This window comes from Sphingorhabdus sp. (assembly GCF_050921905.1).
Lineage (GTDB): Bacteria > Pseudomonadota > Alphaproteobacteria > Sphingomonadales > Sphingomonadaceae > Sphingorhabdus_B.
Map to the genome: position 1 here is coordinate 1494274 of NZ_CP050888.1, position 54628 is coordinate 1548901.

67 protein-coding genes (2 of these 67 running past the window's edge) are annotated in these 54628 nt (G+C 55.2%); 15 read left to right on the top strand and 52 right to left on the bottom strand.

Going from position 1 to position 54628, the window contains the following annotated elements; genetic code table 11:
* A protein-coding gene (locus HEQ18_RS07120; protein WP_432814190.1) for a DUF2721 domain-containing protein crosses the window boundary here: on the bottom strand, nucleotides 1-262 show its 5' portion. 230 nt of this gene lie to the left of the window's left edge; 262 of the gene's 492 nt are visible here — the first part of the coding sequence; the start codon lies at nucleotides 260-262; its stop codon lies off the left edge, out of view.
* Nucleotides 252-1808: a class I adenylate-forming enzyme family protein gene (locus HEQ18_RS07125; protein ID WP_432814191.1), complete on the bottom strand. Its 1557-nt coding sequence runs from the start codon at nucleotides 1806-1808 to the stop codon at nucleotides 252-254. The genes HEQ18_RS07120 and HEQ18_RS07125 overlap by 11 nt, the downstream gene beginning before the upstream one ends.
* A 193-nt stretch (nucleotides 1809-2001) precedes the next feature.
* On the opposite strand from HEQ18_RS07125, the gene gyrB reads away from it, so the two are divergent.
* On the top strand, nucleotides 2002-4578 hold the full coding sequence (gyrB, locus tag HEQ18_RS07130; RefSeq protein ID WP_432814192.1) for a DNA topoisomerase (ATP-hydrolyzing) subunit B: 2577 nt from the start codon (nucleotides 2002-2004) through the stop codon (nucleotides 4576-4578).
* Nucleotides 4579-4732: 154 nt separating this feature from the next.
* Nucleotides 4733-5077, top strand: coding sequence for a septal ring lytic transglycosylase RlpA family protein (locus tag HEQ18_RS07135; protein WP_432814193.1), 345 nt, complete (start codon nucleotides 4733-4735; stop codon nucleotides 5075-5077).
* A gap of 10 nt (nucleotides 5078-5087) precedes the next feature.
* Here HEQ18_RS07135 and HEQ18_RS07140 read toward each other — a convergent pair whose 3' ends face one another.
* A complete protein-coding gene (locus tag HEQ18_RS07140; protein ID WP_432814194.1) occupies nucleotides 5088-5810 on the bottom strand; it encodes a YgfZ/GcvT domain-containing protein in 723 nt (240 codons plus the stop codon).
* 38 nt (nucleotides 5811-5848) lie between these two features.
* On the opposite strand from HEQ18_RS07140, the gene pyrC reads away from it, so the two are divergent.
* Nucleotides 5849-6892, top strand: coding sequence for a dihydroorotase (pyrC, locus tag HEQ18_RS07145; RefSeq protein ID WP_432814195.1), 1044 nt, complete (start codon nucleotides 5849-5851; stop codon nucleotides 6890-6892).
* Here the strand turns inward: pyrC and rarD are convergent.
* The 42 genes from rarD to HEQ18_RS07355 all read right to left on the bottom strand — a co-directional run bounded on the left by rarD (nucleotide 6889) and on the right by HEQ18_RS07355 (nucleotide 36658).
* Entirely contained in the window at nucleotides 6889-7785 is an 897-nt protein-coding gene (gene rarD, locus HEQ18_RS07150) for an EamA family transporter RarD (protein ID WP_397604881.1), read from the bottom strand. The two genes, pyrC and rarD, sit on opposite strands and share 4 nt — an antisense overlap.
* A 29-nt stretch (nucleotides 7786-7814) precedes the next feature.
* Entirely contained in the window at nucleotides 7815-8036 is a 222-nt protein-coding gene (locus HEQ18_RS07155; RefSeq protein ID WP_432814196.1) for a hypothetical protein, read from the bottom strand.
* Between the two features lie 406 nt (nucleotides 8037-8442).
* The gene (locus HEQ18_RS07160) at nucleotides 8443-9012 is read right to left on the bottom strand and encodes a hypothetical protein (protein ID WP_432814197.1); all 570 of its coding nucleotides are present in this window, start codon (nucleotides 9010-9012) and stop codon (nucleotides 8443-8445) included.
* 125 nt (nucleotides 9013-9137) lie between these two features.
* Nucleotides 9138-11261: a prolyl oligopeptidase family serine peptidase gene (locus tag HEQ18_RS07165; RefSeq protein WP_432814198.1), complete on the bottom strand. Its 2124-nt coding sequence runs from the start codon at nucleotides 11259-11261 to the stop codon at nucleotides 9138-9140.
* A 287-nt stretch (nucleotides 11262-11548) separates the two neighbouring features.
* A complete protein-coding gene (rplQ, locus tag HEQ18_RS07170) occupies nucleotides 11549-11962 on the bottom strand; it encodes a 50S ribosomal protein L17 (protein WP_296198113.1) in 414 nt (137 codons plus the stop codon).
* A gap of 222 nt (nucleotides 11963-12184) precedes the next feature.
* Nucleotides 12185-13246 carry a DNA-directed RNA polymerase subunit alpha gene (locus HEQ18_RS07175; protein ID WP_296198116.1) on the bottom strand — a complete coding sequence of 354 codons (1062 nt, stop codon included), beginning with the start codon at nucleotides 13244-13246 and terminating at the stop codon, nucleotides 12185-12187.
* Nucleotides 13247-13346: 100 nt separating this feature from the next.
* Nucleotides 13347-13736 carry a 30S ribosomal protein S11 gene (gene rpsK, locus HEQ18_RS07180; protein ID WP_125229604.1) on the bottom strand — a complete coding sequence of 130 codons (390 nt, stop codon included), beginning with the start codon at nucleotides 13734-13736 and terminating at the stop codon, nucleotides 13347-13349.
* Nucleotides 13737-13809: 73 nt separating this feature from the next.
* Nucleotides 13810-14178 carry a 30S ribosomal protein S13 gene (gene rpsM, locus HEQ18_RS07185; RefSeq protein WP_125229603.1) on the bottom strand — a complete coding sequence of 123 codons (369 nt, stop codon included), beginning with the start codon at nucleotides 14176-14178 and terminating at the stop codon, nucleotides 13810-13812.
* Between the two features lie 176 nt (nucleotides 14179-14354).
* A complete protein-coding gene (gene rimK, locus HEQ18_RS07190; protein WP_432814199.1) occupies nucleotides 14355-15260 on the bottom strand; it encodes a 30S ribosomal protein S6--L-glutamate ligase in 906 nt (301 codons plus the stop codon).
* Nucleotides 15257-15733, bottom strand: a complete 477-nt coding sequence (locus tag HEQ18_RS07195) for an ATP-dependent zinc protease family protein (protein WP_432814200.1) — start codon at nucleotides 15731-15733, stop codon at nucleotides 15257-15259. Before HEQ18_RS07195 ends, rimK begins: the two co-directional genes overlap by 4 nt.
* Nucleotides 15734-16432 (bottom strand): hypothetical protein, encoded by a 699-nt coding sequence (locus HEQ18_RS07200; RefSeq protein WP_432814201.1) that lies wholly within the window; start codon nucleotides 16430-16432, stop codon nucleotides 15734-15736. It abuts the gene before it with no gap.
* Between the two features lie 120 nt (nucleotides 16433-16552).
* Entirely contained in the window at nucleotides 16553-17197 is a 645-nt protein-coding gene (locus HEQ18_RS07205; protein ID WP_432814202.1) for an adenylate kinase, read from the bottom strand.
* 36 nt (nucleotides 17198-17233) lie between these two features.
* Nucleotides 17234-18610 (bottom strand): preprotein translocase subunit SecY, encoded by a 1377-nt coding sequence (gene secY / locus HEQ18_RS07210; RefSeq protein ID WP_432814203.1) that lies wholly within the window; start codon nucleotides 18608-18610, stop codon nucleotides 17234-17236.
* Between the two features lie 172 nt (nucleotides 18611-18782).
* Nucleotides 18783-19319, bottom strand: coding sequence for a 50S ribosomal protein L15 (gene rplO / locus HEQ18_RS07215; protein WP_295495708.1), 537 nt, complete (start codon nucleotides 19317-19319; stop codon nucleotides 18783-18785).
* 39 nt (nucleotides 19320-19358) lie between these two features.
* Nucleotides 19359-19535 (bottom strand): 50S ribosomal protein L30, encoded by a 177-nt coding sequence (gene rpmD / locus HEQ18_RS07220; protein WP_125229596.1) that lies wholly within the window; start codon nucleotides 19533-19535, stop codon nucleotides 19359-19361.
* 5 nt (nucleotides 19536-19540) lie between these two features.
* Nucleotides 19541-20251, bottom strand: coding sequence for a 30S ribosomal protein S5 (rpsE, locus tag HEQ18_RS07225; RefSeq protein WP_432814204.1), 711 nt, complete (start codon nucleotides 20249-20251; stop codon nucleotides 19541-19543).
* On the bottom strand, nucleotides 20251-20604 hold the full coding sequence (gene rplR, locus HEQ18_RS07230; protein WP_397604874.1) for a 50S ribosomal protein L18: 354 nt from the start codon (nucleotides 20602-20604) through the stop codon (nucleotides 20251-20253). Before rplR ends, rpsE begins: the two co-directional genes overlap by 1 nt.
* Complete coding sequence (gene rplF, locus HEQ18_RS07235) at nucleotides 20604-21137, bottom strand: 50S ribosomal protein L6 (RefSeq protein ID WP_432814205.1); 534 nt, start codon at nucleotides 21135-21137, stop codon at nucleotides 20604-20606. Before rplF ends, rplR begins: the two co-directional genes overlap by 1 nt.
* Nucleotides 21137-21532, bottom strand: a complete 396-nt coding sequence (gene rpsH, locus HEQ18_RS07240) for a 30S ribosomal protein S8 (RefSeq protein ID WP_125229593.1) — start codon at nucleotides 21530-21532, stop codon at nucleotides 21137-21139. Before rpsH ends, rplF begins: the two co-directional genes overlap by 1 nt.
* An 11-nt stretch (nucleotides 21533-21543) precedes the next feature.
* Nucleotides 21544-21849 carry a 30S ribosomal protein S14 gene (rpsN, locus tag HEQ18_RS07245; RefSeq protein WP_183941957.1) on the bottom strand — a complete coding sequence of 102 codons (306 nt, stop codon included), beginning with the start codon at nucleotides 21847-21849 and terminating at the stop codon, nucleotides 21544-21546.
* Nucleotides 21849-22433, bottom strand: coding sequence for a 50S ribosomal protein L5 (gene rplE, locus HEQ18_RS07250; protein WP_432814206.1), 585 nt, complete (start codon nucleotides 22431-22433; stop codon nucleotides 21849-21851). The genes rpsN and rplE overlap by 1 nt, the downstream gene beginning before the upstream one ends.
* Nucleotides 22426-22746, bottom strand: a complete 321-nt coding sequence (gene rplX, locus HEQ18_RS07255; protein ID WP_296198147.1) for a 50S ribosomal protein L24 — start codon at nucleotides 22744-22746, stop codon at nucleotides 22426-22428. Before rplX ends, rplE begins: the two co-directional genes overlap by 8 nt.
* 2 nt (nucleotides 22747-22748) lie before the next feature.
* On the bottom strand, nucleotides 22749-23117 hold the full coding sequence (gene rplN, locus HEQ18_RS07260; RefSeq protein WP_125229589.1) for a 50S ribosomal protein L14: 369 nt from the start codon (nucleotides 23115-23117) through the stop codon (nucleotides 22749-22751).
* Nucleotides 23118-23121: 4 nt separating this feature from the next.
* On the bottom strand, nucleotides 23122-23388 hold the full coding sequence (rpsQ, locus tag HEQ18_RS07265) for a 30S ribosomal protein S17 (protein ID WP_296198152.1): 267 nt from the start codon (nucleotides 23386-23388) through the stop codon (nucleotides 23122-23124).
* 10 nt (nucleotides 23389-23398) lie between these two features.
* Entirely contained in the window at nucleotides 23399-23608 is a 210-nt protein-coding gene (gene rpmC / locus HEQ18_RS07270; protein WP_296198155.1) for a 50S ribosomal protein L29, read from the bottom strand.
* Between the two features lies 1 nt (nucleotide 23609).
* Complete coding sequence (gene rplP / locus HEQ18_RS07275; protein ID WP_295442681.1) at nucleotides 23610-24044, bottom strand: 50S ribosomal protein L16; 435 nt, start codon at nucleotides 24042-24044, stop codon at nucleotides 23610-23612.
* A gap of 16 nt (nucleotides 24045-24060) precedes the next feature.
* Entirely contained in the window at nucleotides 24061-24765 is a 705-nt protein-coding gene (rpsC, locus tag HEQ18_RS07280) for a 30S ribosomal protein S3 (RefSeq protein WP_125229585.1), read from the bottom strand.
* 3 nt (nucleotides 24766-24768) lie between these two features.
* Nucleotides 24769-25149 (bottom strand): 50S ribosomal protein L22, encoded by a 381-nt coding sequence (gene rplV, locus HEQ18_RS07285; RefSeq protein ID WP_295442686.1) that lies wholly within the window; start codon nucleotides 25147-25149, stop codon nucleotides 24769-24771.
* On the bottom strand, nucleotides 25149-25424 hold the full coding sequence (gene rpsS, locus HEQ18_RS07290; RefSeq protein ID WP_295442689.1) for a 30S ribosomal protein S19: 276 nt from the start codon (nucleotides 25422-25424) through the stop codon (nucleotides 25149-25151). Before rpsS ends, rplV begins: the two co-directional genes overlap by 1 nt.
* 3 nt (nucleotides 25425-25427) lie before the next feature.
* On the bottom strand, nucleotides 25428-26264 hold the full coding sequence (gene rplB / locus HEQ18_RS07295) for a 50S ribosomal protein L2 (protein WP_296198170.1): 837 nt from the start codon (nucleotides 26262-26264) through the stop codon (nucleotides 25428-25430).
* A 10-nt stretch (nucleotides 26265-26274) separates the two neighbouring features.
* Nucleotides 26275-26583 carry a 50S ribosomal protein L23 gene (locus HEQ18_RS07300; RefSeq protein ID WP_432814207.1) on the bottom strand — a complete coding sequence of 103 codons (309 nt, stop codon included), beginning with the start codon at nucleotides 26581-26583 and terminating at the stop codon, nucleotides 26275-26277.
* Entirely contained in the window at nucleotides 26583-27224 is a 642-nt protein-coding gene (rplD, locus tag HEQ18_RS07305; RefSeq protein WP_296198176.1) for a 50S ribosomal protein L4, read from the bottom strand. Before rplD ends, HEQ18_RS07300 begins: the two co-directional genes overlap by 1 nt.
* 3 nt (nucleotides 27225-27227) lie before the next feature.
* Nucleotides 27228-28085 (bottom strand): 50S ribosomal protein L3, encoded by an 858-nt coding sequence (rplC, locus tag HEQ18_RS07310; protein WP_397604872.1) that lies wholly within the window; start codon nucleotides 28083-28085, stop codon nucleotides 27228-27230.
* A 323-nt stretch (nucleotides 28086-28408) separates the two neighbouring features.
* Nucleotides 28409-28720 (bottom strand): 30S ribosomal protein S10, encoded by a 312-nt coding sequence (rpsJ, locus tag HEQ18_RS07315; protein ID WP_022672862.1) that lies wholly within the window; start codon nucleotides 28718-28720, stop codon nucleotides 28409-28411.
* Nucleotides 28721-28867: 147 nt separating this feature from the next.
* Nucleotides 28868-30058: an elongation factor Tu gene (gene tuf / locus HEQ18_RS07320; RefSeq protein ID WP_397604871.1), complete on the bottom strand. Its 1191-nt coding sequence runs from the start codon at nucleotides 30056-30058 to the stop codon at nucleotides 28868-28870.
* A 91-nt stretch (nucleotides 30059-30149) separates the two neighbouring features.
* Nucleotides 30150-32222 carry an elongation factor G gene (gene fusA, locus HEQ18_RS07325; RefSeq protein WP_397604870.1) on the bottom strand — a complete coding sequence of 691 codons (2073 nt, stop codon included), beginning with the start codon at nucleotides 32220-32222 and terminating at the stop codon, nucleotides 30150-30152.
* 228 nt (nucleotides 32223-32450) lie between these two features.
* A complete protein-coding gene (rpsG, locus tag HEQ18_RS07330) occupies nucleotides 32451-32921 on the bottom strand; it encodes a 30S ribosomal protein S7 (protein WP_125229576.1) in 471 nt (156 codons plus the stop codon).
* A gap of 185 nt (nucleotides 32922-33106) precedes the next feature.
* Entirely contained in the window at nucleotides 33107-33478 is a 372-nt protein-coding gene (gene rpsL / locus HEQ18_RS07335) for a 30S ribosomal protein S12 (RefSeq protein ID WP_295442718.1), read from the bottom strand.
* A gap of 182 nt (nucleotides 33479-33660) precedes the next feature.
* Nucleotides 33661-34182: an isoprenylcysteine carboxyl methyltransferase family protein gene (locus HEQ18_RS07340; protein WP_432814208.1), complete on the bottom strand. Its 522-nt coding sequence runs from the start codon at nucleotides 34180-34182 to the stop codon at nucleotides 33661-33663.
* Between the two features lie 16 nt (nucleotides 34183-34198).
* The gene (locus HEQ18_RS07345) at nucleotides 34199-34393 is read right to left on the bottom strand and encodes a hypothetical protein (protein ID WP_432814209.1); all 195 of its coding nucleotides are present in this window, start codon (nucleotides 34391-34393) and stop codon (nucleotides 34199-34201) included.
* A complete protein-coding gene (locus HEQ18_RS07350; RefSeq protein ID WP_432814210.1) occupies nucleotides 34365-35231 on the bottom strand; it encodes a type III polyketide synthase in 867 nt (288 codons plus the stop codon). The genes HEQ18_RS07345 and HEQ18_RS07350 overlap by 29 nt, the downstream gene beginning before the upstream one ends.
* Nucleotides 35232-35266: 35 nt before the next feature.
* Complete coding sequence (locus HEQ18_RS07355; protein ID WP_432814211.1) at nucleotides 35267-36658, bottom strand: alkaline phosphatase PhoX; 1392 nt, start codon at nucleotides 36656-36658, stop codon at nucleotides 35267-35269.
* A gap of 101 nt (nucleotides 36659-36759) precedes the next feature.
* Here HEQ18_RS07355 and gltX point away from each other — a divergent pair, with 101 nt between their 5' ends.
* Genes gltX through HEQ18_RS07385 form a run of 6 tightly spaced genes read left to right on the top strand, consistent with a single transcriptional unit; the run spans nucleotide 36760 to nucleotide 42912 of the window.
* Nucleotides 36760-38256, top strand: coding sequence for a glutamate--tRNA ligase (gene gltX, locus HEQ18_RS07360; protein ID WP_432814212.1), 1497 nt, complete (start codon nucleotides 36760-36762; stop codon nucleotides 38254-38256).
* On the top strand, nucleotides 38253-38942 hold the full coding sequence (gene ung, locus HEQ18_RS07365; protein WP_397604866.1) for a uracil-DNA glycosylase: 690 nt from the start codon (nucleotides 38253-38255) through the stop codon (nucleotides 38940-38942). Before gltX ends, ung begins: the two co-directional genes overlap by 4 nt.
* Nucleotides 38929-39963, top strand: coding sequence for a UDP-glucose--hexose-1-phosphate uridylyltransferase (locus tag HEQ18_RS07370; RefSeq protein ID WP_432814213.1), 1035 nt, complete (start codon nucleotides 38929-38931; stop codon nucleotides 39961-39963). The genes ung and HEQ18_RS07370 overlap by 14 nt, the downstream gene beginning before the upstream one ends.
* The gene (galK, locus tag HEQ18_RS07375) at nucleotides 39960-41117 is read left to right on the top strand and encodes a galactokinase (RefSeq protein WP_432814214.1); all 1158 of its coding nucleotides are present in this window, start codon (nucleotides 39960-39962) and stop codon (nucleotides 41115-41117) included. Before HEQ18_RS07370 ends, galK begins: the two co-directional genes overlap by 4 nt.
* An 11-nt stretch (nucleotides 41118-41128) precedes the next feature.
* Nucleotides 41129-41926, top strand: a complete 798-nt coding sequence (locus HEQ18_RS07380; RefSeq protein WP_432814215.1) for a peptidyl-prolyl cis-trans isomerase — start codon at nucleotides 41129-41131, stop codon at nucleotides 41924-41926.
* A complete protein-coding gene (locus HEQ18_RS07385; protein ID WP_432814216.1) occupies nucleotides 41923-42912 on the top strand; it encodes a HupE/UreJ family protein in 990 nt (329 codons plus the stop codon). The genes HEQ18_RS07380 and HEQ18_RS07385 overlap by 4 nt, the downstream gene beginning before the upstream one ends.
* Nucleotides 42913-43472: 560 nt before the next feature.
* Here the strand turns inward: HEQ18_RS07385 and HEQ18_RS07390 are convergent.
* From HEQ18_RS07390 to HEQ18_RS07405, 4 genes are read right to left on the bottom strand one after another with little or no spacing between them, the layout of a single operon-like run.
* Nucleotides 43473-43595, bottom strand: coding sequence for a hypothetical protein (locus HEQ18_RS07390; RefSeq protein ID WP_432814217.1), 123 nt, complete (start codon nucleotides 43593-43595; stop codon nucleotides 43473-43475).
* Between the two features lie 13 nt (nucleotides 43596-43608).
* Nucleotides 43609-44010 (bottom strand): TadE/TadG family type IV pilus assembly protein, encoded by a 402-nt coding sequence (locus HEQ18_RS07395; RefSeq protein WP_432814218.1) that lies wholly within the window; start codon nucleotides 44008-44010, stop codon nucleotides 43609-43611.
* Nucleotides 44010-44483 carry a TadE/TadG family type IV pilus assembly protein gene (locus HEQ18_RS07400; RefSeq protein ID WP_432814219.1) on the bottom strand — a complete coding sequence of 158 codons (474 nt, stop codon included), beginning with the start codon at nucleotides 44481-44483 and terminating at the stop codon, nucleotides 44010-44012. The genes HEQ18_RS07395 and HEQ18_RS07400 overlap by 1 nt, the downstream gene beginning before the upstream one ends.
* A 4-nt stretch (nucleotides 44484-44487) precedes the next feature.
* Entirely contained in the window at nucleotides 44488-45735 is a 1248-nt protein-coding gene (locus HEQ18_RS07405; protein ID WP_432814220.1) for a pilus assembly protein TadG-related protein, read from the bottom strand.
* A 108-nt stretch (nucleotides 45736-45843) separates the two neighbouring features.
* Here HEQ18_RS07405 and HEQ18_RS07410 point away from each other — a divergent pair, with 108 nt between their 5' ends.
* Entirely contained in the window at nucleotides 45844-47166 is a 1323-nt protein-coding gene (locus HEQ18_RS07410; protein ID WP_432814221.1) for a NupC/NupG family nucleoside CNT transporter, read from the top strand.
* A gap of 157 nt (nucleotides 47167-47323) precedes the next feature.
* On the top strand, nucleotides 47324-47650 hold the full coding sequence (locus HEQ18_RS07415) for a DUF6481 family protein (protein WP_432814222.1): 327 nt from the start codon (nucleotides 47324-47326) through the stop codon (nucleotides 47648-47650).
* 14 nt (nucleotides 47651-47664) lie between these two features.
* Here HEQ18_RS07415 and HEQ18_RS07420 read toward each other — a convergent pair whose 3' ends face one another.
* The 3 genes from HEQ18_RS07420 to HEQ18_RS07430 all read right to left on the bottom strand — a co-directional run bounded on the left by HEQ18_RS07420 (nucleotide 47665) and on the right by HEQ18_RS07430 (nucleotide 51155).
* Nucleotides 47665-48840, bottom strand: a complete 1176-nt coding sequence (locus HEQ18_RS07420; RefSeq protein WP_432814223.1) for a hypothetical protein — start codon at nucleotides 48838-48840, stop codon at nucleotides 47665-47667.
* Nucleotides 48841-48947: 107 nt separating this feature from the next.
* The gene (locus HEQ18_RS07425) at nucleotides 48948-50306 is read right to left on the bottom strand and encodes a hypothetical protein (protein ID WP_432814224.1); all 1359 of its coding nucleotides are present in this window, start codon (nucleotides 50304-50306) and stop codon (nucleotides 48948-48950) included.
* Between the two features lie 237 nt (nucleotides 50307-50543).
* Nucleotides 50544-51155 carry a hypothetical protein gene (locus tag HEQ18_RS07430; RefSeq protein WP_432814225.1) on the bottom strand — a complete coding sequence of 204 codons (612 nt, stop codon included), beginning with the start codon at nucleotides 51153-51155 and terminating at the stop codon, nucleotides 50544-50546.
* Between the two features lie 33 nt (nucleotides 51156-51188).
* Here HEQ18_RS07430 and HEQ18_RS07435 point away from each other — a divergent pair, with 33 nt between their 5' ends.
* The 4 genes in view from HEQ18_RS07435 to HEQ18_RS07450 are tightly spaced (each overlapping or abutting the next) and all read left to right on the top strand, a layout consistent with a single transcriptional unit that may run on beyond the window.
* Complete coding sequence (locus HEQ18_RS07435; RefSeq protein WP_397606088.1) at nucleotides 51189-51887, top strand: GntR family transcriptional regulator; 699 nt, start codon at nucleotides 51189-51191, stop codon at nucleotides 51885-51887.
* Nucleotides 51884-52654, top strand: coding sequence for an SDR family NAD(P)-dependent oxidoreductase (locus HEQ18_RS07440; protein WP_432814226.1), 771 nt, complete (start codon nucleotides 51884-51886; stop codon nucleotides 52652-52654). Before HEQ18_RS07435 ends, HEQ18_RS07440 begins: the two co-directional genes overlap by 4 nt.
* On the top strand, nucleotides 52654-53361 hold the full coding sequence (locus HEQ18_RS07445; RefSeq protein ID WP_397606086.1) for an SDR family NAD(P)-dependent oxidoreductase: 708 nt from the start codon (nucleotides 52654-52656) through the stop codon (nucleotides 53359-53361). The genes HEQ18_RS07440 and HEQ18_RS07445 overlap by 1 nt, the downstream gene beginning before the upstream one ends.
* Nucleotides 53339-54628: the 5' portion of an aldehyde dehydrogenase family protein gene (locus HEQ18_RS07450; protein WP_432814227.1), read on the top strand. Its footprint extends 192 nt past the window's final position; 1290 of the gene's 1482 nt are visible here — the first part of the coding sequence; the start codon lies at nucleotides 53339-53341; its stop codon lies off the right edge, out of view. Before HEQ18_RS07445 ends, HEQ18_RS07450 begins: the two co-directional genes overlap by 23 nt.

Genomic DNA, 54628 nt, shown 5'->3' on the forward strand with positions numbered 1-54628 from the left:
GGACCGCAAACAATATCGACGAACCCACGACGCGCATGCGCTTTTCGATGATCCGCAATTCCCGCACGATGCGTTCGTGCGCTATTCCTTCGGTGTTGGGGTATTGGCGTTGCAAATCGCGTGAGCGGTCTACGATGCGCGCCAGTCGGCCAGTCAGAACATTGAGCAGACTGCCTACCGCGACCAGCAGGAAAGCAGGTGTCAGTGCCGTCTGCAGAACAGAAATGACAGCGGCAAGATCAGGGCCGAATCTACCTTCCATTTTGCTTCTCCGCCGCCAAAGCGCGCAAGTCGGTTTTGAGCAATTTACCAATATGACTGCGCGGCATTTCGTCGATGGTGTAGAGCACCGAAATCCGCTGCGTCTTGCCAAGCTGCCCGTTCACACGCGCAAGAATGGAGTCAGGCGATGCCGCCGCGTCCGTCAACCGCACAAAGCCAACGGGCGTTTCGCCCCATGTTTCCGAAGGCATGCCAACCACAGCAGCCTCGGTCACTTCGGGCTGCGCCTCCAACAATTCCTCAAGGTCTTTCGGGTAAATGTTGAAGCCACCGGAAATGATCATGTCCTTGGCACGGCCCACAATCGAGACGAAGCCATCCGCGTCAACAATGCCAATATCTCCGGTTTTCAGCCAAATATTGCCATCCTCGTCACGCCACTCCATCTCGCGTGTTTTTTCTGGTTGGTTTTTGTAACCGGACATCATGGTAGGCGACCGGCCGGTAAGCACGCCTTTGGAACCGGCGGGCAGGCGATTGTCATCCTCGTCCAATACGATCAGTTCATGGCCCGTGACTGGCTGCCCCACGGTATGCAGCTTGTTGGGATGATGATGCGCCTGTAACATGCACACAACACCTCCTTCGGTCATACCGTAAATCTCGACAAGGCCGCCGGGCCAACGCTGAAGCACATCAGCCTTCAACTCCGCGGCAAAAGGCGCGCTGGTGCAGAATTTTACGATGAAGCTGCTGAGATCGTAACGATCAAATTCCGCATGCGTCAGTAGCCGTGAATATTGCACTGGCACGAGCATGGTGTGCGTGGTCTGATCGGTCTGCGCATGGTCAAGATAGGCCAGAGCATCAAATTTCTCCATGATCCGCGCAAAACCGCCATGACAGATCGTTGGCAGAAATACCGCCAATGTCGTGTTCGAATATAAAGGCGTCGAGACCAAGGACCGCGTATCGCGGTTGTAGATTGACTTGAATCCCCCTGCCATCTGGTGCCAGCGCATACCGTGCGAATGGATAATGCCCTTGGGCGTTCCTGTGGTTCCACTCGAATAAATGATGTTGAACGGGTCCGTCGCAGCGGGCGGCGTCGCGTCAAAACGCGCGCCTTCCTCTGCCATCCAGTCGGCCAGTGCCGGATGGTCATCAACGGCATTTTCAAGCATGACAATTTTGACATTGCCCAGCGCGACCCCTTCAAGATCAGCCAATTTCGCAGCATCGACGAACAAATGCATCGCGCCGGAATCTTTGAACATCGCGGCCAACTGCGCGGGCGTTGCCGATGTGGTCAATGGTGCAGCGCAGCCCCCTGCGCGCACAACGGCAAGATACACCAACGCATAGGGAATATTGCTGGTGCCCAATATGGCAACCGCTTGACCCCGCTGTAGCCCGTCGCGCTGTAGCACTGCGGCTATCCGCGCGGTTGCTTGCGCAACTTCGCGCCACGTCAGTTCGGAACTGCTATCGGCAAGCGCGCGTGCATCAGGCTTTTCTTCGCCCCAAGCGCCAATGAGCGCGCCGAAATCACCAAATGATTTTTCCAGTTCGCCATCTATAAACATGTAAAATCCCGTCTCCCGTTCGCCGGTTGATCTGCAGACTTAGCGCGATATACAAAAGTTGCATTGCCTAATTTTCGAAAGCAACGCCGAGGTTAAGATTTCTGGTATCGCCAACCACAAAAGACTGTGGAAAAACGTCGATTTTAGCGCGCTTTTCCTTGGGTTTCTTGGGCTTTGGGCCTACAGTGCTCCGATGACTGAAGAAACAACGGAAACCCCGCAATTTAACCCCTCTGCGGACAGCGCAGCCAACCCCAATCAGAATGAATATGGTGCAGACAGCATCAAGGTTCTGAAGGGCCTCGACGCGGTTCGTAAGCGCCCCGGCATGTATATTGGCGACACGGATGACGGCAGCGGCCTGCACCACATGGTGTTCGAAGTTTCCGACAATGCCATTGACGAGGCGCTGGCGGGACATTGCGACCTTGTGCTGATCGAACTGAACCCCGATGGTTCGGTTTCTGTCGAAGATAATGGCCGCGGCATTCCAACCGGCATGCATAAGGAAGAGGGCGTTTCCGCCGCAGAGGTCATCATGACTCAGCTGCACGCTGGCGGCAAGTTCGAGAACACGTCCGACGACAATGCCTATAAGGTGTCGGGCGGATTGCATGGCGTTGGTGTGTCGGTGGTGAACGCACTTTCCGAGTTTTTGGAACTCATCATCTGGCGCGAAGGCAAAGAGCATTGGATGCGTTTTGAGCATGGTGATGCCGTTGGCCCCTTGGTTGTGCGCGGGGACGCCCCGATGGTCAATGGCAAGCCCAAAAAGGGCACACGCGTTACCTTCATGGCGTCCACCAACACGTTTAAAAACGTGCTGGAATTTGACTTTGATAAGCTTGAGCATCGCTACCGCGAACTGGCGTTCTTGAACTCGGGCGTGCGCATATTGCTGCGCGACAACCGGCATTCCGATGTCAAAGAACATGACCTTTATTATGAAGGCGGCATTGGCGCGTTCGTAAAATATCTGGATCGCAACAAGGCGGCCTTGCTGGCCGATCCCATCACGATCACGTCAAACCGCGACGGCATTGGTATTGACGTCGCGTTAGAGTGGAACGACAGCTATTACGAAAACGTATTGTGCTTCACCAATAACATTCCGCAACGTGACGGCGGCACCCATTTGGCGGCGTTCCGTTCGGCGCTCACGCGCACCTTGAACAACTATGCCGAGAAATCGGGTGTGTTAAAGAAAGAGAAAGTCACGCTGACCGGCGATGACATGCGTGAAGGGCTGACGGCCATTGTATCGGTCAAGCTGCCTGATCCAAAATTCTCGTCACAAACGAAGGACAAATTGGTCTCCTCCGAAGTGCGCCAGCCGATGGAAAGCCTGATGGCAGACCGGATGAGTGAGTGGCTGGAGGAAAATCCCGGCCATGCGCGCACGGTCATTCAAAAAGTAATCGACGCCGCTGCCGCCCGCGAGGCTGCGCGCAAAGCACGTGAAGCAAGCCGTAAATCGGTGATGAGCGTTGCATCCCTGCCCGGCAAGCTTGCCGATTGTCAGGAGAAGGATCCTGCCAAGTCCGAACTGTTCCTGGTCGAGGGTGACTCGGCAGGCGGATCAGCCAAGCAAGGCCGCGACCGCCATTATCAGGCGATTTTGCCGCTGAAGGGTAAGATCCTGAACGTGGAACGCGCACGCTTTGACCGGATGCTGTCGTCAAAGGAAGTCGGCACGCTGATTCAAGCCATGGGCACAGGCATTGGACGCGAAGATTTCAACATTGAGAAATTGCGCTATCACAAGATCGTGATCATGACCGACGCTGACGTTGACGGTTCGCATATTCGCACATTGCTGCTCACATTCTTCTACCGCCAGATGCCAGAAATCATTGAAAACGGGCATCTTTTCATTGCGCAGCCACCTTTATACAAGGTCGCGAAGGGCCGCAGCGAAATATATGTGAAGGACGACAAGGCACTGGATGACCATCTGGCCGAGCTTGGCCTTAACGGCGTTATATTAGAAGGCGCAGGCGGACAACGCGCCGGCGCTGATCTGGGCGCATTAGTCGACCACGCACGCCGTATGCGCAGCCTGATGGCCTTTGTCCCGCGCCGTTACGACCCTACAATTGTCGAGGCCATGGCGCTCACGGGCGCGCTGGACCCCGAAGCCACCGACCGCACCGCCGCCGTTGCCAAGGCGGCTGCGTGGATGGCTGCGCAAGATGTGGAGGGTAAATGGTCGGGCCGCGTGTCCGAAGATGGCGGCTATCATTTCGAACGCCTCTGGCGCGGAGTGACTGATCATCACATCATTGAGGCCGCATTCCTGATGTCTGCCGAAGCCCGCAAGCTGCACAAATTGGCAAGCGAAGAGACCGCCAGCTATGAAACTCCAGCGCGGCTCGTTAAAGTCTCTGCCGCGACTGCCGAAACGGTTGACGAGGTCGAGAGCGATGAAGAGGCTGGTGACGCAGTTGGCGATCAAGCGAAGCGCGCAACCACTGCGGTGAGCGTCGGTAACAAGGGCGCAATTACGCGTCCGTCAGAATTGCTGGAGGCGATATTGATTGCCGGCCGCAAAGGACTGTCGATTTCGCGGTATAAGGGTCTTGGCGAAATGAATGCCGAACAATTGTGGGAAACCACGCTTGACCCCGATCATCGCTCGTTGCTGCGCGTGGAGATTGATCAGGCCGACCTTGCCGACGACATTTTCACGAAACTGATGGGTGAAGTGGTGGAACCACGGCGCGACTTCATTGTCGAAAATGCCCTCAATGTCGCCAATCTGGACGTGTAGACGGCACAGCATCGCGGCGCTAGGGTCAGGACCACGGGTTTTCGGATAATCGCAGCTTTTGGGCAACATATCGCTCGGTCGTTGGCGTGATGAAAAGCTTTGTATATGTGCCTGCCCTTATTGGGGAGGCATTATGCACAGAAGCGGATTTTTTATGACGGCGTTGCTGGCGTTGCCCGTGTTGGCGCAGGCTGGCGATAGTCGTGTCGAAATCGGCACTGGCATGGCCAGCTATTATGGCGCCGAACTGGGCGGAAGCCGCACGGCGAGCGGCGAGCGTTTTGACCCTGCCGCCATGACCGCTGCCCATCGCACCTTGTCGTTCGGCAGCCGCGTTGCCGTTACAAACTTGGCCAATGGTCAGGAAGTCGTTGTCCGTATCAACGACCGCGGCCCTTGGGGTAAATCACGCATTGTGGATGTGTCCTACGCTGCAGCCAAGCAACTTGGCATGCACCGCACCGGCACTGCTAAAGTGAAGCTTGAACTGCTGGATTAAGATCTGGACCCTAAACAATCGCAGCGCGCTGCCATTCGGGTAGTTTCAGCGTTTTCATATCGTCCACACGGCGTAACTCCACCGACAGGCCAAGTTCAGGATAAGCGCACCGCTGGCGGCTAAGGTCGGCCTGTTCCAACGGCACGACCACCAGCCGCCGATTAACCTTTTGCCGCCAGTTCATGCGCGCAGTGTTTTCCTGCCCGACATAGCATCCTTTGTTAAACGACACGCCATTAAGCTCGGCGGCGTTGACCTCAAGCCATAAGCTTTGCTCGCTTCCAAGCTCTGCTGCCCCTTCAGTGATGCCCAATGCCAGCCGATGCGCGCGATATTCGGCGCTGACGTCCACATCATCTGCTGCGGGTGTGCCAATCCACCGTTCGCCCATATTGGGATGACGCGGGTCACCGATGCCATCTGCATTCCAAAAGACCGCGCAGGCCGGATCAATTGCAATCGCAATCTTGCGCCGTAACCGGTAGATCGAAAGCCGCCGAACGAGCGCTTCTGCCTGCGTGCCCTCACAATCGATCAGCACATCCTTGCCATCCGCCCATAACAGAAAATCGAACAACGCCTTGCCTTGAGGGCTCAACAGTCCTGCCCATAAGGGCATCAGAGCGGCGGTATCCTGCGTCACAAGCCCTTGCAGGAATTGCCGCACATCTTCACCAGCTTCGGTGGGGGACAAACGGACGACATAACGGTCATATAGACGGGTGTTTCGCATAGGTGACAGATAGGGGGACGAACGCTTAAAGGGAAGTCATGACCGACCAAATGATTCTATCCATCCGCCGCCCCGATGACTGGCATGTCCATTTGCGCGATAATGCCATCATGCGCAGCGTGGTGCCTTATACCGCAGCGCAATTTGCGCGCGCTATTGTCATGCCCAATCTGTCTCCGCCGGTAACGACGGTGGAAGCGGGCGCAGCCTATCGCGAAAGCATTTTGGCCGCTGTGCCCCAAGGGGTCAGCTTTACGCCTTTGATAACGGCCTATCTGACCGACGCGTCGGACGGCGAAGAACTGGCGCGTGGCTTTACCGAAGGCGTATTTACCGCCGCGAAATTATACCCCGCCCATGCAACGACCGGAAGCGCGCATGGCGTAACCAACGTCGCCAACATCATGCCCGCACTTGAACATATGGCGCGCATTGGCATGCCATTACTGATTCATGGTGAAGTCACCGATTCACATGTCGATATATTCGACCGGGAGGCGGTGTTCATCGAACGAACGCTATCAAAGCTCGTGCGCGACTTGCCTGAGCTGCGCGTCGTGTTTGAACATATCACCACGGCAGATGCGGTCGCCTTTGTCGATGATGCCAGCGATAACATCGCCGCCACGATCACGCCGCAGCATTTGCACATCAATCGCAACGCCATGTTCGAAGGTGGCATCCGCCCGCATGCGTATTGCCTGCCAGTGGCGAAGCGCGAAGTGCACAGGCTTGCCCTGCGCAAGGCCGCGACATCAGGCAGCGCCAAATATTTCCTTGGCACCGACAGCGCGCCGCATGACAAATCCGCCAAGGAAAGCGCCTGCGGCTGCGCCGGGATATTCAACGCGCCATTCGCAATGGAAAGCTATGCCGCAGTTTTTGAAGAAGAGGGCGCGCTGGACAAACTTGAAGCCTTCGCTTCCGAAAACGGCCCGCGTTTCTATCGCATGCCGCCGAATGAAGATCGCGTGACTTTGGAGCGTGTCGACACACCGGTCCCCACGTTGCTTGCGTTGGATGGCGTTTCGGTTGTGCCCTTTCACGCGGGAGAAACTTTGCGCTGGCGGTATAAGGCTTAAGCCCTCGCCGCCCGATAGGTTTTGATCGCATCGGCGCAGAATATCGCGATACTGACCCAGATCAGGATGAAGCATGCCAGCTTGGTCGTGCTCAACGGCTCGCCATAGGCATAGACACCCAATAAAAACACAATCGACGGCGCGATATACTGGACGAAGCCAAGGCTGGCATAACTCATCCGCCGCGCCGCCGTTGCAAACATCAACAGCGGGATTGCCGTGACTGCGCCTGCCAGGATCAACAGCCCGGATGTGGTGAAATCATCGCCGAACCCGCCAGTGCCAGCCTGCGCATACCAGAACACCGCGCCAAGCGATAAGGGCGCAAGCAACGTCGTTTCAATGGCGAGACCAGGTACAGAGCCAACGGGCGTTATTTTACGGATGAGACCGTATAGGGCAAAGCTGAGGGCCAAGGATACCGAGACCCACAATGTGTCGAGCGCATCGCCGATGAGGATAGCAACGCCAATGGCGGCGACCGCAACAGCTACCATTTGCAGCGGGCGAAGCCGCTCACCCAGAAACACCCGCCCGAGAAGCACGTTCACCAAGGGATTAAGATAATAACCCAGGCTGGCGGCCAATATGTGATCGGTGGAAACAGCCCAAATATAGATGAGCCAATTGATCGCAATCAACGTCGCTGAGGCGAGCAGGTTCCGTAAGTGCGCCTTGTGCCGGAAAATACCACCATATTCGTGCAACTGATTGCGAAACGCCATGATGACGAGCAGCAAGGGGATCGACCATAAGATCCGCTGCGCCACGATGGCTATTGGCGGCACATGGCTCAAGAGCTTAAAATATGCAGGCACGAAGCCCCATATCAGATAGGCCGATATCGCATAAGGCAGGCCGCTGGCCTGCTCGGTTTTTTTATCATCCGCCATGTTTTGAAGTCACCGCCCTCCATTGAGGGTCAGATAATCCCGCCGCCAATCCAGAGGCGAAGGGCGCAAATCGCCATGACCACCAGACAAAAATTACGGCCGCCATTTTTCTCCGAGATAAGCCCGAACACCGCGCCAACGCCGGCGATCAAGATGATGAACCAGTTCAGCCAACCCAGCAGCGGGATAATCCCGATGAAAGCCAGAATAAGGGCAATGAGGCCCAGTAGGATCGCGATGATGTTTGCCATGTGCGGACTGTGGCGCGTTTTGGGTGGCGTGGCAAGTAAAGGCCTTCGTCCCATACGCAATCGCGGCCACAAAACATGAAGATGACAAGAGCTCAGCCTGTTTCCAAGCCAAGCCTCTTTGCCTTCATGCGTTTCTAGGGTCAGGACCACTTAAATCCACCTTCGCGGCGTCAAAATGGCAAAGATGTCGAAGGAAAATGTCCGCCGCAGGCAGTCATTCTGCCTGCAAGGGCATTTTGCTTTGAGATCAAAGCCATTTTGACGTCCTTCGGATTTGACCCATACTGTCCATTGCCACGTTGGCAAGCTTGGACTTAGAACCACTAAGTCCTGCGCTTGCCGCCTGGCACTGAACAGTATGGCCTCAAACCGCGAAGGTGGATTTAAGTGGTCCTGACCCCAGGCGTTAGCGCCATTGGTCGAGGCCCCTATAGTCGATATCCACAACACGGCCCTGCTCAACCGTGCACGTGAACCGTCCCTTGTCATATCCGCGCCCGTACGCATTGGCGTCGTAGCGATTATAGCGGTCGTTGCCATAGGCATTGTAGCCGCGCCCGCCATCTTGGACGACAACATTGCCGTTCACGCGATAGCCGTAACGCGTGCGCTGAATATCACGGATTTGCGTGACTTCCGAACGGCTATAGCCATTTGCCCAGCGTTCAACATTGTTAACGCATTGGTTGACGGCATTACGGCTATTTCCGCTGCGATAGGCATTGCTGCGATAGGCATTGGGATAGCCAGCACGATTATAGTCATAATTGCCGCCATCATTATAACGGTCATTATTGCCAGCGGAGAGCAAAGCGGCCAAGCCACCGAGCACAACTGCTCCAGCTATAATCTCGCCAGCGCTGATTCCGTCGCGATGACGGTCATAGCGATCCTGCGCTTGAGCGGGGGCACCGACGCTAACCAAAACTGCCGCAGCAGCTCCGGCTCCAAGCAAGCTTTTGGCTATGTATTTCATCTTCATTCTCCTGGTCGGGCGCAGTCATTTCTGGCCGATGGAGACGAAATAGCCGATTCGGTTTGACCGGATGCTGAATTGACTTGTCAGCATCCGTTCATCAAAATTAGCATTTTTATGAACAATTATTCGGTCAGCTTCAGACCCGTCCATTTTGCGAGGAATGCATAAATGTCCGAATATTCGTCGATCACCTTGTCGGTTGGTTTGCCCGACCCGTGGCCCGCTCGGCTTTCAATACGGATGATTTTTGGTTTGCTGCCGGTCTCTGCGGCTTGAAGCGCGGATATATATTTGAAGCTATGTCCCGGAACCACGCGATCATCGGTGTCAGCGGTCGACACAATCACGGCCGGATATTCGACCCCAGATTTGATGTTGTGATAGGGCGAATAAGTCATCTGCATTTTGAAATCGGCTTCCTTGCTGGGATAGCCATAATCGTCGACCCAGTAACGACCGGCGGTAAACCGGTCAAAGCGAACCATGTCCATGACACCGACGGCGGCATGTCCCGCCGCAAATAGATCGGGCCGCTGGTTCAGCGATGCACCGACCAGCAAGCCACCATTGGAGCGGCCTTCGATTGCAATCTTGCCCTTGGCCGAAATGCCGCTGGCGATCAGATATTCCGCCGCCGCTGCAAAATCGTCAAAGACATTTTGCTTGTTCATCAGGCGGCCGGCATCATGCCAAGGCTTGCCATATTCCCCGCCGCCGCGAATGTTTGCGAGCGCAAATACGCCACCAGACTGGAGCCATGCCATCCGCGTTGCCGAATATGTCGGCGTCTGCGAAATGTTGAACCCGCCATAAGAATATAACAATGTCGGCGCGCCTTGGGACAGGTCAAGGTCCTTCTTATGCACGATGAACATCGGAATCTTCGTGCCGTCCTTTGATGGGTAAAATATTTGTGAAACGGAGAAATCTTGCGGGTTGAAGCTCAACTTCGGTTGCGCAAATGGTGCCGATGTCCCGCTGTTGCTGTCAAATCGGTAGACGGCGCCCGGCTGATTAAAGCTGGAGAAGCCATAAAATGTTTCCGCGTCGCCTGGTGTGCCGGAAAAGCCGCTGGCCGTTCCAATCGCGTTTAGTTCGATTTCCTGAACAGGCTGCCCTGTAAGGTCCGTCATCAGTGCCATCGATTTGGCGTCCTTGATGTACGACAAGATCATACGATTGCCAACGATTTGCACCCGGGACAGCGTTTCTGCGCGCTCCGGAATAACATCGGTAAATACGGGCGTGTTCGCTCCGAGGTCAACGCGCACAACCTTAAGCTTTGGCGCATCCTTGTTGGTGGTGAACCACAATATGTTGCCCATGCCTTCGATAAGGCCCCAGTCATGATCGAGTCCCTTGACCAAAGGCTGCGCCTTCCAAGTGGGGTTTTTCCCAAGCGGCATCACGTGCAGCTCATATTTCTCATCCGTGCCCGACGAGGTGGTAATTACCACCCATTTGCCGTCATGCGTCACCTGCGCGCTGTGCCCATATTCGGGCTTTTCGGGCGTTGCGTAAATCGCTTTGTCTTCCGACTGTGGGGTGCCAATTTTGTGAAAGTAAACCGTCTGATTGTAGTTCAACTGCTGAAACGCCGCGCCTTCTTGTGGTTCGGCGAAACGCGAATAGAGAAATCCTTCATTCCCAACCCAGCTGATATTCGTGAATTTGGCCCATTTGATTTCGTCGGCCAGAACTTTGCCGGTCGCGGTATCCAGCACCTTGATTGTGCGCCAGTCGGAACCACCGTCCTGAATGGCATAAGCGAGCAGCTTGCCATTTTTCGAGGGCACCCAGCTATCCAGCGCCGTCGCGCCATCCTTTGCCCAGCCATTCGGGTCCAACAACACGCGGTCAGCCCCCGTGAGGCCTTTGCGCACATATAAAACCGACTGGTTTTGCAACCCGTCATTTTTGTTAAAGAAATAATAGCCACCCGCCTTTTCAGGCAGGCCAAAACGTTCATAATCGAACAGCTTCTTCATCCGGTCGGCAAGTATTTTCTTGCCCGGTAAAGTTTCCAGATAAGCGTCGGTGACGGCATTTTGTGATTTTACCCAATTGGCGACTTCGGCATTGACGCGGACATCATCCTCAAGCCAGCGATAGGGGTCAGCCACCTTTACGCCGAACTGTTCATCGACGACATTGACGGTCTTGGTTTTCGGATAGACTAGGCCGGCAGGGGAGTCGGCGGTTGCCGCGCCCTTGGCTATAGCCACTGAAGAAATTGGCGTCATCATGACGGCAGCCCCAAGCAAAAATACACTTCGCATAATTTCATTTCCCCAACTCTCGGATATCGTTTTTTAGAACTATAGCGTCGGGCGATGAACGCCAACCATATTGCGCGCCATCCGCGCGTTAAAATCGCAACTTCGTCGAATTCATTGGTCAGGTGTCGCCCATGGTTGAGATGCTTAACAAGGGGTATGTTACAGGCGCAAGGTCTAAGCCCGCGCATGAGGCAAATGAAAAGGGCGGCACCCTTTCGGATACCGCCCTTTCAAATTTCTACGGTGAGGCGAGCTTACTCGCTGTCGTCCATCACTTCAACCGGACCGCTGTCTTGGCCCTTGGCATCGACATTGCGGTCAACAAGCTCAATAACGCCCATTGGTGCCGCGTCCGAACCACGGAAGCCAGCCTTGATCACGCGGCTGTAACCACCGCTACGGTCGGCGTAGCGTGTTGCCAGCTCGTCAAACAATTTCACCAACTGCGTGTCATCCATCAAACGGCTCATCGCGAGGCGACGGTTGGACAGGCCACCCTTTTTCGCAAGCGTAATCAGCTTTTCGATATAGGGGCGCAGTTCCTTCGCCTTTGGCAAAGTCGTCTTGATTTGTTCGTGCTTAATCAGCGACGCTGCCATGTTGCGAAGCATCGCGGTACGGTGCGACGTGGTACGCTGCAGCTTACGGTGGCCAACTTTATGGCGCATGTCTTTTTCCTTCGTTCGTAGGGGGGCCGTATTAGGTACCCCAATCCTGGCCCGCTTGAGGGGGAAGCCTTTGCCCTTTATTGCCTCGCCCCTTTAGGGGAGAGGCAGTGAGACTTGCGCGTTTACGCGCTAGTCGCAGCGGTGTGGGGCGTTGGAGCGTAGCAATACGCCGATATACCTCACCCCAACCCCTCCCCTAAAGGGAAGGGGCATGAGTTCGATTTAGCCCAAAAGCTCTTGTTCGAGCTTCTTGGCCATTTCTTCGATATTTTCTGGCGGCCATCCGGGAATGTCCATGCCAAGGCGAAGACCCATCGATGACAATACTTCCTTAATCTCGTTCAGCGACTTGCGGCCGAAATTAGGTGTACGCAACATTTCGGCTTCGCTCTTCTGAACAAGGTCGCCAATGTAGATGATATTGTCGTTCTTGAGGCAGTTTGCGCTGCGCACGGACAATTCCAACTCATCGACCTTCTTGAGAAGGTAACGGTTAAGCTGGTTAGCATCCGATTCTTCGGAAGAAGCCGAAGGTGCAGCCATGCCGATCATAGGCGACGACGCGGCCATCGAATCTTCGAAATGCACGAACACTTGCAACTGATCCTGAAGGATACGGGCGGCATAAGCCACGGCGTCTTCTGGCGTTACGGTGCCATCGGTTTCAATGGTCAGCGAAAGCTTGTCATAGTCCAATTCTTGCCCGATGCGGGCGTTGTCGACCTTATACGCCACCTGACGCACCGGTGAATACAGGCTATCAACTGGGATCAGTCCGATTGGTGCATCTGCGGGACGGTTGGCGACTGCAGGAACATAGCCCTTGCCGCTGTCGGCAGTGATTTCCATGTTCAACGTAGCGCCATCATCCAAATGGCAGATGATGAGGTCAGGGTTCATCACTTGGATGTCGCCCGATACCGCAATATCGCCAGCGGTTACAGCGCCAGGGCCAGTGGCCGAAAGCTGAAGACGCTTGGGGCCTTCGCCTTCCATCTTCAACGCGACCTGTTTGATATTCAAAACAATGTCCGTGACATCTTCGCGCACGCCAGCAAGCGACGAGAATTCGTGCAACACATTCTCGATCTTGATCGACGTGATCGCTGCGCCCTGCAACGATGAAAGCAATACGCGACGCAGCGCGTTGCCGAGCGTCAAGCCAAAGCCACGCTCAAGCGGCTCGGCAACAAAGACAGCCTTACGCTTCGCATCGCTACCTGACTTGAGTTCAAGTGCGTTGGGCTTTTTCAGTTCCTGCCAGTTCTTGATATTGACGGACATGGATTTCCCCTTGGGTTTTGCAAAACCGGCAGTTTGGTGCACCGTGCCGGGTCGCGGGTAAAAGAAGGAACGACTGAACAGCCGCCCCTGAAACGAATACTTAGACGCGCCGACGCTTGGAAGGACGAACGCCATTATGCGGGATCGATGTCACGTCGCGAATCGAGGTGATGGTGAAACCCACCGCCTGCAAAGCGCGTAGCGCGGATTCACGACCTGAACCCGGCCCCTTCACTTCGACTTCCAACGTGCGAACGCCATGTTCAGCAGCTTTCTTGCCCGCATCTTCTGCGGCAACCTGCGCTGCGTAAGGGGTCGACTTGCGGCTGCCCTTGAAACCCATGGTCCCTGCCGAAGACCAGCTAATCGCGTTGCCTTGGGCATCGGTGATCGTGATCATCGTGTTGTTAAAGCTGGCATTGACGTGCGCGACGCCTGCCGAGATATTTTTGCGCTCCCGCTTTTTAATGCGCTGTGGTTCGCGTGCCATATTGAAATCCTAATCTTACAAAACCGTTGTGTGCCTCCGGCGGAGAAATAAAATTCAGTCCCCCGGACTGTTTTTATTTCTTCTTGCCCGCGATTGCCTTGGACTTGCCCTTACGGGTGCGCGCATTGGTATGCGTGCGCTGACCACGGACGGGAAGGCCCTTACGATGGCGAAGGCCACGGTAGCAGGCGAGATCCATCAAACGCTTGATGTTCATCGATGTGTTGCGGCGAAGATCGCCTTCTACGGTGTAGCCCGCATCGATAGTTTCGCGGATTTGCAGAACTTCGGCATCCGAAAGATCCTGCACACGACGGCTATGATCAATTCCCAGTTTCGTCGCGATTTCGACGGCTTTAGTGCGGCCGATACCGTGAATGTAGGTAAGCGCAATGATCACGCGCTTGTTGGTTGGAATGTTAACTCCGGCAATACGTGCCAATTTATGTACTCCTGCTCCACAGGTGCCCCCGAAAGGACAAACCCTATCTCAACGCTGATGATATCCCGAAACGCACAAAAACAGCCGACGCATAAATGCGCTGCTGGCTGTACCAGAGGTCCGGAATTAGCCGCGCCTTACGGTGAGTCGCGCGCGCTGTCAAGGCCAGAGGCGCGCTATCCCTTGCCTTTGGTCTTGGTTTTGCCATCGCTGGCATTTTCTTCGATGAACTCGATGATCCTGCCTGCAATATCCTTACCGCTGGCCTTTTCAATGCCCTCGAGCCCCGGCGAGCTGTTTACTTCCATGATAACCGGGCCGTGATTGGATCGGAGCATATCGACGCCTGCGACATTCAGGCCCATTGCCCGGGCGGCGCGGACGGCGGTTGACCGCTCCTCAGGTGTAATCTTGATTGATGAAGCCGTACCGCCGCGATGCAGGTTTGAACGAAAATCGCCCTCGGCGCCCTGGCGCTGCATGGAAGCGACGACCTTGTTGCCAATCACAAAGCAACGGATGTCGGTGGCATTGGCCTCTTTGATGAATTCCTGCACCAGGATGTTAACATTTGCACCGCGAAAGGCCTCGATAACCGAACGCGCCGATTTCTCGGTTTCGCCCAAGACCACGCCAATGCCTTGCGTGCCTTCAAGCAATTTTATGACGACGGGCGCACCGCCCACCATCTGGATCACTTCGTCGGTCTGGCGCGGGTCATGGGCAAAGGCGGTCACAGGCAGGCCCAGCCCCTTGCGCGCCAAAATCTGTAATGACCGCAATTTGTCCCGCGAACGGCCAATGGCAACACTTTCATTCAGCGACCACACATTCATCATTTCGAACTGGCGCAAAACGGCAAGTCCATAAAAGGTAATGGACGCGCCGATACGCGGAATGACCGCGTCATATTTGCCAAGTTTTGCGCCCTGATAATAAACTTCGGGCCGATGTGAGGTGATATTCATCGTCACCCGTAAGGTGTTTAAGATGTCGATCTCGTGGCCGCGCGCTTGCGCCGCTTCAACAAGACGTTGGTGGGAATACAGATTGGCATTTCTTGCCAGCATTGCGATTTTCATATGCCTATGCTTCCTTCATCGGCGGGTTTTCCCAACACCCACCGCCGCCCGCTATTCACGAGAAAGCCGCGCCTTAACGCCCGCCGACCAATTAGCAAGGGAAAGGCCATTGATCGCCGGTTCGCCAAGGTGAGCTGCCCGTTCCAGCACAGTTTACCAAAACAAAATTGCGCGGAGATGACATAGCGGTCTTGTCGTTCACCGTTGGATGACCGCACCATGCGGCGGTCAATAACGGGGGCTTCATAACGCTGGGGTTTTTCACCCGCATTCAGCCGGAACCAGAATTCGACATAAGGTTTGCCGTCGCGCAAAATGGGCTTAATCCGCGTTGCGTGAATCGAAGATGTCGCAGCACCGGTGTCCATTTTGGCATGCACTTGTGAAAGGCCAAGACTTGGCACATCAACCATCTCGCACCAGCCTATTTCGATTTTGTTGCCGGATTTCGGGCTACGTCCCCCCGTCCGCAATTAACTTTTCCCCGTTTGAGGCGACTCACTTGCGGAGACATCTTCGTCAGGCTTCGCAGTGCTGACTTCAGACGCTTCGTCAGAGGCTGCTTCCTCAATCGTCTCAATATCGAGCTTGAAGCTATCTACCTTGGGTATTTCCGTCCCTGCGGGAGCGAAGGGCAACAGCATGTTTTTAAACTGCTCGCCCAGCACTTTATCAACAGCAGGTGCGATTTCCGATACTTTGTAGCGCATGTAACCACCCACTACATAAGAAAAGCTAACGCGCGTAGCCGCATTGTCCTTGGCAGGCTCCATAGCGACGGTGAGCGTACCAATCACAGCCTCCGACTGCAGCGGACCGAGCGCGCCTTGCATGCGCAATACTTTGCCCGGCTGCACAAATATAACACGCATATGCTCGACGCTACCGACGGTCTTCAGCTTGCCATTTTCGTCGGCGTCCTGAAACAGCTCGCAAAAACAACCATTGGCTTGTGCATCAATATAAAAACCTGCGCTTGACCCCGACCAGCTATGCGCTTTGTTCCAATAGTCCTTCGGTGAAAGGAGGCGTTTCCAGATTTCCGCAGGCGTCGCGTTCACGGTCGCAATATGAACCGAGTTAAAGCCCGTATCTGACGCAGCTTTAACTTCAGCGAAGGCTGGAGAGGACATTGCCGCGAGAAGGACGGCGGGAAAGAGGACGCTTTTCATGCGAAAGGTCTAGCCCCGATTCTACGGAAATAAAAGTCTCGTTCATTTTAGGTAGAATTGTCAATTCCGACTGTACTGCGTGAACGCCCGGGGGTCCTGCTGACACAGAGATGACGGGGGTCAGTCGATAATAGCGTCGATGGCGTCGGTCACGTCATCAATCGATGCCATGCCATCAACCCGGCTGACTAGGCCACGTGCGTCGTACAGAGGCAAAATCGGTTCGGTCTTTGCACGATATTCCGCCATGCGGGTCCGCACTGTTTCCTCATTGTCATCTGGACGGCGCTTGAATTCATGCGCACCGCATTTGTCGCAGGTGCCCGCAACAACCGGTTGCTTGAAAACGTCATGATAGCCGTCGCCACAATTCGCGCAGGTGTAGCGGCCAACCACGCGTTCAACCAACGCATCTTCGTCAACGACGAGTTCAACAACATGGTCAAGCGTCCGGTTGCGCGCCGAAAGCAAACCATCCAACAACGCTACTTGAGGCGCAGTGCGCGGATATCCGTCGAAGATGAGGCCCTTATCGGCGGGAATGGCGTCCATATGTTTGCCAAGGATTTCCGCCATCAACTCGTCGGGAAACAATTTCCCGGCCTTCATGATTTCATCCGCCATTTTGCCGACATCCGAACCAGCCTTAACCGCCGCACGAAGGATGTCGCCAGTGGACAATTGGACCATGCCATATTTCGTCACCAGAAATGCAGCCTGTGTGCCCTTGCCTGCGCCCGGAGGCCCCAAAAGGATGATATTCATGAAACGTTTCCCCGATTCGTTTCGATGTCGCACCGTTTAGCGGGTGCGTCCACCCTTCAGCTTCGCCTTTTTCAGCAGGTCACCATATTGATGCGCGAGCAAATGGCTCTGTATCTGAGAGATCGTGTCGATGGTGACGTTCACCAGAATAAGAAGACTGGTTCCGCCAATGGCAAAGAATTGCTGCTGCCCCGTCTGTGCCATCACATAATCCGGTAGCAAACAAACCAATGTCAGATAGGCTGCGCCAAGCACCGTGATACGCGTGAGCACATAATCCAGATAAGATTCGGTGTTTTTACCAGGGCGGATACCGGGGATGAAGCCACCGGCCTTTTTAAGATTCTCCGACGTCTCTTCCGGATTGAACACCACCGCAGTGTAGAAAAAACAGAAGAAGATGATGCCAAGACCGTAAAGCGCCAAATATACCGGTTGCCCATGGGCAAGATATTGGTTCAGCGAAATCACGAAGTCACCCATGGCGCTTTCGCCCGCAACCTTGTTACCGCCCAATTGCGTGATCGTAATCGGCAAGAGCAGCAGCGACGAAGCGAAGATGGGCGGAATAACGCCGGCTGTATTGATTTTCAAAGGAAGGTGGCTGCGGTCCGCCTGCATCATCCCACGCTGCGTTGCGCGCTTGGGATATTGAATAAGCACCCGGCGCTGGCCACGCTCCATGAAGCAGATCAACAGCGTCAGGCTTACGAACATCGCGAGAAACCCTACAATGACGAACCCGCTGATCGATCCTGTACGGCCGCCTTCCAGCAATTGCGCGAACAAACGCGGCATTTGCGCGACGATACCCGCCATGATGATGAGCGAAATGCCGTTCCCGATACCCCGCGACGTGATTTGTTCACCCAGCCACATGAGGAACATAGTGCCGCCAATAAGGCTGATAGTTGCGACAATGCGGAACATCAGGCCCGGTTCGACCACGGCGCCAATGCCATTGGCGGCCGCAAGGCTTTCGAGACCGGCGGCAAGGAAATAGCCCTGCACCGCAGTCAGGAACACTGTGCCATAACGCGTATATTGGTTCAGCTTCTTGCGCCCGCTCTCGCCCTCTTTCTTGATCGCGGCAAGCGTTGGCGACAGGGATGCAGCAAGCTGCACCACAATCGAAGCGGTGATATAAGGCATAACGCCAAGCGCGATGAGGCTCATCCGCTCAAGGCTACCGCCCGAGAAGGTATTGAAAATGTCGAGAACGCCACCAGCGGCATTATTGGCATATAAAGCCGCTTGGGCGACAGGATCGACACCAGGCAATGGCACGAAGCTTAATAAACGGAATATGATGAGCGCGCCTATGGTAAACCAAATGCGGTTCTTCAGCTCTGTTGCCTGCCCGAACTTCGATAGATTGAGGTTCGAGGCCATTTGGTCGGCCCTAGATGCCATGATATTCGTTCCTTGGTTCCGGATTGACGCCGAACGCAATTTGCGTGCGCATCGGCTTAATCCCAAAAATTACGCCTGACTATATCCGGACGGCCCCCAGAAATGTCAAACCCCGCCTGCCCATATCGGGAAGCGGGGCTGGCATGACAAGAGCGAAGTCGTCGCCTTAGTCTTATTTCTTAGCCGCAGCTTCTTTAGCAGCGTTCTTGACGGAAGATTTCTTTGCAGCCGCCTTTTCCGAAGCCGAAACCTTGGTCAGAACATCAACCTTGCCGCCTGCCTTTTCAACAGCTTCAATCGCTGCCTTTGACGCGCCAGCTACCGAGAAGTTTACCTTGGCGGTCAGTTCACCCTTTGCAAGCAGACGAACGCCATCTTTACCGCCACGCGCAAGGCCAGCGGCCTTCAATGCGGCGTGGTCAACAACAGCCTTGATGTCGATTTTCTTGGCGTCGATGAACTTCTGAATCATACCCAGATTTACTTCGGCATGGTCCTTGGCGAAGATATTGTTAAAGCCGCGCTTTGGAATACGCATGTGAAGTGGCATCTGGCCGCCTTCAAATCCGTTGATTGAAACACCCGAACGGCTGGTCTGACCCTTTTGGCCGCGGCCTGAGGTTTTGCCCTTGCCTGAACCGATACCACGGCCAACGCGCATACGACGATGGCGTGCGCCTTCGTTATCTTTAATGTCATTCAATTTCATGTCGTGCACTCGCTTTCGCTTTAATTCGCGCTAATGTTATCAGTCCTGAATTTGGACCATGTGACGAACTGTGCGGATCATTCCGCGCACTTCGGCAGTGTCTTCGATTTCGACAACGCGGTTCATCTTGTCAAGGCCAAGGCCTTTCAAAGTTGCGCGCTGCGAAGCGGGACGACGGATCGGCGAACCGGTCTGCTTAATCTTAATCTTCGCCATATCGATTACTCCGCAATAGCTTCTGCGTCGGCTTCAGCAGTTTTGCTGCCACCGCGACCAAGAAGGTCGGCGATTTTCTTGCCGCGACGCTGCGCTACCGACTTGGGGCTCGTCTGTTCAGACAAAGCCGCAAAAGTAGCACGGATCATGTTATATGGGTTCGACGTGCCGACCGACTTGGTCACAACGTCCGCAACGCCAAGGCTTTCGAAGACGGCACGCATTGGGCCACCTGCGATGATGCCGGTACCCGCAGGTGCCGAACGCAATGTCACCTTGCCCGCGCCAAAATGGCCCTTGCCGTCATGGTGCAAGGTGCGGCCATCTTTCAATACAACGCGGATCATCGATTTCTTCGCAGCAGCAGTTGCCTTGTTAATGGCTTCTGGCACCTCGCGCGCCTTGCCATGTCCAAAGCCTACGCGACCCTGGCCATCGCCCACAACTACCAGTGCAGCAAAACCAAAGCGCTTACCGCCCTTAACTGTTTTCGAAACGCGGTTGATGTGGACGAGCTTCTCGATCGTGCCATCATCTTCTTCCTGAACTGGGCGACGATCATTGTTGTTACGACCACGGCCACCGCCGCTACCGCCACCACGATTGTCACCGCCGCCACGACCGCCGCGACCGCGACGCTGGCCTTCAGGAGCGGCTGATTCAGGTGCTGCACCATCAGTGACGGGCGCAGTGCTTTCAGTGTTTTCAGCCATCATTAGAACTCCAATCCGCCTTCGCGCGCTGCATCTGCAAGCGCTTTGACGCGACCGTGAAACAGGAACCCGCCACGATCAAATACCACGCTGGAAATGCCAGCCTTCTTGGCAGCTTCGGCTACCCGCTTGCCAACGTCCGCAGCAGCTTCGGTTGTCGAGCCGTTCTTCGCCTTCACGTCCTTGTCGAGAGTCGAAGCGGACGCAATGGTCGCACCCTGCGAATCGTCAATGACTTGCGCGTAGATGTGCCGGCCAGTGCGGTGCACGGAAAGACGCGGACGTCCAGCAACCTGCGCCCGCAACTTGGAGCGAACGCGCTGACGGCGACGTGCAAAGAGAGACAGTTTTGCCATTATTTCTTCTTCCCTTCCTTGCGGAAGATATATTCGCCGCGGTACTTGATGCCCTTGCCCTTATAAGGCTCTGGCTTCCTCCAGCGGCGAATTTCGGCAGCAACCTGCCCAACCTTCTGCTTGTCGATACCTGAAATTTCCACCGTGGTGTTATCAGGCGTCTTGATTTCGATGCCCTCAGGGATCGCGAAGTCAACATCATGGCTGTAGCCAAGTTGCAACTTCAACATCTTGCCCTGGCTGTTGGCACGATAACCAACGCCGGTGATTTCAAGCACCTTGGTAAAGCCCTCTGTCACACCGGTGACCAAATTCTGCACCAACGTCCGCTGCATGCCCCAAAAGGCGCGTGCCGCTTTGCTGCTGTTCGCAGGCTTCACCAAGAGGCCATCATCCTGCATCTCGTAGGAGATCAGGTCGCTCATCGGCATTTTCAGTTCGCCCTTCGGCCCTTTGACCGACAGCGTGCCCGCTTCCATGCTGGCGGTAACGCCCGCAGGAATGGGGACAGGTTTCTTACCAATGCGGCTCATTAGAATACCTCCGCCAGGATTTCGCCGCCGACATTCTGTGCACGCGCTTCGGCGTCCGACAGAACGCCCTTGGGCGTCGAAACGATGGTGATACCAAGGCCGTTGCGGATAACCGGAAGCTCCTGGCTTCCTGAATATACGCGGCGACCTGGCTTTGAAACACGGGCGACATGCTGAATAGCAGGCGCGCCTTCGAAATATTTCAGCTCAATGCGAATGCCCTTATGTGCACCCAAGGCTTCTTCGCTGTAACCACGAATATAGCCTTCACGCTGCAACACATCGAGAACGCGGGTCCGCAAGCTGGACGCTGGCGAGACTACAGAGTCTTTCTTCGCCCGCTGGCCGTTGCGGATACGGGTGAGCATATCACCCAAAGGATCGGTCATTGCCATCTATCTTATCCTTACCAGCTCGACTTCGTAACGCCCGGGATCATGCCCTTATTGGCAAGATTACGCAGTTCGATACGGTTCAGCTTGAATTTACGGTACACGCCGCGAGGACGCCCGGTGGTTTCGCAACGGTTGCGCACGCGGTGCGGGTTACCATTACGAGGAATTTCAGCCATTTTCAGGCGAGCGATCAAACGCTCGCTATCATCAAGCGACTGGTCTTTCGCCATCGCTTTGAGCTTTGCGTAGCGACCGGCATATTTCTTAGCCAGCTTCTTGCGACGCTCGTTCTTGTTTATGGAGCTCAGTTTAGCCATTATGCAGCCGCCTTTTCATCAGCTTCTTCTACTGGGAACGGGAAGCCGAACAGCTTAAGCAGTTCGCGCGCCTCGTCATCCGAGTTTGCCGAAGTCGTTACGATCACATCCATTCCGCGCACCACGTCGATGGCGTCATAGCTGATTTCTGGGAAAATGATCTGTTCCTTAAGACCCATGGCGAAGTTGCCACGACCATCAAAGCTCTTTGGGTTCAGGCCGCGGAAATCGCGAATACGTGGCATCGCGATCGTAACCAAACGGTCAAGGAATTCATACATCTGGGCACCGCGCAGCGTTACTTTCACGCCGATTGGCATGCCTTCACGCAGCTTAAAACCAGCGATCGACTTCTTCGCCTTGGTGATCACCGGCTTTTGACCAGCAATCAGTTCCATTTCAGCAAGAGCGGTCGTAACCTTCTTCTTGTCCTGCGACCCTTCGCCCACACCCATGTTGAGTGTGATCTTATCGATCTTTGGAACAGCAAAGCGGTTTGTATAACCGAATTTTTCAGTCAGACCCTTTACAACGGTTTCGTCGTACAGCTTCTTCATGCGAGGCGTGTATTTAGTATCAGCCACTGATCGTCTCCCCGGACTTCACGGCCACACGGACCTTCTTGCCGTCTTTGGTTTCCACGCGAACGCGCGTTGCCTTGCCGGTCTTGGGATCCGCCAAAGCCACATTCGAAATGTGCAGCGGAGCTTCGAAGCGGTCGAGACCGCCCTGCGGGTTGGCCTGCGAAGCTTTCCGGTGACGCACAGCGATGTTGACGCCAGAAACGACGACTTTGCTGTCCTTAGGCATCACGGCGGTTACTTCGCCAGATTTGCCCTTGTCTTTACCGGCAAGCACGACGACCGTGTCACCCTTTTTGATTTTTGCCAGAGCCATTGTTATAGCACCTCCGGTGCCAAGCTGATGATTTTCATGTGGTTCTTGGCACGCAGTTCGCGAACAACTGGTCCGAAAATACGTGTGCCAATCGGCTCCTTGTTGTTACCGATAAGCACAGCAGCGTTAGAGTCGAAGCGAATGACCGAGCCATCGGCACGGCGGATGTCTTTGCGGGTGCGAACGATAACGGCCTTATGCACGTCACCCTTCTTCACCTTACCACGCGGCGCAGCTTCCTTGATCGACACCACGATGATGTCGCCAACGCCAGCCACGCGACGCTTGGAACCGCCAAGCACCTTAATGCACTGAACGCGCTTTGCGCCGCTGTTGTCCGCAACATCGAGGTTGGATTGCATCTGAATCATGGGATCAATCCTCCGTTGTTGCTGCGACCGGGGCTACAGCGGCATCAGCCACCAAGCGCCAGGTCTTGTTCTTGGAAATCGGCGCACACTCTTCGATGCGGACGACCTGGCCCTCTTTGACGACGTTGTTTTCGTCATGGGCGTGATACTTCTTTGTGCGACGGATGATCTTGCCGTAAAGCGGGTGCTTCACTTTGCGCTCGACCAGAACGACAATCGTCTTGTCATTCTTGTCGGAGACCACCGTCCCGGTGAGAATACGTTTTGGCATGGGTAGCTCCTTATGCCGTCTTTGCGGCGGCGCGCTGGCGCTCACCCTGCAGGGTTTTGATGCGGGCGATGTCACGACGCACTTCACGCACACGTGCCGGCTTTTCCATCTGGCCAGTGGCCGATTGGAAACGCAGGTTAAACGCTTCGCGCTTCAATTCGCCGAGCTGAACAGCAAGCTGATCGTCGCTCCTAACGCGGAGATCTTCGGTTTTGCTCATCTTATGATGCTCCCAGATGCGAGGTGTCGCCGAGACGCGCCACGACCTTGGTCTTGATTGGCAGTTTCATGGCTGCACGCTGGAATGCGACAGCTGCGATTGGACCAGGAACACCGTCGAGTTCAAACATGATGCGGCCAGGCTTAACCTTGGCTGCCCAATATTCGACCGAACCCTTGCCCTTACCCTGACGAACTTCGGCAGGCTTTTTCGTGACTGGCACGTCCGGGAAGATGCGGATCCACAAACGTCCCTGACGCCTGATATGACGTGTAATCGCGCGGCGGGCCGCTTCGATCTGACGTGCAGTAATCCGCTCTGGCTCAAGCGCCTTCAGGCCGTATGAACCGAAGTTCAGGTCAGACCCGCCCTTGGCTTCGCCCTTGATACGTCCCTTGAACTGCTTACGGAACTTTGTTTTCTTTGGTTGCAACATATCTAGTTCCTAACCTTTAGCGGCGGTCAGACTGCGGACGGACGCCGGAAGTCTGCGCTTCCATCATCAGCCGGTCAGTTGCCATTGGGTCATGACCCAAGATTTCGCCTTTGAAGATCCAGCATTTAATGCCGATGATGCCATAAGCAGTCAGCGCTTCGGCTTCGGCATAGTCAATGTTGGCACGAAGGGTATGTGCAGGCACGCGGCCTTCGCGGTATGATTCAACGCGGGCAATTTCTGCGCCGCCCAAACGACCACCGCAGGTGATCTTGATGCCTTCTGCACCCAAACGCATGGCTGACTGCATCGCGCGCTTCATGGCGCGACGGAAAGCGATACGGCGGATAAGCTGGTCAGCAATGCCTTGCGCTACGAGCTTTGCGTCAACTTCCGGCTTGCGGATTTCAACGATGTTCAACGACACTTCAGCGGTTGTGAACTTGTTGATCAGCTTTTTCAGCTTTTCAATGTCCGCGCCCTTCTTGCCGATGATCACGCCGGGACGTGCTGCGTAGATTGAAACGCGGCAGTTTTTGGCAGGACGCTCGATAACGACCTTTGAAATCGCTGCTTGTGGCAGTGTTTCAAAGATGAACTTGCGAATTTTGATATCTTCCAGAAGCATGCGGCCATATTCCGCACCTTCGGCGTACCAACGGCTATCCCAAGTCCGGTTGATTTGCAGGCGAAGCCCGATTGGATTTGATTTCTGACCCATGACTTATGCCTCTTCTTGCTGTTCGCGCACAACGATACGCAGACGGCTGAATGGTTTAACGATCCGGCTCGACTTGCCGCGGCCGCGGGCCATGAAACGCTTCATGGTCAGCGCCTTGCCAACGCTTGCCTCGGCGACAACAAGGCTGTCGACGTCAAGATTGTGGTTGTTTTCGGCGTTGGCGATGGCGGATGCCAGAACCTTGCGCACGTCATCCGCCATTCCCTTGGTAGAGAATTTCAGGATGTTGAGCGCGTCTTCGGCTTTCTTGCCACGGATCAGCGCGGCAACGAGACCAAGCTTCTGAGCCGAACCACGGATGGTTGTGCCCACTGCCAGTGCTTCATTGTCGGCGACACGACGGGGTGCGGATGCCTTACCCATTAGCGTTTGCCCTTCTTATCTGCGCCATGGCCATGATATGTACGCGTTGGAGCGAACTCACCAAGCTTATGACCGACCATGTCCTCATTCACCGAAACGGGAATGAACTTGTGGCCATTATAGACGCTGAACGTCAGGCCAACGAACTGAGGCAGGATTGTCGAGCGACGCGACCAGGTCTTGATTGGTGCAGCCTTCGATGCTTCCTGAGCGGTTTCTGCTTTTTTCAACAGATAGAGGTCAACAAACGGACCTTTCCAGACGGAACGAGACATGAGTTACCTCTTCTTCTTAGCATGCCGCGAACGGATGATCATCCGGTCGGTCGACTTGTTGCTGCGGGTACGAGCACCCTTTGTTGGCTTACCCCAAGGTGTAACCGGATGGCGGCCACCTGAAGTACGACCCTCACCACCACCATGCGGGTGATCGACTGGGTTCTTAGCAACACCGCGCGTCAGCGGGCGAATACCGCGCCAACGGTTACGGCCTGCCTTAGCAAGTGTCGTGTTCGAGTTGTCAGGGTTCGAAACCGCACCAACTGTGCCCATGCAAGTGCCGAGAATGTAGCGCTGCTCACCTGAGTTCAGGCGAACGATAACGCGACCACCGTCACGACCGACGAGTTGCACATATGTGCCTGCCGAACGGGCGATCTGACCGCCCTTGCCGGGCTTCATTTCGATGTTGTGGCAAATGGTGCCGACGGGCATCTGGCTCAGCAACATTGCGTTACCAGGCTTAACGTCGGTCTTTTCACCCGCAACAATCGAGTCACCAACGGCGAGACGCTGCGGCGCAATGATGTAAGCCAATTCACCGTCTTCGTACTTTACAAGCGCGATGAAGGCAGAACGGTTGGGGTCATATTCCAGACGCTCAACCGTTGCAGGCATATCCCATTTACGACGCTTGAAGTCGATCAGACGATATTTCTGCTTGTGACCGCCGCCGATACCGCGCGACGTCACATGCCCCTTGTTGTTACGGCCGCCGGTCTTGCTCTTGCCTTCGGTCAGACCCTTAACGGGACCGCCTTTGTACAAGCTTGACCGGTCAACCAGCACAAGGCCGCGACGGGCGGGGCTAGTTGGTTTGTAGCTTTTGAGTGCCATTATCCTGCCCTTAAATACCGGTGGTCACGTCGATGCTCTGGCCTTCGGCCAAAGTTACGATCGCTTTTTTGACATCCGAGCGTCTGTAGGGCTTGCCCTTCCAACGCTTGGTTTTGCCCTTTTGCACGAGGGTGTTCACGTTCGTGACCTTCACATCGAACAAGGCCTCTACGGCTGCCTTGATCTGTGGCTTGGTCGAGCTTCCCGTGACCTTGAACACAACAGCGTTATGTTCCGACAGCAAGGTTGCTTTTTCGGTGATGTGCGGGGCAACGATGACGTCATAATGACGCACGTCGATTGCTTTATCCTTAGCCATTAGTTGGCACCTCCCGTAAGGGCGAAGCGTGCTTCCAGCTTCTCGACCGCAGCACGGGTCAAAACCAGAGTGTCATGCTTCAGGATGTCATAAACATTCGCGCCAACGGCTGGCATCACGTTGATGCCGACCAGATTAGCCGAAGCCAGACGGAAATTGTCACTGACGGCGTCGCCATCGATAACCAATGTCGACTTGCCGAAACCGAGCTTGCCAACTTGACCCTTAAGCGCCGCAGTCTTTGCAGCAGCCAGATCAAGATTTTCAAGAACGATTAACGAACCCGACTTTGCTTTGCTCGAAAGCGCCATCTTCAGACCCAATGAACGGATCTTCTTATTCAACGACGGGTTAAAGTCACGCAGGCGGGCACCATGGGCCTTACCACCACCGATGAAGATCGGCGCAGCGCGGTCACCGTGACGGGCTGTACCGCCACCCTTCTGGTTACCAAATTTCTTGCCGGTGCGCGCAACGTCCGAACGCTCACGGGTAGGACGAGCCGTACCGCGGGCCTTCTCACGCTGCCAGGTGACAACACGGTGCAAAATGTCGGCGCGTGGCTCAATGCCAAATACGTCGTCATTCAGGTCGATGTCGCCCTTTGCTTTGGCGTCGAGGGTTTGAACCTTGAGCTTCATGGTTTAGCCCTCCTTCTTTTCTTCGCCGGCGTCTGCAGCAGGTGCTTCAACAGCAGCGGCTTCGACAGCGGGTGCAGCTTCAGCGGCGACCTCAATAGAGGGCGCTTCAGCTTCGACGGCTGGGGTGTCTGCAACGTCCACTTCGGTGTTGATGATGACGTCTTCAGCTATTGGAGCCTCATTGTCATTCTTCAACGCACCGGGGAATGGAGCAGCGTCAGGGGTAGGAACCTTCACCGCATCACGAACGAGCAACCAGCCATTCTTCGCCCCAGGGACAGAGCCCTTCACGAAGATGAGACCGCGCGCGACGTCCGTGCGTACGATTTCGAGATTCTGCTGCGTACGCTGACGGTCGCCCATGTGGCCGGCCATCTTCTTGTTCTTGAAAACCTTGCCCGGATCCTGGCGTTGGCCAGTCGAACCATGGGCACGGTGGGTAATCGAAACACCATGCGATGCACGCATACCGCCAAAGCCCCAACGCTTCATCGCGCCGGCAAAGCCCTTACCCTGCGTGTGGCCAGTAATGTCGACCAATTGGCCGTCAATGAAATGGTCCGCAGAAACGGTGGCACCGACTGGCAACAAGCCATCAGCATTATCAACGCGGAATTCAGCGACGCGAGCTTTTGGCTCGACTTGTGCTTTAGCGAATTCGCCACGTTGCGGTTTGTTTACATTTTTCGCTTTACGGGCTCCTGCACCAAGGCGGACGGCAAAATAACCATCGCGTTCCTCGTTACGAGCTCCGACCACTTGGCAGCCTTCCAGCGCCAATACGGTGACAGGAACGTGACGGCCGTCTTCATTGAAGAGGCGCATCATACCCATCTTTTTCGCGATCACGCCAGTGCGCATGATCCATACTCCAACTTATGTCAGAGGCCCGGCTGGCACGATTGCCAGGAGGGCGTGACGCCTAAATCCAGCCCTGAATTCTAAGCATTGCCCCGTCCGGGCTAGGCACCAGTGGCGCAATTTGATGCGCAATCTGGTAAGACGGGGAACGCAGCCCGGGCCAAATTACTCCGAAGAGTGACGCCCGGCGGTATTCCATTGTCCTCAGGGCCGAAGCCCCAATTTCATAACCCCGACCGTAGCTGGGGCCTCAAGCAGCGTAGCGCCTGACCTATCTGCACCCCGGATCAAGTCCGGGGCTGCGCGTGCTTAATCCTTGCGGATTAAGCAAGCTTGATTTCGACATTCACACCAGCAGCAAGATCGAGCTTCATAAGCGCGTCAACGGTCTGTGGCGTGGGCTGCACAATGTCGAGCAACCTTTTATATGTCCGAACTTCGAACTGCTCGCGCGACTTTTTGTCGACGTGCGGCCCACGGTTTACGGTGAACTTTTCGATACGGGTAGGAAGTGGAATTGGCCCACGAATAAGTGCGCCTGTGCGGCGAGCTGTGTCGGCAATATCACCAGTCGCCTGATCGAGGACCCGATGGTCAAATGCTTTCAGACGGATGCGAATATTTTGCGTTTCCATGGTCTCACCAATTTCCAAATTCTATCAATATCAAAGAGCCGAAAAACAGCCACTCCGACTTACGCTTTCGAAGCCGGAGCAACTGTTTTAAATTTCTTAAAACCGCCCCGCCCGAATCAAGGATTCAGGCGGGATGCGCGGCCTATATTACTTCGTGATGGTGCTGACAACCCCAGAACCGACAGTACGTCCGCCTTCGCGAATTGCGAAGCGAAGACCTGGGTCCATAGCGATTGGTGCAATCAACTTAACAGCGATCGTTACGTTGTCGCCTGGCATAACCATTTCCGTGCCTTCTGGAAGGATCACTTCGCCGGTTACGTCAGTCGTACGGAAGTAGAACTGTGGACGATAGTTTGCGAAGAATGGCGTGTGACGGCCGCCTTCATCCTTTGAAAGAACATAGATTTCTGCCGAAAACTCAGTGTGCGGCGTAACCGAACCTGGCTTGCAGAGAACCTGACCACGCTCAACTTCTTCACGACCTACGCCACGAACAAGTGCACCGATGTTGTCGCCTGCGCGGCCTTCGTCGAGCAGCTTGCGGAACATTTCAACGCCGGTAACGGTCGTCTTCTTGGTGTCCTTGATACCAACGATTTCAACTTCTTCACCGACCTTGACGATTCCGGTTTCAACGCGGCCCGTTACAACGGTACCACGACCCGAGATCGAGAACACGTCTTCGACTGGCATCAGGAATGGCTTGTCGATTGGACGCTCTGGCTGAGGAATAGCTTCATCAACGGCAGCCATCAATGCAAGAACCGATTCCTTACCGATGTTGTCGTCACGGCCTTCAAGCGCAGCAAGCGCCGAACCACGAACGATTGGAATATCGTCACCTGGGAAATCATACTTCGAAAGAAGCTCACGGATTTCCATTTCCACCAGTTCGAGAATTTCTTCGTCGTCAACCTGGTCAACCTTGTTCATGTAAACAACGAGGGCAGGAACGCCAACCTGACGTGCAAGCAAGATGTGCTCGCGAGTCTGTGGCATTGGGCCGTCAGCAGCGTTCACAACAAGGATAGCGCCGTCCATCTGCGCCGCACCGGTGATCATGTTCTTAACATAGTCAGCGTGGCCTGGGCAGTCGACATGGGCGTAGTGACGCGCAGCCGTTTCATATTCAACGTGTGCAGTCGAAATCGTGATGCCGCGCTCGCGCTCTTCTGGTGCCTTATCGATGTTAGCGAAATCAACAGCGGTACCGCCGTAAGTTTCGGCCATGATCTTCGTGATCGCTGCGGTCAGCGTTGTCTTGCCATGGTCAACGTGACCGATGGTACCAATGTTGCAATGCGGTTTCGTCCGCTCAAATTTAGCTTTTGCCATTTTCTCAAACCTTCTTTCGATTAGGTAATATTTTGATCAGGTGGGACGACGCCGTCTGAATCAGGCGCCGCCATTAGTCGGCTTTTGCCTATCAGGCAAGCTTCTCCTTGATTTCGGCTGCAACGTTCGACGGCACTTCATCATAATGATTGAAGAACATCGAGTAGTTTGCACGTCCTTGCGTGAACGAGCGGAGCTGATTCACATAGCCGAACATGTTGGCCAAAGGCACCATGGACTCGACAACCTGTGCATTACCGCGGCTGTCAGTGCCCTGAATTTGACCACGACGTGAGTTCATGTCGCCGATCACATCGCCCAGATATTCTTCGGGAGATACAACTTCGACCTTCATAATTGGTTCAAGCAGTTTGATCCCTGCCTTTTGCGCAGCTTCACGCATACCAGCACGACCAGCGATTTCGAATGCCAGCGCCGACGAATCGACGTCATGGTATGCGCCGTCATACAGCGTGATTTCGAAATCGATGATCGGGAAGCCGATAAGCGATCCGGACTCTGCGGTTTCGCGCATGCCCTTTTCAACCGATGGGATATACTCCTTCGGAATGTTTCCGCCCTTGACTTCATCCTTGAAGATGATGCCCGTGCCACGCTCGCCCGGCTTTACCGTGAACTTGATACGGCCAAACTGACCTGAACCACCCGACTGTTTCTTGTGGGTGTAATCAACGTCAACTTCGCGTGCCAGATATTCGCGATACGCAACCTGCGGCGCGCCGACATTGGCTTCAACCTTAAATTCGCGACGCATACGATCGACGATGATGTCGAGGTGAAGCTCGCCCATGCCCTTAATGATCGTTTGGCCCGATTCATGGTCGGTAGACACGCGGAACGACGGATCTTCGGCGGACAGACGATTGAGCGCGATGCCCATCTTTTCTTGGTCAGCCTTGGTCTTTGGTTCAACCGACAGTTCGATAACGGGCTCAGGGAATTCCATACGCTCCAAAATGATCGGGAAACGTTCGGCGCACAAAGTGTCACCGGTTGTTGTTTCCTTCATGCCGGCAAGCGCGATGATGTCGCCTGCAAATGCTTCGTCAACGTCCTTACGTTCGTTGGCGTGCATTTCGAGCATACGCCCGACCTTTTCCTTCTTGTCCTTCACCGAGTTCAGGTAGGTGCCCTTGACGAGCGTACCCGAATAGATGCGGATGAAGGTCAGCGAACCGACGAAAGGATCGTTCATAACCTTGAACGCCAGTGCCGAGAACGGCGCATCGTCAGCTGCTGGGCGGCTGTCTGGCTCAAGGCTGTCCATATGGACACCCTGCACGTCTTCAATGTCGAGCGGCGAAGGCAGATAATCGACAACGGCGTCGAGCAAAGGCTGAACGCCCTTGTTCTTAAACGCCGAGCCACAGCAGACAGGAACGAACGATTGGTTCAGCGTGCCCTTGCGGATCAGCGCCTTCAGCGTGGCCACGTCTGGCTCATTGCCCTCAAGATATGCTTCCATCGCAACATCGTCTTGCTCAACGGCAAGTTCGATTAGGTCGCTGCGATATTTCGCTGCTTCAGCGGCCAAGTCAGCAGGGATATCTTCGTAGAAGAAATCGGCGCCAAGAGATTCATCTTTCCAGATGATCGCGCGATTTTGCACAAGGTCAACAAGACCCTTCAAATCCGCTTCAAGGCCGATTGGAATGTAAAGCACCGCTGGACGTGCACCCAGACGATCAATGATCGATTGCACGCAATATTTGAAGTTTGCGCCGGTTCGGTCGAGCTTGTTGATGAAGCACATGCGTGGAACGCCATATTTGTCGGCCTGACGCCATACGGTTTCGGACTGAGGCTCAACGCCTGCAACGCCGTCGAAACATGCTACTGCGCCATCGAGAACGCGCAGCGAACGCTCAACTTCAATCGTGAAGTCAACGTGGCCTGGCGTATCAATGATGTTGATGCGGTGGTCATTCCAGAAGCAGGTGGTAGCAGCCGACGTGATCGTGATGCCACGCTCTTGCTCTTGCTCCATCCAATCCATGGTGGCGGCGCCATCATGCACTTCGCCGATTTTGTACGACTTGCCAGTGTAGAAAAGGATACGCTCGGTGGTGGTAGTTTTACCGGCGTCGATATGCGCCATTATACCGATGTTGCGATACATATTGAGTGGATGGCTGCGTGCCATATTCGTTACTCCAGTGCGGGGCTGCGGTTCGCGCTGCCCTATAGGGAAAGGGGCTGGTTTATGCCAGCCCCCGATTTAACTCCCTCTCCCGCAGGCGGCAGAGGATACAAAGACTTGGCAGCTTGCTGCCTAGTCGGCGTTGGTGAGGGCCCCTGCCCCCTCCGCTGCGACTAACCGCCTTCGGCGTAAAGTCTCGCTGCCTCTCCCGCCTGCGGGAGAGGATTATACTTACCAGCGATAGTGTGCGAACGCCCGGTTGGCTTCTGCCATACGGTGCGTATCTTCACGTTTTTTGACAGCGTTTCCGCGGTTCGATGCGGCATCCATCAGCTCACCCGACAAACGGGCGGCCATGGTGGTTTCGCTGCGGTTACGGGCAGCGCCGATCAACCAACGAATCGCAAGTGCCTGCGCGCGCTCTGGACGCACTTCGCAAGGAACCTGATAAGTCGCACCACCCACACGGCGGCTGCGCACTTCGATACCTGGCTTCACGTTATCCAACGCTTCATGGAAGGTCTGGATAGGATCTTTCTTGGCGCGGGCTTCAACTGTTTCCAAAGCACCATAGACGATACGCTCTGCTGCTGACTTTTTACCGTCCAGCATCAGGTTGTTCATAAACTTCGAAAGCACGATATCACCGAATTTTGGATCGGGAAGGATGATGCGCTTTTCGGGACGACGACGACGTGACATAATTTATTTCCTTTATCTCGCTCGGCACTGCCTTTCCCTTTTCGGTCCCCCTGAACTTGTTTCAGGGTCCATCGGGAAGATTGGCGTGCCGTCAAATGGCCAAATAACCTCGTTTCGGGAGGCTTGAGATGCTGAACAAAATCGCCTGAAGCGATTTTTTCAGGATGCCCCGTCCCCCGGACGGGTCACTTCGGACGCTTTGCACCATATTTGGAACGCGATTGCTTGCGGTCCTTTACACCCTGTGTATCGAGTACGCCGCGAAGCACGTGGTAACGCACACCGGGAAGGTCGCGTACACGGCCGCCACGGATAAGCACAACGCTATGCTCTTGAAGGTTGTGGCCCTCACCTGGGATATAGGAAATAACTTCGCGCTGGTTTGTCAGGCGAATCTTCGCAACCTTACGCAAAGCCGAGTTCGGCTTTTTCGGGGTCGTTGTGTAAACGCGGGTGCAAACGCCGCGCTTCTGTGGATTTTGGTCCATCGCAGGGACCTTGGACTTGACCTTCTGCGGGGTCCGGCCCTTGCGAACCAGCTGGTTAATCGTTGGCATATCTTCACCTTTGTTAAGCGGTTACTTTAGGTGGCAAGGCGTTTTTTGCGGTGGAGGCTCAGCCTTTGATCCACCCGACCTGACACATAATGTGCTGCTATTTTGAGTAGTTCCCATGGGCCAAAGAGAATCATCGCTTCGGCTCCGAGAATGCGCGCCATTAGCGCCCGCTGGCTATCGGGTCAAGTAGTGCCGACCCGCTCCGTCAGCACGTCATTTTCGATCCTAATCCGCCACCACAAAAGCGCAGCGTTTAATATGGAGCATGTAAATGCCATGGCCGGTGCGCCGAGAAGAAGCGGCAGGACCGCAATCTCCACAACGACCAAGGCATAATTGGGGTGCTTGATGAAACGATATGGGCCGCGCCGCACGCGCGGGAAATGTGGCGCGCTGATGATCCGCGTGGTCCACCATCGGCCAATACTCGCCAACGTCCAGAAGCGGAAGGTTTGGCTTGCGATAAATGCGTTGAGCAAAAGCAGGTTAGGTGCCGGTTCGGGCTTTGCGAACAATAGGATGGCGATTAGCCAACCGCTGTGGAGCACGATAAACAAAGGATAATGCTTCGCACCATGCTCACGACCACCTTCAGCCAGCAAGCGGCGGGTGTTCGCGCTGGCATAAGCCAGTTCAGCCAGCCGCTGCAAGATGACATAAGCAAAGACAATGAGCGCCCAAACGGGCCAATCGAACACTGTCATGACTGATTCCCTTTGGTCATGGCTTGAGAAGTCCCATCGCGCCAACAAATCCCGGTCCAAGTGCCGTTAACAATGTTGGTTTCTCAATTGGTCCGGCAGCAAGCAATGCCTCCAACACAAACAAAACCGTCGGCGAACTCATATTGCCATGATCGCGCAAGACTTTGCGTGTCGCGGCCAAATCATGCCCTAGATAATCGGCCAGACGCATCGACCACCCGACCACCGCCCGGGTGACAGGCGGGCTCGGCCATGTCCGCTTTGGTCAGGCCATGTTTTGCGATAAAATCGTCGCAGACGGGCGCAAAATGGCTGTTTACGAAAACGGGTATGTCGCGCGCTAGCACAAGATCAAAACCTGTATCGCCAATCTCCCAGCCCATCATATCGAGCGTGTCGGGCCAGACATGGCTCGCAAATGCACCCAATTGCGGCCCTGACCCAGCGCCGATGACCGCAGCGGCACAGCCATCGGCAAACAACGCAAGTGCAACCATATCTTTTTTATCCATGCGCGCATGGTCGTAGGCAAGGCTACACAGTTCAAGGCTGACCAGCAGGACCGGTCTGTCCGGGCACGCACGATACAGATCAGCCGCAACGCCAAGGCCAATGACCCCGCCAGCACAACCATAGCCAAATAAGGGCATGCAGCGTGTATTGGGCGCGAAACCCATTTTCGATATCATGCGGCTTGGCAGGCTGGGCGTCATCGTTCCGGTGGTCGATACGAAAACAATCTGCCCTATGTCAGAGGCCTGCAAATGCGCGCGCGCCAAAGCCTGCATGGCCGCTGCTTCAAAAATCTGCGCGGCGACAGTTTCATAGACGCCTGCGCGCTTTGCCCAGCTTCTGGAGTCAAAATAATATTCGGGCGGCATGGCTATATGGCGCTGCGAGATACCCGTGTTGCCCAATATTTCGGCCATGCGCGGAGGCAGGGCCTGCCCTTTGGCCTCAGCCAGAATCGAAAGGACGTCAGCTTGCGTGATGCGGTGCGACGGCACGGCGGTACCAAGCGAAATGAGTTGGGGAAGAATCTGGTGCATGAACGGTAACAGCTACGCCCGTTCAAAAGTTTCCGCTAGACAGACTTTACGCTAGCCCATGGCCCCGTGATCGCCAGCGTCATCGTCGGCTCCATCATGTTGACAAACATTGTCGAGCCATCGGGCGAAAAACAGCCACCCGCAAATTCTGTCTGCACGCGGCTTCGGGCGATCATGTAAGTCTGCCCCTTAGCAGTGACCCCGCGCAAATGATTGTTTGAGATGTCGGTATATTGGTCCTCACACACTAACAAATGGCCGGTTGGCATCACAGCGATATTGTCGCCATAATTGTAAAAGGCGGGATTGGCCGATTCCATAAACAAGTCGATAATGCCCGGCGCTTCGCCCTCCCGCAGCGACCCTTCGTCTGCCGATGGAACATAGCGAAAAATCTGACCATATTTCGCCATGCCGCCATTGGTGCAGGCAAAGAACAATTCGCCATTTCCCCAAAAAATCCCTTCGCCACGCGCAAACAGCGCCGCACCTTTCGCAGCACCTTGATTACGTAAGTCATCCTGGGGGCTTTCGGGATCTGATAGCGGGACCCACTTCACCTGATACTGGCGACCTTTGCTGACCTGAACGTCATTCCAGTTACGCGTATCGCTAATTTCGGCCTGAACAAAGGCCAAGGCCTGCAGACGTCCGCCTTTTGCAAGTTGTCCCTTTTGATTGGGGATGAAGCGGTAGAGTAAACTGTCGCCACGGTCTTCGGTCAGGTAAACAATACCCGTGCGCGGATCAACGCACGCGGCCTCATGGTTGAAACGCCCCATGTCCTTTAAAGGTACGGGCGCAACAAGGCCTTTCTGCGTAGCGGGAACTTCAAAAACATAGCCATGGTCTTTGCCGACACCGCTTCCAGCGCGCGTGACATTTTCCTCGCAGCTCAGCCAGCTTCCCCATGGCGTAATCCCGCCAGAGCAATTGCGGATCGTGCCGGAAAGGCTCAAAAACTCACTCTCGCGTTGGCCGGTCTTCATATCATATATCAAAGTCGTCGTGCCACCGGGCAAGGGCATCGATTTGTCATCCGCCATCCTGTCATAAGCCGGAAAATCCTTTGCCACATTCCCGGTAAAGGGCCCGAAATCATGATCCTTAATGGCAAGTTCATGATTGCGGATGAGGGCGACCTTACCCTTCCCCAAATCGATAGCGCCCATGCCGTCGGCGGAGTTTGGCACCAAAAAGCCATCATCCATGATGTTCCCGAGCCGGGAAATGACACGATAATCAAAGCCTTTGGGCAGGTCGATCAGGTTATTTGGGTCGCGCACCAAGGGGCCATAGCCATATACTTCATTGGCTCCAGCGGCGGGGGCCTGCGCAATCGCACGCGCGGCAAGCCCCGCAAACGCGATGCTGCCAAGACCAAATCCGAACTGCCGCCTGCTTAACGAAATATGGCTGCTTTGCATGACCCGCTCCTATTAACTTAGCCTTTAACTACACCGGAAAGATGACAATGTCGTTGCAGCTTGATAGAGCAAGGGCAAATCAAACCAAAGGCATTTTTCTCATGAAAGTACGTACCCGCGTCGCACCATCCCCCACCGGCGACCCGCATGTAGGCACTGCGTATATTGCGCTCATCAACTATTGCTTTGCCAAGAAGCACGGCGGCGAGTTTCTGTTGCGTATCGAGGATACCGATCAGGCACGGTCCACGCCGCAATCGGAAAAGATGATATTAGAATCGCTGCGCTGGTTGGGCCTTAGCTGGGATGAGGGTCCCGATGTTGGCGGCCCGCATGGTCCCTACCGCCAGTCCGAACGCAGCGCGATTTACACCGCGCATTGCGACCAGTTGTTGGCCGACGGCCATGCCTTCAAATGCTATTGTACGCCAGAAAAGCTCGCGGCCTCACGCGCCGCGCAAATGGCGGCGAAACAGCCGCCCAAATATGATGGCACCTGTTTAGCCCTCAGCTCTGACGATATCGCAAAGCGCGATAGCGACGGCGTTTCGCACGTCGTCCGCATGAAAATTCCAACGACGGGCACGTGCATTGTTCAAGATACGTTGCGCGGCGAAATCGAATTCGAATATGCGGTCGTTGACATGCAGGTGCTGATGAAATCGGACGGCCTGCCGACTTACCATCTCGCCAATGTTGTCGACGATCACCTCATGGGTATCACCCACGTCATGCGCGGTGAGGAGTGGATTTCATCGGCGCCAAAGCATTTGTTGCTCTACCAATATTTCGGTTGGGAACCGCCCGTACTCACGCATTTGCCGTTGCTCCGCAATGCCGACAAATCGAAGCTGTCGAAGCGTAAAAACCCGACCAGCATCTTATATTATCAACGCGCAGGATATTTGCCGCAGGCGATGCAGAACTTCCTTGGCCTGTTCATAAAATCGGCCAGCGAAGAAGATGAAAAAACCTCACTGCAGAAACTGATCGACGAATTTGACGTCCACAATATCTCGCTTGGCGGGCCGGTGTTCGACACGTCCAAGCTGGATTGGCTCAATGGCCGTTATTTGCGCGAGGAACTCAGCGTTTCGGAATTTCTGGATGCGGTAAAGGCATGGGCGCTGAATGACAGTTACCTTACGCCCATCGCGGAAATGGCGCAGGCGCGGATCACCAAAATGTCGGACCTTGGCGGGCTGACCGCGATGTTCTTCATGAACCGGATTGACGGCATGAGCGCAGAGCGACTGCGCGATGGTGTGAAGCTGGAACAGGATATGCAACGCGCGGCCTACACCCTTGGCTTGCAACAGTTCGACGGCCTGATCAACTGGAACCGGGAAGGCGTTGAAGCCACGTTGCGGCGAACGGCTGAGGTCTTGGACGCAAAGTTGAAGGACGTTATCCGGCCTTTTTACATCGCCATCACCGGCAGCGCGCAGGGCGTGCCCTTGTTCGACGCGATCACGCATTTGGGCCGCGACATCATGCGCGAGCGGTTGCGCCATGCGATGGAATTGCTTGGCCCTGCCACATCAAAAGAAATGAAGGCCTGGACCGATTTGCTGACCGCGCCGCCAAAGACCGAATGACCGCATTATCCTTACCCCAGGATTGGCAGACGTCGCTGCAGTCGGCGCTTACCACAGGCGAAACGTTGGCGCTCCAAGGCTTTCTCGACGCCGAGATCGCCGCAGGCAAGACGATTTTCCCGCCCCAGGGCGCATGGTTTCGCGCGCTTGAGCTGACGCCGCTGGACAAAGTGCGCGTCGTCATTTTGGGGCAAGACCCATATCATGGTCCGGGGCAAGCGCATGGCCTGTGTTTCAGCGTGCCGCCGGGTGTGCGTCCGCCGCCAAGTCTTTCAAATATTTATAAAGAGTTAGAAAGCGACGTGGGCCTCCCGCGCCCGCCTCATGGCTTTTTGGAGCATTGGGCGCGGCAAGGCGTGTTGCTGCTCAACAGCGTCCTCACGGTCGAAATGGCCAAGGCCGCGTCGCACAGCAAAAAAGGGTGGGAGCCATTTACAGATGCGATTATTGCGCAAGTGAACGACAAGGCAGAGCCAGTCGTTTTCATGCTGTGGGGCGCTTATGCCCACAAAAAGGCGGCGAATGTGGATAAAAGCCGTCACCTGCTGCTCAAGGCCGCGCATCCATCGCCCTTGTCAGCGCATAACGGCTTTTTGGGCTGCAAACATTTCTCGCAATGCAACGCCTTTTTGGTTAGCAACGGACTCCCGCCGATTGATTGGATACTGCCCAATGTCGTTCCATGAGCAGCCCCACCGTCGTTTCAACCCATTGAAAGATGAATGGATTTTAGTATCTCCGCATCGCGCCAAAAGGCCGTGGCAGGGGCAGCAGGATATGCCCGACAATAAAGTCCGACCGATGCATGATCCGGATTGTTATTTATGCGCGGGCAATGAACGCGCTGGCGGATTGCGCAATCCTGACTACAAAAATGTCTTCGTTTTCGACAATGACTTTGCCGCATTGATGCCCGGCGCAGGGTGCAGAGTAGAAAAAGACAAACCCCTGTTTCGTGCGGCTCTCGCCAACGGCACCTGTAGAGTCATTTGCTTTTCGCCGGACCATGGCAAAACCCTGCCCGAAATGTCCGTGGGCGACATCCGCAATGTGGTCGACGCTTGGGCCGCGCAAGAAGCGGAACTTTCCGCCGTCCATGCTTATGTCCAAATTTTCGAAAATAAGGGCGCGATGATGGGCTGCTCCAGCCCGCATCCGCATGGGCAAATCTGGGCGACCGATTATATACCTGCCGAGCCCGCCCGTGAAGATGCAACGCAAGCGGCCTGGTTTGAACAACATCAATCGGCGATGCTGCTAACCTATGCCGAACAAGAGGCCAAAGACGGCGCACGAACGGTGGCACATAATGACCACTGGATCGCGGTCGTGCCCTATTGGGCAAGCTGGCCTTATGAAATCCTGCTGCTGCCGCGCTTTGCCGTTCAGCGGTTGAATGCCCTCGCGTCAGAGCAACGTGATGATCTGGCGCAGATCATGAAGGCCGTGACAACGGCCTATGACAATCTGTTCCAGACCAGCTTCCCGTATTCGATGGGCTGGCACGGCGCGCCAAGCGCAACGCCCGACGCCCCGCATTGGCAGTTGCATGCGCATTTCTATCCGCCCTTGCTGCGCTCGGCCAGTGTGCGCAAGTTCATGGTCGGCTATGAAATGCTGGCCGAGGCACAACGCGACCTTACGCCGGAGACTGCCGCCGAACATTTGCGCGCCACGGCCAAAATCCATTACCGGAGCCAGCCATGAACGCGCAGGACCAAGCGCTGTTTGATCGCGTGACCACCACCTTTGCGGTGCAGTTTGGCCACGCCCCTGACCTTGTCGTCCGCGCGCCGGGGCGGGTGAACCTGATCGGTGAACATACCGACTATAATGACGGCTTTGTCCTGCCCTGCGCGATTGGCCCGGCGACGATGGTGGCGATCAGCAAGCGCGATGATGACAAGGTCGACGTGGTCGCTGCTGACTTCGACAATGCGCGCGACATGTTCGCGCTGACACCACCCCCAGAACGCAATTTAAGCCAGCCCTGGGCTGATTATGTGCGTGGGATGATCTTTGCCCTCCAAAATGCAGGACACGCCCTCAGCGGGGCTAAAATCGCCATTGCGGGCAATCTGCCCAAAGGGGCCGGTCTGTCGTCATCGGCCTCGCTTGCGGTAGCGGTGGGCAAGGCCAACTTGGCGCTGAACGGAACCGACATCGACAACAGCCGCCTCGCGCAAATAGCGCAAAAAGCGGAATGCGATTTTGTCGGCACCCAATGCGGCATCATGGACCAATTGATTTCGGCGCAGGGCAAGGCTGGCCATGCGTTGTTAATCGATTGCCGCAGCTTGCAAATGACCGACGCGCGCATATCCGACGATGTCGCGATCATGATCGTCCATTCGGGCGTCACGCGCGGCTTGGTTGACGGGCATTACAACGCACGGCGGCGTCAATGTGAGGCGGCGGCCGCAGCCATGGGGGTAACAGCGTTGCGCGACGCCAACCTCGATATGCTCGCCGCAGCACGTCTCGACGCGGTCACAACCGCACGCGCACGCCATGTCATTACCGAAAACCAGCGGACATTGGCCGCAGCCGACGCGCTGGCCAAAAGCGACCTAGCCGCGCTTGGTATGTTGATGGCGCAAAGCCATGCATCGATGCGCGATGACTTCGAAATCACTGTTCCGGCTATGGATGATTTGGTAGCGCTCTTGCAAAATGCGATCGGTCATCAAGGGGGCGCACGGATGACAGGTGGAGGGTTTGGAGGCGCGGCTGTGGCGATCATGCCGATTGCCCACGTGGCGGATGTGCAAGCCGCGATTCAGGCGCAATACGTAACGCCCGATGGCCATGCGCCGATGATCATGGTTGAACGTCCCGGCCCCGGTGTTGCCATTTTATGATATATGATTGGATGAAGCAGGCCCTGCGCGAGCCGTTGGTGCATTTCCTTGGCGCAGGATCGGCCTTGTTTCTGCTCATGGGGCAGTTTGGCGGGGAGGACAGCCTTGACCGCAGCATCACGATCAATGAAGCGGAAGTCGCGCGGATCGCCTCGCAATGGGAACAGACATGGCGCAGCCCGCCAACGCCGCAAATACTCGAAAGCCTGATCCGCGATTATATCAAGGAAGAAATCTATTTCCGTGAGGGCATGCGCCTTGGCCTTGACGTCGATGACCCCGTCATCCGCCGCCGTCTGCGCGCCAAAATGGAATTTCTGGCAAATGCCGAAATCCAGAATATGGAGCCGACGGACGCCGCGCTTCAAAGCTTTTATGCGGCGCACAAAATCCGTTATGCCGAAAAACCGGCCTTCAGTTTTGAGCAGCAGTTTTTAGGCGAGGATGAAGACAGCGCCAAAGCATCGATCTTTGCCCTGAACGCCGGAAAGCAAGTGCAGGCGGAGCCGCTGAGCGTATCTGCCAGCATGGAAAAAGCCGCCTCAGACAATATCGCGCGTGAATTTGGCGATGGCTTTGCCGACAGCCTGCGCAATTTGCCGCAAGAGCGTTGGAGCGGGCCAGTCCAGTCCGGTTTCGGCTGGCATGCCGTCCGCGTGCGCGGCGTTGTTGCGGCGGGAACACCACCTTTACCGGACATTCGCCAGCGCGTGTCCAACGACTGGCGTGCCGAAACGCAGGCCTCACGCGAAGCTGCTGCCTATCAGGCATTGCTTGACGGATATGACATTCGCATCGCCAAGCCGTGATCGTCCGCTTTTTCCTTTTACTATTGCTCGCGACTGGCTTCACGTCGGTTGCCCTGGCTGATGACTTGCAACCGGGCTATCTGGAAATCCGTGAGCGTGAAGCCGTTACCCACCAATATAGCATTACTTGGAAAGCGCCCATCCGGCCCGGCTTTGCCGCGCGCGTCGTGCCGATATTCCCGCGCGATTGCGCAGCGACCGAACCCGTGCGCAGCGGGGATACCGCTGCTTTGCTGGCGCGCTGGGACATTGATTGCGGCGCAACATTGGCCGGCCGCTTTGTCCGCTTAAGCGGTATGGAGAACACACCCGCCGACGCCTTGCTGCGCTATCAATCCGCGAATGGCATTACGCAAGCCGCCCGGCTAACGCCCGCCAACCCCATTGCTGTAATCCTGCAAAAGGCCGACCGATGGCAGGTTGCGCGCACCTATTTTGTAACAGGTGTCGAACATATATTGATGGGATATGACCATTTATTGTTCGTGCTGTGCCTTGTGCTTTTGCTCAATGGTGCATGGCGCGTGGCGGCAACGGTAACGGCCTTCACGATAGCCCATTCGCTGACCTTAGTGGCAACGACACTTGAACTTATCAGCGTCCCCGGCCCGCCAGTTGAGGCCGCCATTGCGTTGTCGATTGTTTTCCTTGCCGTCGAAATAGTGAAGCGCAAACCCGGTGAGCTGCGCTTGTCAGAGCGTTTCCCATGGGTCGTCGCTTTTCTATTTGGCTTGTTCCATGGCTTTGGCTTTGCAGGGGCATTGGCCGAAATCGGGTTGCCGCAGGGCGAAGTGCCCATGGCGTTGCTGACCTTCAATCTGGGCGTTGAGGCGGGGCAGCTTGTCATCGTCGCCGTGGCGATGTTGGTCTTATGGGCGCTCCGCCGCGTGCACGCGCTCTATGCTGCCCGCGTGCAGATGATAAGCGCTTATGCCATTGGCAGCATCGCCTTCATGTGGTTGCTGCAACGCGTCCTGCCAGCTTGAGCGGCAGAAAATACATAGGGTTAGGACCACAACGGAATCTTCAAACCACAGTGTTTTTACCATATTCTGTGCCTGATAGATATTTGGCACTGCGGAAAATTGTCAACGCGCTTGCGACCCCTCAAAGGCGCAGGGAATTACAATATGCCTTTGCCGCCGAGAAGAGCAAAAATCGAAACATCGATCGACAATCGAAAGCGGCAACGTCACAAACTTTTTCTCGAAGTTGCAGACGGGGAACACGACACTGCGTCAGATGCAGTTTTGGTCCACGACATCTTGGATACAGGCTTGCTTATCGAAACCAAATCCGAATTAGGCGTCGGCGAAATCATAGAGGTCAACCTTCCCAATGTCGGCATGATGATGGAAGCGGAAATCATGTGGGCCGGTGGGCAAATCTATGGCTGCAAATTCACGCGAGAATGCACGCAAGCAACCATCAGCGCGGAGCTACTCGGCGCGCGTTTTACGCTGACCAATTCTGTGGAAGTGGATGCCGTCACCGACACGGCAAAAGGCGTCATAACGGGCCATGATGCATCAACCGAGGGCCTATCCTATGCCAGAAAATTGTGGATCAGCGCCGGGTTGGCGCTTTCGTTAGGGATCATCGCCGCCGCTGCGGTTTTTTGTTGGGTTTTCGAACCGGGATCAATGGCCGTTATGGATGTCGGGGTCAAAAGATGCTTTTGCTTATGGGAGATAGGCCCGCCGCCTCTCTTGAAGCACGATTGGTCCATATTGGTAAAAAATAAGATCAATCGGCACGGTGTAAGAAATGCTTATGTCGACATAGCTGACACCGTTACTGGTCCCCCTGGTTACCGCTGGCGTTGAAACCGTGCCATTTGTTATGCCGTATAAGCTGCTGGAAACAATCGTCCGGATTTGCGCATCGGTCATCGGTGTTGCGCCGATATAGACCGTTGTCGCGCGTGCGCCCGTGTCAATGGCGTGCCGAAGCCCGGCATTGGCCAGCAAGATAAGCCCGAATTGCGCCATTCCATAAAACAACAACACAACAAGCGGCACCGCCAACGCAAATTCGGTTGCAGATGCGCCGGAGTCATTGTTGCGATATTTGGACAACAGCATCACTGAATCCTTACAGAAGCATTGCCCTCAACCCGAACAAAGCCATCGGCGTCCGTGGTGAGAAAATTGCCATAATTCACAGCGGGCGAAAATTTGCCGCGAATGCGTACTTTGACAAATCGGGCGATCTGAGAGCCAGCCGTTGTGCAGGTTGCCGTAAACGCGCTTTGGACGGCATTGTTGCACTCAAGCCAATAGGTCACGGTCACGTCGGACACGGCAACATTTGCGGCCGCAGCAGCCTCTGCACGACTTGCGGTATAGTCCGTCTTCACGCGTGAAAAAGCGGTGATCTGCCCCACGGCTCTGGCGGCCGCAGCCTCTACCCGCAGCTTTTCGGCGAATCCCATCGCAGAATCGATCGCACCCAATAAAAGCAGCAAGCCAACCGGAAAAATCAGCGCCAGCTCAATTGTGCTTGTCCCGCGGCTATCGTGCCGGGCGGCTTTCAAAACTCTGCTGATATGCGCCATCAAATCACCCGACCAGCCTTACCTGCGTGCCCTCAAAGGTATCCGCAGCCGTCCCGACGGGACAGTCGTTGGTAATCGTGGTGTTGCCTGTCATGACCACTTTACGCGATACGATCTGCAGGCAATCGGTCGCAAATGTCGAGTTTCCGTTCAATGTCACGGTTTGTGAGGGCATGTAAATTGCGCCTAGAAACGACCCCGATGCCCCACCGTTGAACACGTCATTATAGGATGCAGGCGCGCTGGGATCTTTGAAAAAGAGGACGCCCTTATATTTGCCGCTTGCCGGAGCCGCCATTTCAATATCCGCGCCGCCGTTCATTTTAACCTGTCCAATGTCTGTCCCGGTTCCGGTCAAAATGATTGTGACGCCAATGGCGGTGATTTCGGATTGGGCATTGGTTTCAAAATCCCCACTTTTGATATAATAGGTACCCGGATTCATGGTCAGCTTGCCGCGCACGTTGATACCAGTGAAACAGCCGGGGTTGATCGTTATATTTTGTTTGTTGCCGACGGTCAGCGAATTGCCGCTACACACGGCGGGTGCCTCTGCCGTTGGATCTCCAAGCGCAGCAAACGGGTTTCGTTGCGGGATGGAATAAGGGACAAGCTGCGTCCCATTGGCGTAATTCGCACTGGCGGGCACATTCCCCACCGCAGCAACCGGCGACGCCCGCACATAAGTCGAACCTTCTGCGGTTACGGCGCTACTGCCTGTGGAATTACTCGCGACACCGCAACCCAAATCGACGGTCGAGTTGCCCGAAAATGTCACGCCATTTGCGTTCGTATACTCAAGTGAAATGACGCAATAGTCGCCATTATTCAGGACCGCAGCAATTGCCTCCACTGTAATCAATGGCGGATCTGACAAAAACAAACTCGAAAAGGGAAGCGCTTTACTATAGGTCAAAACAACCTTGACCGCGCGTGGGTCACCGGCAAATTTTCCTGCTGTCGGTGCGTTCTCAACTGTAACACCAACCCCGGTAAATGCATCGAGCGTTTTGGCCAGATCATTATTGGCATTATCGCTTACGCTCTTGGCCTGTGCCTTGGCATAAGCGCCGTTCAACGCAGCCGAATCGGCACTTCGCTGCAATTGCTGCTTCATTAAAGTCCATTGGATGGTGTCGGTTCCAAGGCCTGCGAGACCGACAAGCAACGGCATGGAAAGACCCATAAGGATCAATACATTACCCCGTTCATTGGTGCGTAGATTGCGCATGAAGCCGTCTAACTTACGCATGTTCATGTCCCATGATGTCGAAAAATCCCTGCATTTACGCCGGTCTTTATCGCGTAATTTAATTAACAACTGCTGTGAGAATTCGGTAAGCAAAAGCTTAAGGGCGCATTGCGTAAAGCGAAGCGACTGACGGGCAGCATAAGGGCGGACATGGTGATTTTGCAGCAGGGACATTTGCAGCAGGGACAGGGGTTAATCGGCATCGCGTTGATCCTGACGCTCGCATGGGCATGCTCCGAAGACCGCGCCGCACGGCCGTCTTGGCGCTGGATTTTTGGCGCGCTTGTTGTGCAAATTGCGCTCGCGCTGGCGGTGACACGGGTGCCGTTTATCTGGACGCTGGTCGGCTATGCCAACAATGCGGTAGCGGCAGTGGAAAAGGCGACATTGGTCGGGTCAAGTTACATGTTCGGCTATACCGGCGGCGCGCCAATCCCGTTTGTGCTCAAGCCCGGCGTGGAACAGCCCATCATCGTCGCATTTCAGATATTGCCGCTCATCATCGTCTTTTCGGCGCTCTCGGCCTTGTTATGGCATTGGGGCATCTTGCGCGCTGCGGTCCGTGGCCTGTCCTGGGCGTTGCGCAAGACCTTGGGCGTCAGCGGCGTCGTTGGGCTGGGCGGCGGCGCGACAATGTTTCTGGGCGTTGTCGAATCCCCGCTTGTCCTGCGGGCGTGGTTTGAACGGATGAGCCGGGCCGAATTGTTCATGATCATGGTGTTGATCATGGCCACCATCTCCGGCGCTATCCTTGTCCTATATGCCACCACCTTGTCCAAGACCGTACCGAACGCCGTTGGCCATATGATTGTCGCCTCGCTCATTTCCTTACCCGCCGCCGTCCTCATCGCGCGGCTGCTGGTCCCTGGCGATAGCAGCATGAGCGCAGAAGATGCCGACGCTGACCTGAAATATGAAAGCAGCATGGACGCAGTCATCAAAGGCACGATGGAGGGCATCCAATTGGTGCTGGCCGTCATCGCCATCATCATCGTCGTATTTGCTTTGGTCAATTTGACCGACCAGTTGCTGGCCTTGCTGCCCCAAGTGGATGCACAGCCGCTCACCCTCAAACGCATTTTTGGCTGGCTGTTCGCGCCGTTGATGTGGAGCATTGGCATCCCGTGGGACCAAGCCCCAGCGGCAGGGGCATTGATGGGCACCAAGACCATCCTCAACGAATATGTCGCCTATCTTGATCTCGCCGCCCTGCCCGCCGACAGTTTTGACGCGCGCAGCAAGCTGATCATCACTTATGCCTTATGCGGGGTTGCAAACCTTGCCAGCGTCGGCCTGTTGGTATCGACCATCGCCACGCTCGCCCCGACACGGCGCGCAGAGGTCTCCGCTTTGGGCATGAAAAGCTGGGTCGCCGGCAATATGGCCTCTGCGATGACAGGCGCAGTCATTGGGCTTGTCACCTTGGCCTGATGCGCTTCATCCGATCATGGCGCTTGGTTGGCGGTCGTGCATATAATCTTAATCGGATTGCAATTTGCTGTCGGGCGTCTTTGCCTTTAAGGCGTTATCCAAGGTCATCGCTGGCGTATGCCGCTTTACCATCACACCCAATGGATAAAACAAGAATATGTCTTCATACAAAGAGCCGTCGTTTCAAGAGCGTGCAGCCTTAGCCAATAAGGCGAAGCTGGACGCCGTTAATAAGCTGCGCGCAAAACCAAAGCTCGACGAAGCAACACTTGCCGCACGACGCGCCGCCGCCGAAGCGCGCGAACAAGCGCAAGCACAAGCCCGCGCCGAAAAGCTGGCGGCCCGCGAACTGGAAAAGGCCGCGAAGCTGGAACGTGCGCAAATGTCGGTAGAGCCCGACGTGCCGACAAAAACCGACGAAGAACGCAAGCTGGAACGCGATGCCAAATATGCAGCGAGAAAAGGCCGCAAAGGCAAGAAATAGCGGGCGCTATAAAATCACGCGGCTTGCTGCTTGATCGTCTCCATCAATATTTTCATTTTGTCGATTGTGTAGAGCATGCTCTGCATTTTGCTTTTGTCGCCCAGAAGATTGCTAACGCGTGCGTCGATCTTGCTCACTACCTTGGCGGAGACATTATCCTTGGCTTTGTCGCGCATGGCCTCAAGCTGTCCAAGATAACCGAAGGGCGCTGTGAACGAAACGGTCCCTAGGCCAACCGTTTTGTCATCACCGCTATAATGGAAAACCGCGCAGGCTTTAAGGTTGATCGTATCCCCGTCGATACTGTCAACACCAAGATAGAGCGTCGCCGTCACATGTCCGCCATAGATGATTTTGATGGGAATAATTTTTCCGCAGGACCCGGTGTCGGAGCCCTTCATTTCCCGGAGACGTTTGACGACGTTGAGCGGTTGGCGGCCATCATCGGACCATTGCAGCCAGGACGCATATACAAAGCGCTCTTCAAGCTTGCTTTTATCGAGCCCTTTGGAGGAAAGCCCAGAGGCAGCGGACTGCATGTTCGATTTACAATAATCCAGCTCTGTCGTTATCGTTGTTGTCTGGTCGCCATCGGGCGATCCACAAATGTTCGATATGAAGGGAAAAAACTGCAACTGCATTCCCATTTGTATGGTTCGATCATACCCGTCATAGCTGGGCGTGGCACGCGCATAGCGTTGAAATAACGTTATCCCATTGTCTTTGATGTCATTGAACTTTTCAATCCGTTGCTGCAGCTTTGCTGCTCTGTTGACCAAAAGGCAGAATTTATCGCGGACCCGCTCATATTTGGCCTCTTGGTCAGACGTGAGCGCAACCCCTTTTGCTTTGAGCGTGTTATACGCAACCTGCGTGGCGCACAGATTGCTTGCATAGCCGATTTTCTGCGCGGCGGTCGTGTCTGTATAGGTGATCGGGTTTGGCATTGAGTCCACGTTTTTGTAGACATCGCCGCCGCTGCTAAATGACATATTGTAGACGGTATCATCGGCGCCTTTGGGATCTTTCACCGCAAAATAGCTTTGATAAGACGCACTCATGCTGTCGACATCGGGTTCATAATCCGCATAGGCGCTCGCGTTCGCGTCAATATCCTGCGCAGATAATGCTCCGGACGTTCCCATCAGCAATGCAACAGAGGCTGCCTTGCATATTGTATATATTTTCATCAAAAAAATCCTCTAAAACGGCTGTTCGCAAGATTGTCATTCGGTGTCGCAATTGACTGATTATGGCGTTGCATGATGCCGGTTTTGCCGCGGCGCCGATGCTAAATTCATCCCAATTTCGCAGGTAATAATAGGTTGATAACCGGCGCGGGTGCTTCTGACGGGCGTCGTCCATATTGCGTAGGCGAAAGCAAAGCTGCCCCAAAAAGCATTTGGCTCCATTCGGCGGGGCTGCGCGTTGAAAAGCCTTGACCATTGGGTGGCCGAACCGTGAGCACGACCAGAACTTCGCGACGATCAACCGACATGCCGCGACGCGAAAGCCCCGGAAAAGCGATCGGCGTTACCGAACGGTTGTTGGTGCTGCGCCGATTCAGGGAATCCCCCGATCCGACCACTATCGCCTTACCATAAGGTAGCTTCACGGACACTTCGACAAGGGTTTTGTCGGTCTCAAGTATACTTGCCCCCCGCCCGACATTCACGGCAGACTGTCCGGTAATATTCGACATTTCCAAAACCACGTCTAGATCTACGTCAGTTGGACCAATCCGCTGCGGCGTTACTTCCAACGTCACACCGACATTGCGTTCAATCGGCTGGCTCCTGTCCGAGAGGGGAACGATCAAGACCGATGCACCTTCGGAGAATTTGGATTTGCGGCCTTCGCGGGCGAGGACGACTGGACTTGCCTCAAGCGTGACGCGTGAACTGCTGCTCGACGCGAGGTTGAGCGAATAATTGATTGCAGGGGCAGTGACCGTGAGGTTCCCCGTCTGCGTGCTCGCATCAGCCCCTGCCAGATCATAATTGTAATTGAGCAAAGTTCCGCCGAACTGGACAGAAAGCCCATCAAGCAGATTAAGGCCCCTATTTCCCGTTGATGTGCGGTTTTCACGGATCAGATACGCTTCGATCACCACGCCTTCACCTGCGCCAACCACGGCATCGGGTGCTGTGCTGATTGATGATGGGGCAGTGGCCGGTAATTCGGAGCGGCTAGCGGACGAAGCTTGTGATGATACAGGGCGCCAGCTTGTTCCCGCAAACGCCGCATCCAGAAATCCGAGCCCTGCGGTATCTAAGTCCGACGCGCGGTCCGCTTGGGCCAAGGCCACACGCGCGAATTCTGGCTCGCCTGCGCGATATGCCAGCAGCGCCAAGGGAACAGCCATCGGGCCTGGCTTGCCGCGCCGCTCTACAGCTTGGGCCATAAGATCCATGGCCTCTCGGATATTGCCAAGTTGGTAGGATGTCACAGATGCCCCCGCGAGCGGTTCCCACAAATCTGGCGCCAATCTCGCGGCTGTCTGAAAACCGCTCAACGCCATTTCCAGATCACCCCGCGTCACAGACGGCCCGCTCAGGAAACCCATAGCAACTTCGTAATGGGCGGCAGCCGAAAGCGGATTGTGGCGCACGGAAGCAAAGCCGTCCGCTTCGACCGGCCGACCGATCCCCGTCATCGCACCTTTCATCTGCACCGGGGCGCAGCCTGCGGTTAGCACAGCCATTAATATCACGAGGCGCAAAGGCCTTAGAGCGTTTCGCGTTGCCATCATTTCCTCGCAGAACCAATCTCAGTGCTCAATTCAGAATGTTGCCATGACAGTCGTTCGGCAGCAGGGGAGCTCTGATGCGCATGTGTCTCGCACAACGGCGCGACGTAAGGCAAATGCACAATAGTAAAATATGGTTCACATTTACCTGGATGCATGTTGGATGAGATTTGATAACGCGCCGCGTGTCTGAAAACATGGCACACCGTTTACCAGCGCTTCAACCGCTGGTGTCGTCGCGGCATTTGGGAGAGTCTTTTCAAGGTGTTGAACCAAGACGCCGACTTTGAATACATCCTCGTTGACAGCACACTCATGCGTGCCCACCAGCACAGTGCCGGTGCCCCAAAAAAAAGCGATCAATCCGAAGACCGGTTTGAACCTCACGCGCTGCGACGGCCAAAAGGCGGCCTGAGCACCAAGGTTCATGCCGCCACCGATGCGCTTGGCAATCCCGTCCGCTTCATGCTGCCCAATCTCGTCGCCGCACTTAAATGTTGCCGATGAATGTAAATACCACTTAGGGTCCCGACCGGGCGAATAGATGCACTTTATTGATGCACTGCCGAGCTTGTTGCTCCGATTGGGGAATGCACAGAAAATCCCAAAGGGTATACTAAAAATGAATAAATCAGCACAAATGACTAATTGTGTTGCGTCGCATGCCATTACAGTATACCAAAATAGGGAAAGTTCAGATTCGACAATGCTGAAAAGGAATTCTGTCGAGTGTCGTCCGTCGTCGCCCTGTTTCAAGCTCGGCAAAACGTTCTTTCAACGGGAGATACTATGATGAAGAAAATGGTTGGGGGTAGCAGAAAAGTCGCTCCGGCGAATTCCGAGCTGCCAAAAACCGTCGATGTCGCCTATCGGACGCTCAGGGAGTGGATCCTCCAAGGGCATTTGGTAGCTGGACAAAGTCTTCCTGAGGCTGAGTTGGCCCTGCAAATTGGTGTGAGCCGAACTCCGGTTCGAGAAGCTATCGGTCGATTAAGCGCCGAAGGCCTTGTCGTCATGGAGCGTTATCGCAAACATGTCGTCGCCAAGTTTGACGAGGATGGCCGCGTCGAAATCATGGAACTGAAGGCGTTGATCGAAGGCCGGGCCGCAGCTCGGGCAGCAACCCGATTGGATGATTCCGAGATTTTATATTTGAGGGATTTATCCAACCGCATGGAGCGTGCGGTGCGCGAACAAGGCGATGCTGCCCATTCCCTCTTCGACGAATTGAATCGCGAGTTTCACGCTCTTATTTGGCGCGCGGCTGACAGTCCGAGAGGTGAACGGATTCTTGAAACTGCGCTAAGCTCGCCATTCAATGTTCTGGGTCGGCTCGATGCGTCACTTTCCCAGTCGATGGAGCGGGCCTGCTGGTATCACCACGAAATCGTCAGTGCCTTTGAATCACGCGATCCTGAGCGGGCGCGGATGCAGATGATAGCTCACGAACTTTCCCTGATAACCACTCACTTCCCGGGGCGCTCATGACCGAACGAAAACTGGAGGGCCGATCGGCAATTTTGACTGGCGGAGCAAAGGGTATAGGAGTGCATTATGCCCATGCCCTTGCAGAAGCGGGCGCGAAGGTTGCGATACTGGACATTGAGGACGGGCAGGCATTGGCCGAGCAACTGTGCGCATCCCAAGGCCGTGATGTGGCCCGGGCATTTCAGTTGGATGTCAGCGACGAAGATCAGGTTAAGGCAACTGTCGGTTCAGTGGTTTCATGGGCAGGCGACGTTGACATACTGGTCAATAATGCCGCCATTTTCGCGACGCTAGGCGATGTCAAGGTGACCGATATGGACGTGGCGTTGTGGGACAAGGTTATGGCGGTCAACGTGCGCGGCCCTTTTCTGATGGTCAAGCATGTTGCGCCTCTCATGATTGCCAAGGGACGCGGGAAGATCGTCAACATCTCTTCGGGCAGCGCCTATAAGGGGCTTCCCTTCATGTCGCACTATGTGACTTCCAAGGGAGCAATGCTGGGCTTTACGAGGGCCTTGGCACGGGAGTTAGGGGCGCACAATCTGAACATCAACACTCTTGCACCTGGCCTGATCCTGTCGGATTCGATCAGCGAAAACCAGGAGCATCTTGATACGAACCGCGATCGAGTCGTCGCTAGCAGAGCACTTAAGCGCGATGGCTATCCGAACGACCTTCTTGGCGGATTGATCTTCTTATGTTCGGCCGACAGTGATTTTATGACCGGGCAGACTATGCTGATCGATGGCGGGTCGGTGAATATCTGATGTTGGGATTGGAAGGCAAGGTTGCCCTTGTAACAGGAGGCGCCGCGGGAATTGGCCGGGCGATTGCAGACAATTTCTCTGCAAAGGGCGCAACTGTAGTAACCGCTGATCTGTCGGAAGACGCAGATGTCCGTTGTGATGTGGCAAGTGAAGCCCAAGTCGATGCAATGGTCTCTTCGGTTATCGGGAGGCATGGCCGCCTCGATATTGCGGTCAATAATGCCGGCATATTGGGACCATTCGGAAAACTACTAGAACATGTCGAAGAAGCCGAATGGGATCGCGCACTTGGGGTAAATCTCAAAGGTGTTTTCCTGTGCATGAAGCACGAGCTAACGGCAATGTCCGGGCAAGGCGGCGCCATCGTGAACATCGCTTCGGTAGCTGGCTTTTTGGCAGCACCCAAGAATCCAGCTTATTCTGCCGCGAAACATGGCGTGCTGGGACTAACCAAGGGCGCAGCGGTGCAATATGCCGCTCGGGGCATACGCATCAACGCAATCTGTCCTGGGCTGGTCGATACAGGAATGGCGGCAACGATAGCTGCAGACGATTCTATGCCCGATTTCCCGAAACCTTTTGTTCCAATGGGTCGCATGGCAGCCCCGTCGGAAATTGCAGAAGTGGCCGCTTGGCTGGTGTCGGACCATGCCTCCTATCTGACGGGAGAAGCGATTGGTGTAGATGGCGGGTGGCGTATTGTGTGAGGAAATGATGAAGTACGAAGTTGCGCAAAATTACATAGATGGGCACTGGCAGAGCAGTTCCGAAACGCTGGAAACGATTAATCCATCGAACGGCGACGTTGCGAGCGTTTATGCTGCTGGCAGCATCGACGTCGCGAATGCCGCTGTATCTGCCGCGCGCCGTGCATTCGAGGTTGGCGGTTGGGCCAACAATCCTCGCAGGCGTGCCTCGGTCCTACTCGCTATGGCGGACGCGATTGAGAAGATCAGAGAGCCATTAGTGGCAACGGCCGTTGCGGAATGTGGAAAGAGGACGGCGGAGTTACAAGGCGAGGTCAATGCTGCCGTCTCTGAATTGCGCTATTATGCCGGTGTTGCCCGCACTATCTTTGGCCGCGTCCAAGAGGTCGGCGAGGGTCAGCTTTCGATATTCAGTCGCGAGCCGATTGGTGTCGCAGCAATTATCGTTCCCTGGAATGCGCCGATTACCTTGCTCATTCGCAGCCTGGGTCCAGCGCTAGCGGCGGGATGCTCAGTCGTCATAAAGCCAGCGCCTCAGACCTCCGCGACCAATGCTTTGATGATCAAGGCGCTGACATCAGTCTCCGACTTGCCGCGCGGCATCGTCAATTCTGTCAATGAGCGGGGCAGTGAAGTCGGACAAGCATTCGTCGCTCATCGGCAGGTCGATGCGATTAGCTTTACGGGTTCCAGGCACACTGCGGGACGGATATTTGAGGCCTCTGCGGCGACATTGAAGCGCCTCAATTTGGAACTGGGCGGAAAAGCGCCGGCTTTAGTGTTCGCCGATGCCGATCTCGAACGAGCACTTCCGGAAATCGTCCGTGGAGCAACGGCAGCGGCTGGCCAGATGTGTACTGCCGTAACGCGGGTACTGGTTGAAGCCTCGGCATATAACGAAGTCGCCGATCGGTTGGCCGAACGCTTTCGGGCATTAAAAGTCCGTCCAGCTGATGACCCTCAAGCTGAAATGGGGCCGGTCATCGATATGACCAACCGGGATCGCTTGATTGCGATTGTTGAAGGCGCGTCAAATGTGCTTGTGCACGGCTCTCCCCCGATCGGAACTCCCGCGCGAGGGTGCTACTTGAGTCCGAGCCTGATCGCTGTGGATGACATCGCCGATCCCCTCGCGCGTGACGAGCTGTTTGGCCCGATCGTAACGATCGAGAGATTCATGAGCGAAGAAGAGGCAGCACATAGCGCGAATGCGACAGATTATGGTCTTGCAGCCAGCGTTTGGACTCGCGACGGTGCGCGGGCCCAA

Bases quoted from the DNA above. Each gene is read 5' to 3' on its own strand.
- secY (WP_432814203.1), bottom strand. From the start codon at position 18,610: ATGGCATCTAGGGCCGACCAAATGGCCTCGAACCTCAATCTATCGAAG.
- HEQ18_RS07425 (WP_432814224.1), bottom strand. From the start codon at position 50,306: ATGACGGGGATCGGTCGGCCGGTCGAAGCGGACGGCTTTGCTTCCGTG.
- HEQ18_RS07445 (WP_397606086.1), top strand. From the start codon at position 52,654: ATGTTGGGATTGGAAGGCAAGGTTGCCCTTGTAACAGGAGGCGCCGCG.
- HEQ18_RS07420 (WP_432814223.1), bottom strand. From the start codon at position 48,840: ATGAAAATATATACAATATGCAAGGCAGCCTCTGTTGCATTGCTGATG.
- gyrB (WP_432814192.1), top strand. From the start codon at position 2,002: ATGACTGAAGAAACAACGGAAACCCCGCAATTTAACCCCTCTGCGGAC.
- rpsS (WP_295442689.1), bottom strand. From the start codon at position 25,424: ATGTCTCGTTCCGTCTGGAAAGGTCCGTTTGTTGACCTCTATCTGTTG.
- HEQ18_RS07200 (WP_432814201.1), bottom strand. From the start codon at position 16,432: ATGAAAAGCGTCCTCTTTCCCGCCGTCCTTCTCGCGGCAATGTCCTCT.
- ung (WP_397604866.1), top strand. From the start codon at position 38,253: ATGACCGCATTATCCTTACCCCAGGATTGGCAGACGTCGCTGCAGTCG.
- HEQ18_RS07435 (WP_397606088.1), top strand. From the start codon at position 51,189: ATGATGAAGAAAATGGTTGGGGGTAGCAGAAAAGTCGCTCCGGCGAAT.
- rpsN (WP_183941957.1), bottom strand. From the start codon at position 21,849: ATGGCTAAACTGAGCTCCATAAACAAGAACGAGCGTCGCAAGAAGCTG.
- fusA (WP_397604870.1), bottom strand. From the start codon at position 32,222: ATGGCACGCAGCCATCCACTCAATATGTATCGCAACATCGGTATAATG.
- tuf (WP_397604871.1), bottom strand. From the start codon at position 30,058: ATGGCAAAAGCTAAATTTGAGCGGACGAAACCGCATTGCAACATTGGT.
- rpsQ (WP_296198152.1), bottom strand. From the start codon at position 23,388: ATGCCAAAACGTATTCTCACCGGGACGGTGGTCTCCGACAAGAATGAC.
- HEQ18_RS07205 (WP_432814202.1), bottom strand. From the start codon at position 17,197: ATGAATATCATCCTTTTGGGGCCTCCGGGCGCAGGCAAGGGCACACAG.
- rplO (WP_295495708.1), bottom strand. From the start codon at position 19,319: ATGAAATTGAATGACATTAAAGATAACGAAGGCGCACGCCATCGTCGT.
- HEQ18_RS07125 (WP_432814191.1), bottom strand. From the start codon at position 1,808: ATGTTTATAGATGGCGAACTGGAAAAATCATTTGGTGATTTCGGCGCG.
- galK (WP_432814214.1), top strand. From the start codon at position 39,960: ATGAACGCGCAGGACCAAGCGCTGTTTGATCGCGTGACCACCACCTTT.
- HEQ18_RS07380 (WP_432814215.1), top strand. From the start codon at position 41,129: ATGAAGCAGGCCCTGCGCGAGCCGTTGGTGCATTTCCTTGGCGCAGGA.
- rplV (WP_295442686.1), bottom strand. From the start codon at position 25,149: ATGGGTAAGGCATCCGCACCCCGTCGTGTCGCCGACAATGAAGCACTG.
- HEQ18_RS07155 (WP_432814196.1), bottom strand. From the start codon at position 8,036: ATGGCAAACATCATCGCGATCCTACTGGGCCTCATTGCCCTTATTCTG.
- HEQ18_RS07345 (WP_432814209.1), bottom strand. From the start codon at position 34,393: ATGCGTCTGGCCGATTATCTAGGGCATGATTTGGCCGCGACACGCAAA.
- rplX (WP_296198147.1), bottom strand. From the start codon at position 22,746: ATGGCTCTGGCAAAAATCAAAAAGGGTGACACGGTCGTCGTGCTTGCC.
- HEQ18_RS07415 (WP_432814222.1), top strand. From the start codon at position 47,324: ATGTCTTCATACAAAGAGCCGTCGTTTCAAGAGCGTGCAGCCTTAGCC.
- rpmC (WP_296198155.1), bottom strand. From the start codon at position 23,608: ATGAGCAAAACCGAAGATCTCCGCGTTAGGAGCGACGATCAGCTTGCT.
- HEQ18_RS07165 (WP_432814198.1), bottom strand. From the start codon at position 11,261: ATGATGACGCCAATTTCTTCAGTGGCTATAGCCAAGGGCGCGGCAACC.
- rpsL (WP_295442718.1), bottom strand. From the start codon at position 33,478: ATGCCAACGATTAACCAGCTGGTTCGCAAGGGCCGGACCCCGCAGAAG.
- rimK (WP_432814199.1), bottom strand. From the start codon at position 15,260: ATGAAAATCGCAATGCTGGCAAGAAATGCCAATCTGTATTCCCACCAA.
- HEQ18_RS07395 (WP_432814218.1), bottom strand. From the start codon at position 44,010: ATGCTGTTGTCCAAATATCGCAACAATGACTCCGGCGCATCTGCAACC.
- rplD (WP_296198176.1), bottom strand. From the start codon at position 27,224: ATGAAGCTCAAGGTTCAAACCCTCGACGCCAAAGCAAAGGGCGACATC.
- rplB (WP_296198170.1), bottom strand. From the start codon at position 26,264: ATGGCACTCAAAAGCTACAAACCAACTAGCCCCGCCCGTCGCGGCCTT.
- rplF (WP_432814205.1), bottom strand. From the start codon at position 21,137: ATGAGCCGCATTGGTAAGAAACCTGTCCCCATTCCTGCGGGCGTTACC.
- HEQ18_RS07440 (WP_432814226.1), top strand. From the start codon at position 51,884: ATGACCGAACGAAAACTGGAGGGCCGATCGGCAATTTTGACTGGCGGA.
- rpsH (WP_125229593.1), bottom strand. From the start codon at position 21,532: ATGGCAATGACCGATCCTTTGGGTGATATGCTCACCCGTATCCGCAAC.
- rpsG (WP_125229576.1), bottom strand. From the start codon at position 32,921: ATGTCACGTCGTCGTCGTCCCGAAAAGCGCATCATCCTTCCCGATCCA.
- HEQ18_RS07405 (WP_432814220.1), bottom strand. From the start codon at position 45,735: ATGCGTAAGTTAGACGGCTTCATGCGCAATCTACGCACCAATGAACGG.
- rpsC (WP_125229585.1), bottom strand. From the start codon at position 24,765: ATGGGTCAGAAATCAAATCCAATCGGGCTTCGCCTGCAAATCAACCGG.
- pyrC (WP_432814195.1), top strand. From the start codon at position 5,849: ATGACCGACCAAATGATTCTATCCATCCGCCGCCCCGATGACTGGCAT.
- HEQ18_RS07370 (WP_432814213.1), top strand. From the start codon at position 38,929: ATGTCGTTCCATGAGCAGCCCCACCGTCGTTTCAACCCATTGAAAGAT.
- rplQ (WP_296198113.1), bottom strand. From the start codon at position 11,962: ATGCGCCATAAAGTTGGCCACCGTAAGCTGCAGCGTACCACGTCGCAC.
- HEQ18_RS07175 (WP_296198116.1), bottom strand. From the start codon at position 13,246: ATGTCCGTCAATATCAAGAACTGGCAGGAACTGAAAAAGCCCAACGCA.
- HEQ18_RS07140 (WP_432814194.1), bottom strand. From the start codon at position 5,810: ATGCGAAACACCCGTCTATATGACCGTTATGTCGTCCGTTTGTCCCCC.
- HEQ18_RS07300 (WP_432814207.1), bottom strand. From the start codon at position 26,583: ATGGCTAAGGATAAAGCAATCGACGTGCGTCATTATGACGTCATCGTT.
- rplC (WP_397604872.1), bottom strand. From the start codon at position 28,085: ATGCGCACTGGCGTGATCGCGAAAAAGATGGGTATGATGCGCCTCTTC.
- rplP (WP_295442681.1), bottom strand. From the start codon at position 24,044: ATGTTGCAACCAAAGAAAACAAAGTTCCGTAAGCAGTTCAAGGGACGT.
- HEQ18_RS07340 (WP_432814208.1), bottom strand. From the start codon at position 34,182: ATGACAGTGTTCGATTGGCCCGTTTGGGCGCTCATTGTCTTTGCTTAT.
- HEQ18_RS07135 (WP_432814193.1), top strand. From the start codon at position 4,733: ATGACGGCGTTGCTGGCGTTGCCCGTGTTGGCGCAGGCTGGCGATAGT.
- HEQ18_RS07355 (WP_432814211.1), bottom strand. From the start codon at position 36,658: ATGCAAAGCAGCCATATTTCGTTAAGCAGGCGGCAGTTCGGATTTGGT.
- HEQ18_RS07350 (WP_432814210.1), bottom strand. From the start codon at position 35,231: ATGCACCAGATTCTTCCCCAACTCATTTCGCTTGGTACCGCCGTGCCG.
- rarD (WP_397604881.1), bottom strand. From the start codon at position 7,785: ATGGCGGATGATAAAAAAACCGAGCAGGCCAGCGGCCTGCCTTATGCG.
- HEQ18_RS07160 (WP_432814197.1), bottom strand. From the start codon at position 9,012: ATGAAATACATAGCCAAAAGCTTGCTTGGAGCCGGAGCTGCTGCGGCA.
- rpsE (WP_432814204.1), bottom strand. From the start codon at position 20,251: ATGATGGCTGAAAACACTGAAAGCACTGCGCCCGTCACTGATGGTGCA.
- rplN (WP_125229589.1), bottom strand. From the start codon at position 23,117: ATGATTCAGATGCAATCCAACCTCGATGTTGCGGACAACAGCGGCGCA.
- HEQ18_RS07400 (WP_432814219.1), bottom strand. From the start codon at position 44,483: ATGGCGCATATCAGCAGAGTTTTGAAAGCCGCCCGGCACGATAGCCGC.
- gltX (WP_432814212.1), top strand. From the start codon at position 36,760: ATGAAAGTACGTACCCGCGTCGCACCATCCCCCACCGGCGACCCGCAT.
- rplR (WP_397604874.1), bottom strand. From the start codon at position 20,604: ATGGCAAAACTGTCTCTCTTTGCACGTCGCCGTCAGCGCGTTCGCTCC.
- rpsK (WP_125229604.1), bottom strand. From the start codon at position 13,736: ATGGCACGCGAACCACAGCGCATTAAAAAGCGGGAGCGCAAAAATATC.
- rpmD (WP_125229596.1), bottom strand. From the start codon at position 19,535: ATGGCGAAGATTAAGATTAAGCAGACCGGTTCGCCGATCCGTCGTCCC.
- rpsJ (WP_022672862.1), bottom strand. From the start codon at position 28,720: ATGGAAACGCAAAATATTCGCATCCGTCTGAAAGCATTTGACCATCGG.